General features: G+C 46.8%; 64 protein-coding genes and 5 pseudogenes (2 of these 69 running past the window's edge). 47 read left to right on the top strand and 22 right to left on the bottom strand.

Features of this window, described 5'->3' with window-relative positions; genetic code table 11:
- Positions 1-284 carry the start of an HsdM family class I SAM-dependent methyltransferase gene (locus DX060_RS00575; RefSeq protein ID WP_115010663.1) on the bottom strand. The gene continues 1351 nt to the left of window position 1, outside the view, so only the first 284 of its 1635 coding nucleotides appear in the window; its start codon is at positions 282-284; the stop codon falls past the left edge of the window.
- Positions 284-3394 carry a type I restriction endonuclease gene (locus DX060_RS00570; RefSeq protein ID WP_115010662.1) on the bottom strand — a complete coding sequence of 1037 codons (3111 nt, stop codon included), beginning with the start codon at positions 3392-3394 and terminating at the stop codon, positions 284-286. The genes DX060_RS00575 and DX060_RS00570 overlap by 1 nt, the downstream gene beginning before the upstream one ends.
- A 139-nt stretch (positions 3395-3533) precedes the next feature.
- Here DX060_RS00570 and fabD point away from each other — a divergent pair, with 139 nt between their 5' ends.
- From fabD to DX060_RS00510, 14 genes and pseudogenes are all read left to right on the top strand, one after another.
- A complete protein-coding gene (gene fabD / locus DX060_RS00565) occupies positions 3534-4466 on the top strand; it encodes an ACP S-malonyltransferase (protein WP_115010661.1) in 933 nt (310 codons plus the stop codon).
- Positions 4466-5158 carry a 5'-methylthioadenosine/adenosylhomocysteine nucleosidase gene (locus tag DX060_RS00560; protein WP_147278737.1) on the top strand — a complete coding sequence of 231 codons (693 nt, stop codon included), beginning with the start codon at positions 4466-4468 and terminating at the stop codon, positions 5156-5158. Before fabD ends, DX060_RS00560 begins: the two co-directional genes overlap by 1 nt.
- Positions 5158-5628 carry a type II secretion system protein gene (locus DX060_RS00555; RefSeq protein ID WP_115010660.1) on the top strand — a complete coding sequence of 157 codons (471 nt, stop codon included), beginning with the start codon at positions 5158-5160 and terminating at the stop codon, positions 5626-5628. The genes DX060_RS00560 and DX060_RS00555 overlap by 1 nt, the downstream gene beginning before the upstream one ends.
- Positions 5629-6960: 1332 nt before the next feature.
- A pseudogene (locus tag DX060_RS12315) lies at positions 6961-7971 on the top strand (PEP-utilizing enzyme); the annotation flags it as partial.
- 1092 nt (positions 7972-9063) lie between these two features.
- Complete coding sequence (locus DX060_RS12310; RefSeq protein WP_309473195.1) at positions 9064-9558, top strand: PEP-utilizing enzyme; 495 nt, start codon at positions 9064-9066, stop codon at positions 9556-9558.
- Positions 9558-10166, top strand: coding sequence for a gamma-glutamyl-CDP-amidate hydrolase (locus tag DX060_RS00545; RefSeq protein WP_115012246.1), 609 nt, complete (start codon positions 9558-9560; stop codon positions 10164-10166). Before DX060_RS12310 ends, DX060_RS00545 begins: the two co-directional genes overlap by 1 nt.
- Positions 10163-10954 (top strand): phosphocholine cytidylyltransferase family protein, encoded by a 792-nt coding sequence (locus DX060_RS00540; RefSeq protein ID WP_115010659.1) that lies wholly within the window; start codon positions 10163-10165, stop codon positions 10952-10954. The genes DX060_RS00545 and DX060_RS00540 overlap by 4 nt, the downstream gene beginning before the upstream one ends.
- Positions 10954-12414: pseudogene (locus DX060_RS00535) on the top strand (3'(2'),5'-bisphosphate nucleotidase CysQ family protein); the annotation flags it as partial. The gene DX060_RS00540 and the pseudogene DX060_RS00535, both read left to right, overlap by 1 nt.
- Positions 12415-12519: 105 nt before the next feature.
- Positions 12520-13068 carry an adenylyl-sulfate kinase gene (locus DX060_RS11750; protein ID WP_309473194.1) on the top strand — a complete coding sequence of 183 codons (549 nt, stop codon included), beginning with the start codon at positions 12520-12522 and terminating at the stop codon, positions 13066-13068.
- Positions 13069-13971, top strand: a complete 903-nt coding sequence (locus tag DX060_RS00530) for a hypothetical protein (RefSeq protein ID WP_115010657.1) — start codon at positions 13069-13071, stop codon at positions 13969-13971.
- On the top strand, positions 13935-14273 hold the full coding sequence (locus DX060_RS00525; protein ID WP_115010656.1) for a hypothetical protein: 339 nt from the start codon (positions 13935-13937) through the stop codon (positions 14271-14273). The genes DX060_RS00530 and DX060_RS00525 overlap by 37 nt, the downstream gene beginning before the upstream one ends.
- Before the next feature lie 91 nt (positions 14274-14364).
- A pseudogene (locus DX060_RS00520) lies at positions 14365-15149 on the top strand (class I SAM-dependent methyltransferase).
- 49 nt (positions 15150-15198) lie between these two features.
- Positions 15199-16034: pseudogene (locus tag DX060_RS00515) on the top strand (class I SAM-dependent methyltransferase).
- A 65-nt stretch (positions 16035-16099) separates the two neighbouring features.
- Positions 16100-17320, top strand: coding sequence for a DUF2972 domain-containing protein (locus DX060_RS00510; RefSeq protein ID WP_115010655.1), 1221 nt, complete (start codon positions 16100-16102; stop codon positions 17318-17320).
- Here the strand turns inward: DX060_RS00510 and DX060_RS10785 are convergent.
- From DX060_RS10785 to dapF, 7 genes and pseudogenes are all read right to left on the bottom strand, one after another.
- The gene (locus DX060_RS10785; RefSeq protein WP_147278736.1) at positions 17298-17507 is read right to left on the bottom strand and encodes a hypothetical protein; all 210 of its coding nucleotides are present in this window, start codon (positions 17505-17507) and stop codon (positions 17298-17300) included. The genes DX060_RS00510 and DX060_RS10785 overlap by 23 nt on opposite strands.
- Positions 17508-17515: 8 nt before the next feature.
- On the bottom strand, positions 17516-17866 hold the full coding sequence (locus DX060_RS00505; protein ID WP_115010654.1) for a hypothetical protein: 351 nt from the start codon (positions 17864-17866) through the stop codon (positions 17516-17518).
- Between the two features lie 162 nt (positions 17867-18028).
- The gene (locus DX060_RS11745) at positions 18029-18160 is read right to left on the bottom strand and encodes a hypothetical protein (protein ID WP_258552138.1); all 132 of its coding nucleotides are present in this window, start codon (positions 18158-18160) and stop codon (positions 18029-18031) included.
- 251 nt (positions 18161-18411) lie between these two features.
- Positions 18412-18690, bottom strand: coding sequence for a hypothetical protein (locus DX060_RS00500; protein WP_115010653.1), 279 nt, complete (start codon positions 18688-18690; stop codon positions 18412-18414).
- 45 nt (positions 18691-18735) lie between these two features.
- Positions 18736-19740: a pseudaminic acid synthase gene (pseI, locus tag DX060_RS11740; protein WP_258552298.1), complete on the bottom strand. Its 1005-nt coding sequence runs from the start codon at positions 19738-19740 to the stop codon at positions 18736-18738.
- Between the two features lie 726 nt (positions 19741-20466).
- Positions 20467-21006 (bottom strand): annotated as a pseudogene (pseH, locus tag DX060_RS11735) (UDP-4-amino-4,6-dideoxy-N-acetyl-beta-L-altrosamine N-acetyltransferase); the annotation flags it as partial.
- 25 nt (positions 21007-21031) lie between these two features.
- Positions 21032-22291 (bottom strand): diaminopimelate epimerase, encoded by a 1260-nt coding sequence (gene dapF / locus DX060_RS00490; protein WP_115010651.1) that lies wholly within the window; start codon positions 22289-22291, stop codon positions 21032-21034.
- 100 nt (positions 22292-22391) lie between these two features.
- Here dapF and DX060_RS00485 point away from each other — a divergent pair, with 100 nt between their 5' ends.
- Together DX060_RS00485 and DX060_RS11035 are read left to right on the top strand one after the other, a co-directional pair.
- Positions 22392-22910, top strand: coding sequence for a DinB family protein (locus DX060_RS00485; protein ID WP_115010650.1), 519 nt, complete (start codon positions 22392-22394; stop codon positions 22908-22910).
- Positions 22882-23040 carry a hypothetical protein gene (locus DX060_RS11035; RefSeq protein ID WP_181814109.1) on the top strand — a complete coding sequence of 53 codons (159 nt, stop codon included), beginning with the start codon at positions 22882-22884 and terminating at the stop codon, positions 23038-23040. Before DX060_RS00485 ends, DX060_RS11035 begins: the two co-directional genes overlap by 29 nt.
- A gap of 17 nt (positions 23041-23057) precedes the next feature.
- Here the strand turns inward: DX060_RS11035 and DX060_RS00480 are convergent, their stop codons facing one another.
- The 7 genes from DX060_RS00480 to DX060_RS00450 form a co-directional block, all read right to left on the bottom strand.
- Positions 23058-23426 (bottom strand): hypothetical protein, encoded by a 369-nt coding sequence (locus DX060_RS00480; protein ID WP_115010649.1) that lies wholly within the window; start codon positions 23424-23426, stop codon positions 23058-23060.
- A 292-nt stretch (positions 23427-23718) separates the two neighbouring features.
- Entirely contained in the window at positions 23719-24942 is a 1224-nt protein-coding gene (locus DX060_RS00475) for a DegT/DnrJ/EryC1/StrS family aminotransferase (RefSeq protein ID WP_115010648.1), read from the bottom strand.
- Positions 24942-25334, bottom strand: a complete 393-nt coding sequence (locus DX060_RS00470; protein WP_115010647.1) for a group III truncated hemoglobin — start codon at positions 25332-25334, stop codon at positions 24942-24944. The genes DX060_RS00475 and DX060_RS00470 overlap by 1 nt, the downstream gene beginning before the upstream one ends.
- 15 nt (positions 25335-25349) lie before the next feature.
- A complete protein-coding gene (gene tgt / locus DX060_RS00465; RefSeq protein WP_115010646.1) occupies positions 25350-26471 on the bottom strand; it encodes a tRNA guanosine(34) transglycosylase Tgt in 1122 nt (373 codons plus the stop codon).
- A 52-nt stretch (positions 26472-26523) separates the two neighbouring features.
- Positions 26524-28332, bottom strand: a complete 1809-nt coding sequence (gene glmS / locus DX060_RS00460) for a glutamine--fructose-6-phosphate transaminase (isomerizing) (protein WP_115012245.1) — start codon at positions 28330-28332, stop codon at positions 26524-26526.
- Between the two features lie 311 nt (positions 28333-28643).
- The gene (locus tag DX060_RS00455) at positions 28644-29291 is read right to left on the bottom strand and encodes a phosphoribosylanthranilate isomerase (RefSeq protein WP_115010645.1); all 648 of its coding nucleotides are present in this window, start codon (positions 29289-29291) and stop codon (positions 28644-28646) included.
- 2 nt (positions 29292-29293) lie between these two features.
- Entirely contained in the window at positions 29294-30163 is an 870-nt protein-coding gene (locus DX060_RS00450) for a YihY family inner membrane protein (RefSeq protein ID WP_115010644.1), read from the bottom strand.
- Positions 30164-30264: 101 nt separating this feature from the next.
- Between DX060_RS00450 and DX060_RS00445 the strand changes: the two genes are divergently transcribed.
- A complete protein-coding gene (locus DX060_RS00445) occupies positions 30265-30495 on the top strand; it encodes an HP1242/YdcH family protein (RefSeq protein WP_115010643.1) in 231 nt (76 codons plus the stop codon).
- Positions 30496-30524: 29 nt separating this feature from the next.
- Positions 30525-32402: a tetratricopeptide repeat protein gene (locus tag DX060_RS00440; RefSeq protein WP_115010642.1), complete on the top strand. Its 1878-nt coding sequence runs from the start codon at positions 30525-30527 to the stop codon at positions 32400-32402.
- A 150-nt stretch (positions 32403-32552) separates the two neighbouring features.
- Here the strand turns inward: DX060_RS00440 and DX060_RS00435 are convergent, their stop codons facing one another.
- Genes DX060_RS00435 through DX060_RS00425 form a run of 3 tightly spaced genes read right to left on the bottom strand, consistent with a single transcriptional unit; the run spans position 32553 to position 38463 of the window.
- Entirely contained in the window at positions 32553-36080 is a 3528-nt protein-coding gene (locus DX060_RS00435; RefSeq protein WP_115010641.1) for a DUF2339 domain-containing protein, read from the bottom strand.
- Positions 36081-36137: 57 nt separating this feature from the next.
- Positions 36138-36794: a metallophosphoesterase gene (locus DX060_RS00430; RefSeq protein WP_115010640.1), complete on the bottom strand. Its 657-nt coding sequence runs from the start codon at positions 36792-36794 to the stop codon at positions 36138-36140.
- The gene (locus DX060_RS00425) at positions 36772-38463 is read right to left on the bottom strand and encodes an ABC transporter ATP-binding protein (protein WP_115010639.1); all 1692 of its coding nucleotides are present in this window, start codon (positions 38461-38463) and stop codon (positions 36772-36774) included. Before DX060_RS00425 ends, DX060_RS00430 begins: the two co-directional genes overlap by 23 nt.
- A gap of 233 nt (positions 38464-38696) precedes the next feature.
- Here DX060_RS00425 and DX060_RS10780 point away from each other — a divergent pair, with 233 nt between their 5' ends.
- The 3 genes from DX060_RS10780 to DX060_RS00420 all read left to right on the top strand — a co-directional run bounded on the left by DX060_RS10780 (position 38697) and on the right by DX060_RS00420 (position 41070).
- Complete coding sequence (locus tag DX060_RS10780) at positions 38697-38894, top strand: hypothetical protein (protein ID WP_147278735.1); 198 nt, start codon at positions 38697-38699, stop codon at positions 38892-38894.
- Between the two features lie 837 nt (positions 38895-39731).
- A complete protein-coding gene (locus tag DX060_RS11030; protein ID WP_181814106.1) occupies positions 39732-39893 on the top strand; it encodes a hypothetical protein in 162 nt (53 codons plus the stop codon).
- 709 nt (positions 39894-40602) lie between these two features.
- A complete protein-coding gene (locus DX060_RS00420) occupies positions 40603-41070 on the top strand; it encodes a hypothetical protein (protein WP_115010599.1) in 468 nt (155 codons plus the stop codon).
- Between the two features lie 259 nt (positions 41071-41329).
- Here DX060_RS00420 and DX060_RS00415 read toward each other — a convergent pair whose 3' ends face one another.
- Positions 41330-41722, bottom strand: coding sequence for a hypothetical protein (locus DX060_RS00415; protein WP_115010598.1), 393 nt, complete (start codon positions 41720-41722; stop codon positions 41330-41332).
- Between the two features lie 48 nt (positions 41723-41770).
- Here DX060_RS00415 and DX060_RS11025 point away from each other — a divergent pair, with 48 nt between their 5' ends.
- The 19 genes from DX060_RS11025 (at position 41771) to dnaG (ending at position 51377) form a co-directional block, all read left to right on the top strand.
- On the top strand, positions 41771-41944 hold the full coding sequence (locus DX060_RS11025) for a hypothetical protein (protein ID WP_181814105.1): 174 nt from the start codon (positions 41771-41773) through the stop codon (positions 41942-41944).
- Complete coding sequence (locus DX060_RS10775) at positions 41931-42212, top strand: hypothetical protein (protein ID WP_147278728.1); 282 nt, start codon at positions 41931-41933, stop codon at positions 42210-42212. Before DX060_RS11025 ends, DX060_RS10775 begins: the two co-directional genes overlap by 14 nt.
- A complete protein-coding gene (locus tag DX060_RS00410) occupies positions 42213-43322 on the top strand; it encodes a tyrosine-type recombinase/integrase (protein ID WP_115010597.1) in 1110 nt (369 codons plus the stop codon). It begins immediately after the preceding gene.
- On the top strand, positions 43282-43476 hold the full coding sequence (locus tag DX060_RS10770) for a hypothetical protein (protein WP_147278727.1): 195 nt from the start codon (positions 43282-43284) through the stop codon (positions 43474-43476). The genes DX060_RS00410 and DX060_RS10770 overlap by 41 nt, the downstream gene beginning before the upstream one ends.
- Positions 43477-43488: 12 nt before the next feature.
- Positions 43489-43653: a hypothetical protein gene (locus tag DX060_RS11020; RefSeq protein WP_181814104.1), complete on the top strand. Its 165-nt coding sequence runs from the start codon at positions 43489-43491 to the stop codon at positions 43651-43653.
- A gap of 129 nt (positions 43654-43782) precedes the next feature.
- Positions 43783-44016, top strand: a complete 234-nt coding sequence (locus DX060_RS00405) for a hypothetical protein (RefSeq protein WP_115010596.1) — start codon at positions 43783-43785, stop codon at positions 44014-44016.
- Complete coding sequence (locus DX060_RS00400) at positions 44013-44198, top strand: hypothetical protein (RefSeq protein ID WP_115010595.1); 186 nt, start codon at positions 44013-44015, stop codon at positions 44196-44198. Before DX060_RS00405 ends, DX060_RS00400 begins: the two co-directional genes overlap by 4 nt.
- An 80-nt stretch (positions 44199-44278) precedes the next feature.
- Entirely contained in the window at positions 44279-45370 is a 1092-nt protein-coding gene (locus tag DX060_RS00395; protein ID WP_115010594.1) for a hypothetical protein, read from the top strand.
- On the top strand, positions 45358-45549 hold the full coding sequence (locus DX060_RS00390; RefSeq protein WP_115010593.1) for a hypothetical protein: 192 nt from the start codon (positions 45358-45360) through the stop codon (positions 45547-45549). Before DX060_RS00395 ends, DX060_RS00390 begins: the two co-directional genes overlap by 13 nt.
- Positions 45542-45835, top strand: coding sequence for a hypothetical protein (locus DX060_RS00385; protein ID WP_115010592.1), 294 nt, complete (start codon positions 45542-45544; stop codon positions 45833-45835). The genes DX060_RS00390 and DX060_RS00385 overlap by 8 nt, the downstream gene beginning before the upstream one ends.
- A gap of 51 nt (positions 45836-45886) precedes the next feature.
- Complete coding sequence (locus tag DX060_RS11015) at positions 45887-46057, top strand: hypothetical protein (RefSeq protein WP_181814103.1); 171 nt, start codon at positions 45887-45889, stop codon at positions 46055-46057.
- Positions 46054-46446: a YopX family protein gene (locus DX060_RS00380; protein ID WP_115010591.1), complete on the top strand. Its 393-nt coding sequence runs from the start codon at positions 46054-46056 to the stop codon at positions 46444-46446. The genes DX060_RS11015 and DX060_RS00380 overlap by 4 nt, the downstream gene beginning before the upstream one ends.
- On the top strand, positions 46439-46771 hold the full coding sequence (locus DX060_RS00375) for a hypothetical protein (RefSeq protein WP_115010590.1): 333 nt from the start codon (positions 46439-46441) through the stop codon (positions 46769-46771). The genes DX060_RS00380 and DX060_RS00375 overlap by 8 nt, the downstream gene beginning before the upstream one ends.
- Positions 46768-47088, top strand: coding sequence for a hypothetical protein (locus DX060_RS00370; protein WP_115010589.1), 321 nt, complete (start codon positions 46768-46770; stop codon positions 47086-47088). Before DX060_RS00375 ends, DX060_RS00370 begins: the two co-directional genes overlap by 4 nt.
- Positions 47085-47420: a hypothetical protein gene (locus tag DX060_RS00365; RefSeq protein ID WP_115010588.1), complete on the top strand. Its 336-nt coding sequence runs from the start codon at positions 47085-47087 to the stop codon at positions 47418-47420. Before DX060_RS00370 ends, DX060_RS00365 begins: the two co-directional genes overlap by 4 nt.
- Complete coding sequence (locus DX060_RS00360) at positions 47408-48586, top strand: ATPase domain-containing protein (RefSeq protein WP_115010587.1); 1179 nt, start codon at positions 47408-47410, stop codon at positions 48584-48586. Before DX060_RS00365 ends, DX060_RS00360 begins: the two co-directional genes overlap by 13 nt.
- Positions 48587-48800: 214 nt before the next feature.
- On the top strand, positions 48801-49025 hold the full coding sequence (locus DX060_RS00355; RefSeq protein WP_115010586.1) for an antitoxin: 225 nt from the start codon (positions 48801-48803) through the stop codon (positions 49023-49025).
- Complete coding sequence (gene vapC / locus DX060_RS00350; RefSeq protein ID WP_115010585.1) at positions 49013-49414, top strand: type II toxin-antitoxin system tRNA(fMet)-specific endonuclease VapC; 402 nt, start codon at positions 49013-49015, stop codon at positions 49412-49414. The genes DX060_RS00355 and vapC overlap by 13 nt, the downstream gene beginning before the upstream one ends.
- Before the next feature lies 1 nt (position 49415).
- Entirely contained in the window at positions 49416-51377 is a 1962-nt protein-coding gene (gene dnaG, locus DX060_RS00345) for a DNA primase (protein WP_115010584.1), read from the top strand.
- A 97-nt stretch (positions 51378-51474) separates the two neighbouring features.
- Here dnaG and DX060_RS00340 read toward each other — a convergent pair whose 3' ends face one another.
- Both DX060_RS00340 and DX060_RS11010 read right to left on the bottom strand, forming a co-directional pair.
- The gene (locus DX060_RS00340) at positions 51475-51711 is read right to left on the bottom strand and encodes a hypothetical protein (RefSeq protein ID WP_115010583.1); all 237 of its coding nucleotides are present in this window, start codon (positions 51709-51711) and stop codon (positions 51475-51477) included.
- Positions 51712-51796: 85 nt separating this feature from the next.
- Entirely contained in the window at positions 51797-51964 is a 168-nt protein-coding gene (locus DX060_RS11010) for a hypothetical protein (protein ID WP_181814102.1), read from the bottom strand.
- Between the two features lie 69 nt (positions 51965-52033).
- Between DX060_RS11010 and DX060_RS00335 the strand changes: the two genes are divergently transcribed.
- From DX060_RS00335 to DX060_RS00310, 7 genes are all read left to right on the top strand, one after another.
- Positions 52034-52666, top strand: coding sequence for a hypothetical protein (locus DX060_RS00335; RefSeq protein WP_115010582.1), 633 nt, complete (start codon positions 52034-52036; stop codon positions 52664-52666).
- Between the two features lie 43 nt (positions 52667-52709).
- Complete coding sequence (locus DX060_RS00330; RefSeq protein ID WP_115010581.1) at positions 52710-53894, top strand: phage capsid family protein; 1185 nt, start codon at positions 52710-52712, stop codon at positions 53892-53894.
- An 81-nt stretch (positions 53895-53975) separates the two neighbouring features.
- Positions 53976-54170 (top strand): hypothetical protein, encoded by a 195-nt coding sequence (locus DX060_RS00325; RefSeq protein WP_115010580.1) that lies wholly within the window; start codon positions 53976-53978, stop codon positions 54168-54170.
- A gap of 26 nt (positions 54171-54196) precedes the next feature.
- On the top strand, positions 54197-54571 hold the full coding sequence (locus DX060_RS00320) for a hypothetical protein (RefSeq protein WP_115010579.1): 375 nt from the start codon (positions 54197-54199) through the stop codon (positions 54569-54571).
- A gap of 27 nt (positions 54572-54598) precedes the next feature.
- A complete protein-coding gene (locus tag DX060_RS10765; RefSeq protein ID WP_147278726.1) occupies positions 54599-54817 on the top strand; it encodes a hypothetical protein in 219 nt (72 codons plus the stop codon).
- Positions 54814-55710 carry a hypothetical protein gene (locus DX060_RS00315; protein WP_115010638.1) on the top strand — a complete coding sequence of 299 codons (897 nt, stop codon included), beginning with the start codon at positions 54814-54816 and terminating at the stop codon, positions 55708-55710. The genes DX060_RS10765 and DX060_RS00315 overlap by 4 nt, the downstream gene beginning before the upstream one ends.
- A 9-nt stretch (positions 55711-55719) precedes the next feature.
- Positions 55720-56060: the beginning of a hypothetical protein gene (locus tag DX060_RS00310; protein WP_115010637.1), read on the top strand. The gene runs 466 nt beyond the window's last position; 341 of the gene's 807 nt are visible here — the first part of the coding sequence; the start codon lies at positions 55720-55722; the stop codon falls past the right edge of the window.

The raw sequence follows: 56060 nt of genomic DNA, 5'->3' as shown, positions 1-56060 counted from the left end.
GCGCCGATGTCTTCACAGAGCATTGCATAGTCATCTGTGCTTAGGCTCTTTAGGTGGGAGAGTAGCTTGCTAGAGTCTAGCTTCTCTAGGCTTGGCTCAGTGCGCTTTATCTCATAGATAAATTTATCGCTTAGGAATTTGTAGAGGAAAACTTGGGTGATGATTTTATACTCCCCTGCGTCATTGCCTAGTCCGCTTCTAGCACAAATGGCTTTGAGCCTGTCGATTAGGGCTAGGATTTGCGGTGTGGTGTTTGGCGGGGTCTGGGTGTTTGGGACTTGCATTAGGCGGATTCTCCTTTGTATTGGTGTAGGTATTCATTGGCAAGTAGGGAGGTGAGAGTGCTTCTTGTCTCTCGGGAGTAGCGAGTCTCTAGCAGGGCTTTTGCTTGGGATTTAGTGAGCTGATTTAGCTCTGTGGTGAAAAAGGCTTGATTTGCTAGCAGCTCGCGGTTGTTTAGGAGCTGGTGGTCGATAGTGTGCTTGATCGCTAGCAGGCTCTCGTGGATACTTGGGTCTGCTAGGTGCAAAGACTCTCTTAGGCGTTTGTGTATGCGTAGGAATTTTGGGTCTTTGTCGTATTTGGCACAGAGCCTTTCATCTGCGGCATTTAGGGCGTCTATGCGTGCTTGTAAGGACTTATACTCGCTATCAAGCGCGGCGATCTGCTCTTGGGTGGGGTTTATGTGCCTTTTGGCTAGGAGACGCTTTAGCTCTTGGTAGAGCGTGGTGTAGATAGGGTCGGCATTGTCCATATTGCTTAGGAACGCCTCTCTTGTGCGTGCGATCTGGGACTTTAGCCCATCGAGTAGAAGCAGCTCTTTTTCATCGATTTTGGTAAAGGAGAAAATATAATCCTCTAAGGCTTGGCTAAGCAGGCTTGGATCTGGGTCGGTGGAGTCTATGATCTCTTGGATATGTAGGGTTTGTAGCCTATCTTGTAGCACTTGGAGCAATCTAGCAAGGCTGCTAAAAGGCAGCTTGGATTCTAGCTCTTTGTAGCCGTGTAGGGCGATGAGATTGTAGAGCTCGCGCGCAGATTGCAGCTGGGATTGGAGGGTGTGGAGCTTGTCTTTGGAGAGCTTTTCTATTTGTAAGCGGAATTCTTCGGCGTTGTTTGTGTCATACTCCCATAATGTGGCTTTTATGGATTCTAGCTCGGCTTTGATTTCTTCTGGGGTTTTAAAAAGCCCTGTATAAGAGTCTATATCATCGCCTAGCTCTCTGTGCAGCTCGTCCCAATAGGCTTTGTTGGTCTTGTCAAACTCTCTGTCAATATCCGCAAAATCCACCACATAGCCATAGTGGAAGGACTTATAAGGGCGATTGACACGCGTTAGGGCTTGGAGGAGATTGTGGGACTCTATCTTGCGGCAGAGATAGAGCTTTTTAAGCCTTGGGGCATCAAAGCCGGTGAGTAGCATATTATAGACAAAGAGCAAGGAGATCTTACCAGCCTTGAAGTCTTCAATGTCTTTGGCGCGGGAGTGCTTATCGCCTTGGTCGTGTAGGATTAGCGCGGAGGTTAAGGGCTTAGAATCTAGGCTGCTTGAAACGGGGGGGGGGGGGGAAATGGCTTGTGAGAGTGCAAATAGCTCTCTAGCCTGCTCACTGCTCGCACACACCACCATAGCCCCAATGCTTTCATCACCTAGCTTGGCGCGGCTTTGCGTGAAATCATCATAGATATATTTATACAGGGGCGTTACAAAGCTTTTGTGCGCATAGATAGCTTTAGAATCTAGAGAGCCTTGCTCTAGCTCTAGGGCTTTTAGCCTGTCTCTTAGCGTTTCTTTATAACTAGCTTGTATATCTTCTTTGATAAGGCGTAGGGTGTAGCCATCTTTGATCGATGAGTCGTAGTAGTAGCGGTGGATATACTCGCCAAAAATTTGGGTGGATTTGCTTCTGGAGGAGCTGCCTAGCAGTGGAGTCCCTGTGAGCGATAGGAAGATAGCCTGCCTATCTGTGGTGAATAAATGTGTGAGAAATGAGCCTTTGGGATCATAGCTTCTGTGTGCTTCATCGATAAAAAACACGCGCTGGAAAGCAAGGGCGTAGGAGTTGGGCAGGGCTAGGGAGTCTTGGCTAAATTTTTGGATATTTACGACTATCATCTCATCTTTGCCTTCTTGGTTGTTGCATTTAAGGCTTGATAGCTCACTGATGAAGTCCTGCTTAGACTCTATCTCTTTGACACGCAAGCCCCTTTTGCTAAACTCGCTAGAAGCTTGCTTGTAGAGATCTAGGCGATCGGTGATGAAGTAAAATTTGGTGATAATGCCTAAAGATTGGTAAAAGTCTTTGATCCACCTTGTGGCGTAGAAGCTTAGGGCGGTTTTGCCCGAGCCTTGTGTATGCCATATGATCCCGCGCTTTAGGGGGAGTGGCTGGGGGATCTGGGCAGAGTTTGACTTGGCTTTATGCCATTGGTGTAATTTGTCTTTGATCGCGCATAGGGCGAAAAACTGCGGATAGCGCATAATGTGCTTTTCTATGGTGGGGCTTTGGGTGGGGCTTTGGTGGCTAGAGCTAGATTCTACAAAGGCGATCCCATAGCGCAAAAAGACTTGCAGTCGCTCAAGGGTAAAAAGTGAGATGAGTAGGGAGTTTGTCGGGGTGGTGGGGGCTAGGTTGGTGGCGAACTCTTGCGTGGATAGTAGGGCTTGGGAGTTGGTATCTTGGAGTATGGCTTTGAGCGTAGTAGAATCCACTTCTGGTAGTGCTGCTTGGGGAGACTCCTCTCTAAAGTGATTGGGCTTTAGGCTATAGCTTGTGGAGTAAAACGCGCCGCTTATTGGGGTAAGCTCGCTTGCATCATAGGCGCAATTATTAGAATATACGATGATTTGCGTGCAGTGAAAAAAGCGTTTAAAAGCGGGGTTGCTAAATCGCTCTTTAGCGCGCTTTAGCTCGGCTTGTATGCCTTGCTCGTTATTGGGCTTTTTGACTTCGATAAAGCACAGCGGCAAGCCATTGATACATAGCGTAATATCTGGGCGGAAGCTCCCTGCGCCGCTCTCATCGCCTCCGTAAGGCAGCTCTGTAACGACTTCAAACATATTGCTACTAAAATTATCCCAATCAATAAGCTTGATAGAATCCGCTTCTTCGATAGTATGTCCGCTAAGCCCATAGCACAAGCTCTCATAAAAAGCCCTGCCGCAATCATCATAGGAGAGAATAAAAGCGATATGCTCTAGGGCTTTATCGAGTGATCCTTGGCGTAAGGTTGGATTGAGTGTGCGTAGGGCTTTAGCAAAGCTTGGGATAAGGATATTTGTCCTAGGCTCAAACTCTGCGTTTTTAAGCGAGCGATAGGCAAACCCAAGTCGAGTAAGTGTGATAAGTGCTGGTATTTTCACGCGAGAATCCTCGCTAAATCCTTTAGCCATATGCCACCTTGCTAGAAAGTAGAATCTATGTTTGCGCTAAATAGTAGCCAATACAAACTTATTTGACAATAAGCGGCAACTTGCTACAATGCACGCTTAATCCCACACAACAAGCTAAGAATACTTTAAGGATACTTTTATGAAATATGCTTTTGTTTTCCCTGGGCAGGGCTCTCAAGCCATAGGAATGGGCAAGGATTTTTACGAGAATTTTGGCGTGGCAAAGGAGATGTTTGAAACCGCTAGCGATGTGCTGGGGCTTGATTTCAAAAAGCTGCTTTTTGAAGAAAACGACCTGCTTAATCAAACGCAATACACCCAACCAGCGATCTTTCTTGTAAGCCAAATCGCCCACACAATCTTGCAGCAAGAGTCCCCGCTTCTAGCCCACTTTGCCTTAGGGCATTCGCTTGGGGAGATTAGCGCGCTATGCGTGGCTTTGGGCGTGGGCTTTGAAGATGGGCTTAGGCTTACCAAAGCGCGAGGGGAGATGATGACAAAAGCGTGCGATGGCAAGGACGCAGGTATGATGGTCATCGTAGGGCTTAGCGATGAGCAAGCCGAGGGGGCTACACAATCGTGGCGCGATCAGGGCAAAAGTGTCTGGTGTGCCAACTACAACGGCGATGGACAGATCGTGCTAGCGGGGAAAAAGAGCGATCTAGCAAGCATAGAAGAGCCTATCAAAGCCCTAGGGGCTAAACGCGCACTGCTGCTGCCTATGTCCGTAGCCTCGCATTGCCCTTTGCTAGAATCTATGTGCGAGCCATTTAAGGAGCTTTTGCGCAAGTATCTAAAGCCCACATTCGCCCTGCCTATCATCTCAAATGCCACCACAAAGCCCTATGACACTGCCGAGCAAGCCTATGAGCTGCTCACCTTGCAGCTTACCTCGCCGGTGCTGTATAAGCAGTCAATTTTGGCTGTTGATGAGCATATTGATGCCTATATCGAGCTAGGGCATAATAGCGTGCTAAAGGGCTTAAACAAACGCCTAAGTCAAAAGCCCACGCTCACAATCGCCAACACCCAAACCCTACAAGAATCCATTTCACAATTGGAGCAGCAGTAATGATAAAAATAGGCATTATAGGAGCAATGGAAGAAGAGATCACGCCTATTCTCGCGCTGTTTCCGCAAGCGCAGGAGATCGCACTAGGTGGGAATGTGTTTTATCATATCGCGTATAAAGGCGCGGAGATTTATGTCGCTTATAGCAAGATCGGCAAGGTGCATTCTGCCATCACCGCTAGCACAATGATTTTGCGCTTTGGCTGTGAGAAAGTCATTTTCTGCGGCGTGGCTGGAGGCTTGGATACAGATTTGGCAGTGGGAGACTTGCTGCTTGGGAGTAAGCTCTGCCAGCACGATGTGGATATTAGCGCGTTTGGACACCCGCTAGGATTTATCCCAGAAAGTAGGGTATTTATAGAAACTGATGAAAATCTCAACGCCATTGCTAGGCAAGTAGCCCTAGAATCCAATATCACGCTAAAAGAAGGCATAATCGCTTCAGGCGATGCCTTTATCCATAGCAAGGAGAAAAAGCAGTGGATCATAGAGAATTTTGGCGCAGCGGCAGTGGAGATGGAGGGGGCGAGTGTGGCAGTGGTGTGCGATAGCTTCAAAGTGCCTTGCTGTATCTTGCGATCCATTAGCGATAGTGCCGATGGGGCTGCTGATGTGAGCTTTGATGAGTTTTTGGACTCTTCGGCAAGGATCGGTGCTAATTTTGTCAAGCAGATGATCGATAGGCTTGTGTGATGCGTGCTAGAATCCACGCACCAAAGTTTCGGGTGAGCGGTGGATTTAGCCTAATCGAGCTTGTGTTTGTCATAGCGGTGGTGGGGATACTCGCCGCAGTGGCTTTGCCAAAGCTTGTCGCCACGCGCACAGACGCGCTCTATGCCGCGGTAAATAGCGATATACAAGCAGTCATTAGCTCCGTGCAAGTAGCCGCACTCACGCAAGATCTAAGCGCAAATCCCCTTGATGGTGCTTTCATTATGCAGGCTGCTGGGCTATCTCCTACGCGCTGGGTCGCTCAAGGCAGTGGCGTGCGGCTTGGCAAAAATGGTGCGCTAGATACGGCAAACAACTGCGTGATAATCGACATAACCGCCCAAAGCCTGCAAGTGAGAGTCCAGCCTATCCAAAGCTCCCAGCTCTGCCAAAAGCTTGGCAAAACCTACCCCACGCCTTTAAGCTTCAATCTCTCTAGCACATTGTTTTAGCCTTAAAGCAGATGGAGAGAGCGACTCTAGCCCTTAGCTATGTAGATAGCCCACTATCCACCACACAAGAAGTTTGCAGAAATAAGCGCATCGCAATATGGATTTTGCTAGAATCCGCATTTTTATATCACATAGGAGAGGCAAGTGGAGCTAGGCACAAAGGCAAGGACTCTAGAGCTTTTGCAAGGACAACTACATAGCGCGCAAGTTCTGCCGCTTGTGATCACTTCACTTCTTGAGCTAGCACAAGCCCAGGAAGCACTCCTAGCGCGTATCGCAGAGCTTAAGAGCAAGAAGCTTATCGTGCGATCTAGTTCAAAGAGTGAAGATACCGCTAGCACTTCTAATGCCGGAGCATTTCTAAGCCTAGCTAATATCCCAGCAGATGATACCAAAGCCCTGCTAGAAGCCATAGAGCAAGTGGGGGCTTCTATGCCAGATCCTAGCGATGAAATTTTGATCCAGCCTATGCTGGATTCTATCGCGCTATGTGGCGTGGGCTTTAGCGTGGATAAAGAGTCCAATGCGCCCTATTTTTGCATAAGCTATGACACAAGCGGCGATAACGCAAGCGTAACAAGCGGTAGCACAAACGCGCTTGAGCATTTTGTGCAGTATCGTGGCACGCCTTGCAATGATCCGCTGATGGCTAGGGTGATTGCTATGATACAAGAGCTAGAATCCATTTTTGCGCACAAAGCTTTAGATGTGGAGTTTGCTTTTGTTAAAACGGGGGGGGGGGGGGAATCCTGTAAGGATTCAGCTTGCGGGCTAGAATCCAAAAGCGTTAATGAAAACCACAAAACAAGGCGCAGCCGCAGTTTCTTTAGTAAATCCCACCGCGAGCAGCTTTCCCTAGAATCCACTTTTAGTAAAAGCTCCGATTTTAAGGAAAACGCCTATTTTCCGTCATTGCGAGACGCTGCGCCAGCAGTGGCGTGGCAATCCACACAAACAAAGACACAAAACCTAGAATCCATTTTTGAAAACCCCACCACAGATACACAAAAAGCGGATTCTAGTAATGATTATTCTGCTAGCGCAGAATTAGTGGATTGCCACGCGGACAAGTCCGCTCGCAATGACACAAAAAACGCCACAAATGTAAGCGACTCGCAGGCAGCAGCAAGGCTAGATTCTAGTAAAAGCCTAAGCGGTTCTAAGATTTCGAGGCTAGAATCGTGGCTTTTACTAAAGAAACCTGCTTCGGCTTCGCCTTGCACCGCTTCGCTTGTTTTCAAGCCGCGCGTGGGAGATAAGACTTGCGGTCTATCGAGCTCGCGCGGCGATGAAATCCACGATTCTAGCCCGAAAGCTGAATCGCCCCAGCTAGAGCTCTACTGCCTCCAAGTCCGCCCCCTTGTAATGCAACACAAGCAAGATCTCTATGACATAATCACCCCTAGAGCCCTAGAGCGACTCTCTAAACGCATAAAAGCCCTAAGCGCACCCCACCCAAATGTCCTTGGGGCAAAGGCGATATTTGGCGTGATGCCTGATTGGAATCCCGCAGAAATCATCGGGCTAAAGCCTAAGCGACTAGCCCTAAGTCTCTATAAAGAGATCGTAACAGATGGCGTGTGGGCTTACCAGCGCGATAATTATGGATATAGAAATTTACGCTCCCACCCGCTTATGCACTCATTTTTGGGCATACCTTATATCGATGTGCGCTTGTCTTTTAACTCCTTTATCCCAAAGCACCTAGATGATAATATCGCCACAAAGCTTGTGGATTACTACCTAAGCGCGTTAGAATCCACCCCAGAAGCCCACGATAAAATCGAGTTTGATATTGTGTTTTCTTGCTATGATTTCTCCACGCCTAAGCGACTGCAAGCCCTGCTGAAGCACGGATTTAACGACAATGAGCTAAAGCGCGTAGAATTTGCCCTGCTTAATCTCACAAACTCTATCCTAGCAAAAGACTCTGGTCTATATCTCAAAGATTTAGCAAAGTCCCAAAAGCTTGAAGCCAGATATAGCGCGATAGTGGATTCTAGTCTCTCGCTGTATGACAAGATTTATTGGCTGCTAGAAGATTGCAAGCGGTTTGGCACGCTGCCCTTTGCTGGCGTGGCTAGGGCGGCGTTTGTGGCTATGCAGATTTTGCGCTCGCTTGTGGAGATAGGCTTTTTAAGCACGCAGGAAAAAGAGGAGTTTCTAAGCTCTTTGCACACCATTAGCAAGCAGCTTAGCGATGATATAGCGCATTTGCAAGAAGACTCAATAGATGAGTTTTTGGCTGTTTATGGGCATTTGCGTGCGGGGAGTTATGATATTTTGTCGGCTAGGTATGATGAGGGGTTTGACTATTACTTCGGCTCTAAATGCGGGGATTCGGTCTTGGGTAGTCATTCCGCAGATTTAGCAAATTTTGGGACAACCGCAGACCTCAAGTCTAGCTCTGCCCCAAAATTTGCTAAAAGCTACGAAAGCCCCACCGCAACTCCTAGAATCCTTGAAGAAGACAATCAAGCCGAGTGTGAAAAATCTACCCACTCCCTAGAATCCCAAAGTAGCACTGAAATTACAAACCCAACCACGAGCAAGTTTAAGCTAGAATCCACTTTTACGCAAAGCACCGATTCTAGCTCCAAAATACTGCCGCGAGAGACAAAGGGCGAGCAAAAAGTGGATTCTAGCACCGCCACAACTCCGTCATTGCGAGCGAGTGAAACGAGCGTGGCAATCCACACAAGCACGCAAAAAATAGCAACCCTAGAATCCTCGTTTGAAAAAAGCCCCGATTTTAAGGAAGACGCCTATTTTCCGTCATTGCGAGACACTGCGCCAGCAGTGGCGTGGCAATCCACACAAACAAAGACACAAAACCTAGAATCCATTTTTGAAAACCCCACCACAGATACACAAAAAGCGGATTCTAGTAATGATTATTCTGCTAGCGCAGAATTAGTGGATTGCCACGCGGACAAGTCCGCTCGCAATGACACAAAAAACGCCACAAGTAAAAAAGTGGATTCTAGGGATAAAAACGCTCAAAGTGCGTTTGATAAACAAGCCGCAGGCGGCAGGATTTGTGATGAAAAAGCAGGGTTGTGCAGTGGCGAGCAAGGAGATAAGACTTGCGGTCTATCGACGCCGCGAGCCACAAACTCCCTGCTTTTTCGCGCAAAACAAGCAAAGCGGTGCGAGCGTGAGCTCGCAGGTTTCTTTAGAAAGCCAACGCCAAAGCCAAGCCAAGCTGAATCACCACAACAAAAACCATACCACATAAGCAGCGATCGCCTCCGCGCGCTAGACTCCTTGCTCAAAGAGCACGGGCTAGAGATTTGTGCAAATGATTTATTTATCTTTTTGAAGCAAGCCATAGAGGGCAGGGAGAGCGTGAAGTTTGCTTTCTCTAAGTTTCTCTCAAAAGCCCTAAGCTATATCAAAGAGCTAGGCGAGAGCTTGCAAATCCCAGCAAGCGATATGGCGCATTTGGATATTAAAAGTATTTTAAGCCTTTATGCAAGCTTGTATAAAGATAGCCCCAAGGAGCGATTCTTGCAAGAAATCGCCGCAAACAAGCAAGAATACAACCTTACTTGCGCGCTAAAGCTCCCGGCTCTTATCACAAAGCCTGATGAAGTCTTTGCCTTTTTTTCAAGCAAGGTGGTGCCAAACTTCATCACACAAAAGCTTGTGATAGGTGAGGCTATCGAGCTAGATTCTACCACGCAGCAAAATCTACAAGGCTCTATCGTGCTTATCAAATCCGCCGATCCGGGCTATGACTATCTCTTCACCAAAGATATTGCCGGCTTTATCACCTGCTATGGCGGGAGCAACTCCCATATGGCGATCCGCGCCAGTGAGCTACAAATCCCAGCGGTGATTGGCGTAGGCGAGCACGCGTATCAAGCTTATGCGAGTGCCACTAGGATCCAGCTTGACTGCCAAGCCCAAAGAATAGTGTGCCTATAATGCAGCCCTTCATCGCCATAAGCCAGCGACTTGCCACTGCCGCGCATAATGAAGTGCGCGAGTGCCTAGCAAGTGAGTGGGGGAGCTTTTTTGCGCGTAATCTTGCCAGCTATCTGCCCTTGCCGCTTGCCTATCATATCCCCTTTAGCCAATATGCGCCCTTTGTGCAAGGGGTGATCCTTAGCGGGGGGAATGACTTGGCACTCTTTTGTGATGATTATCTTTCACGCACGCGCGATAGCTATGAAAGGGATCTGCTAGAGCATTGTGTCAAAAAGCGGATTCCAGTGCTTGGGATATGTCGTGGGGCGCAGATGATCGCGCAGTATTTTTCCTGCGAGATCGCGCCACTACAAGGGCATATAGGCAGCCATAAGCTCCACGCACAAGGGCAGGAGTTTAGGGTCAATTCCTTTCATAATTATGGCGTGATGTCTTTATCTAGCGAGCTAGAGTCCATAGCCCTAGCAAGTGATGGCAGCATAGAGGGCTTTAGGCACGAGAGACTGCCTATTTTTGGCGTGATGTGGCATATAGAGCGAAGTGGGGGTATGGAGTATCAAGGGCTATGGCAGAGATTTTTACAAGCACTAAAGGAGCGTGAATGAGAGCATTGATTTTAGCCGCAGGATTTGGCTCAAGGCTTATGCCACTGACTCAAACTAAGCCAAAATGTATGGTGGAGTATGAGGGCAGGGCGATCATCGATTATGAGATAGAGGCATTGCGTGCGTGCGGGATTGATGAGATAGCGGTGGTAGGGGGGTATTTATACCCCGTGCTAGAATCCTACTTAAGCAAGCGCGATATTATGACAATGTATGAGAACCCGCGCTATGCTAGCACCAATATGGTGCAGACAATGCTCTGTGCTAGGGAGTGGATAGAGGGCTGTGCTAATGATAAGCAAGACCTGCTTATCTCCTATGCGGATATTGTGTATTTCACGCCTTGTGTGCAAAAGCTTTGCAAAAGCAGCGCGCCTTTGGCAATCGCAGTAGATAAGCTTTGGCATAAGCTTTGGCGTAAGCGATTTAGCGATGTGCTGCTAGATGCCGAGAGCCTTAAAATCCACAATGGCAAGATCACCGAGCTAGGCAAAAAGCCTAAAAGCCTAGATGAGGTACAAGGGCAGTATATGGGGCTATTTATGCTTAGGCACGATTTTTTACCGCAAATGCTTGCATTCTATGATGGGCTAGATAGAAATGCGATCTATGATGGCAAGGATTTTGAAAATATGTATATGACAAGCTTTTTGCAAGCTCTTATTGATCGCTTTGATAACGCACAAGCGGTGGAGATTTATGGCGGCTGGCTGGAGGTGGATATGCCAAGTGATCTAGCTATATCACTGCAAGATATTCAGGCAATCACAGCGCAAAAGGGCGAGTAATGCAAGAGCTACTAGAAAAAGCCGCCACAATCGCGCTGCAAGCAGGCGAGCTGATCTTAGCTATCAAGGACAAAACCGCTAGCCAAAAAGCCGATGGCTCGCCTGTTACCAAAGCAGATTTAGAGGCAAATGCCTTTATCACCGATAGATTATCGCACATTGCCCCCTATCCCATCTGCTCTGAAGAAGCTCCGCTAGAGTATGAGAAGCGCAAGGATTTGGAGTATTTTTGGCTTGTTGATCCCCTTGATGGCACAAAGGATTTTGTCGCTAATCTTTCTGGCTGGAGTGTCAATATCGCCCTAATCCACCGCGACAAAGCTATTTTAGGCGTGGTGTATGTGCCTATGCTAAAGGAGCTGTATCTAGGGCTAGAGGGGTTTGGGGCGTTTGTTGGTAGGGGGGATGCGGCTTTGGGTAGGCAATTTGACAAGATTGAGAATTTTGTGGAAGGCACGAACGCCAAGTTCGCTAACCTTCCCCAAAACAAGCACAGCGAAGTTTCTTTAGAAAATTCTCAAAACTTGCAAAGCCCCACCGCAATTCCTAGAATCCTTGAAGAAGGCAATCAAGCCGAGTGTGAAAAATCCACCCACTCCCTAGAATCCTCGTTTGACAAATCGCAAAAAATGGATTGCCACGCGGACAAGTCCGCTCGCAATGACAGAGAAAACAACGCCCACACAAGCCCTGCTCGCGACAACACAAAAAACGCCACAAGTAAAAAAGTGGATTCTAGCAATAAAGCTTTTTTATCGTCATTGCGAGACACTGCGCCAGCAGTGGCGTGGCAATCCACACAAACAAAGACACAAAATCTAGAATCCACTTTTGAAAACCCCACCGCTGATACACAAAAAGTGGATTCTAGTAGTGACTATTCTGCTAGCGCAGAATGTATAGATTGCCACGCAAGCACTACCGCGCTTGCTCGCAATGACAGAGAAAACAACGCCTACACAAGCAAAAGCCCTGCTCGCGCCAACACAAAAAACGCCAAAAATGTAAGCGAGCAGCCAAAGGATTCTAGGATTTTTGAAAGCCAAGTTCAAAATGTGTTTTGTAGCCAGCTCGTAGGCGGCAGGATTTGCGATGAAAAAGCAGGGTTGTGCAGTGGCGAGCAAGGAGATAAGACTTGCGGTCTATCGACGCCGCGAGCCGCAAACTCCCTGCTTTTTCGCGCAAAGCCAACGCCAAAGCCAAGCAAAGCTAAATCGCTACAACCACCCCTAGCGTGTGATTCTGTCTTTCACTCTAGCCCCCTCACACAAGCATTTATCGCGCATTATGGGCTAGAGAGTATCAAGCTAGGCTCATCGCTGAAGTTTTGCGCACTTGCCAATGGAGCGGCGGATATTTACCCCAGATTTAATGGCACAAAGGAGTGGGATACTGCTGCCTCTCAAGTCATAGTCGAGCAAAGCGGCGGCGCGGTGATAAGTATCAAAACAGGCAAGCCCCTACGCTACAACAAAACGCACTTTGCCAATGACTACTTCATAGCCTTTGCTGCGAGTCAAATAGGCGGAGCTATCTATGAAGATGTCCGCAGCGATAGGCTGCCTTTGACATTTAAAGCTAGCTACTATGGGCTGGTAGTGTGGCTCACAGGGCTTGCTGGCAGTGGCAAAAGCACGCTTGCTAAAGAGCTGTATATAAAGCTGCAATCCCAAGCACTCAATGTCGTGTATCTTGATGGCGATGAGCTGCGCGATGTGCTAGGGGCATATAGCTATGATAAGCAAGGGCGCATTAGCGTGGCAAAAAAGCGCGCCGATCTCGCTAGGCTTTTGTCTAGGCAGGGGATTATCACCATTGTAAGCACGATTTCGATGTTTGATGAGATCTATACCTACAATAGAGAGCATTTCCCCAACTACCTTGAGGTCTATGTCTCTTGCGATTATGATGAGCTCATACGCAGGGATCAAAAGCAGCTTTACTCCAAAGCCCTTAAAGGCGAGCTGCCAAATGTCGTGGGCGTGGATATAGATTACGATGAGCCAAAGGCGCATTTACGCATTGATAACACCACGCTAGGCGGCATTGATGAAAAAGTGAAGCAAATCCTAGAAAAAATCCAATCCACATTCCAATCCACACAAGGAGCATAAATGCGACTACTACAAAGAGCCAAAAATATGATAAAAGTGATGAAAGGGGGGCGATGGGGGTATTTCTACGATCGCTTGCCCGGGGCGCAAAAGCTCTTTAATCTCACCAATCTCCTCCCCCACCCAAGCGCGTATAAATATATCTTGCTAGGAGGGCACGGCGTGGGGCTAACGGCGGTGAAATACTATCTTGCCAAATGTCAAGCAAAGCCTATGGAGGTGCTCTCTTATGAGAATTTCCGCCCCTTTATTTTCTGGCGTGAGTTTGATGGGCTGGTGCTGGATAAAGCCCCGCTAAATAGTGGTGCGAGCAAGATCCTAGCCACTTGCACAAAGCGCGTGCCGGTGTATCAAATCCTGCGCGATCCCATAAGCATTGTCAAAAGCAATGTCAATGCCACAATGCTACACACCATATCAACGATACACTCCCAAAAAGATGCAAACGCGCTAGCCTTTGAGATTGTCAAAAATATCTCGCATTTGATGATAGCCTTTAGCTCCCAGCGCAAGCTTGTAGAGCATATCACAAGTGATGTGAGCTATCTAAGTATGCGCGATATTGATGATAGCAATATGCCAAGCACTATGCAAAACTTCTGCGATCGCTTCGGCTATACAAATTGCTCCTATGATGAAGAAAGCGTGGTCAAAGGCTCATCTTTCCCAAGGTGCTTTCCCTATATTTTTACTATTGATGGCACGCTTTTCGCGCTCTCCACGCTCTCAAGGCTAGTAGATGGCTCAAGCGCGGAGATCGATGTCTCTGCGCATATAGACTCTAAACGCCTGCAGTGGTCCCACCCTATCCACAAGCTAGAATCCATTATCGTAGAAGGACACGAGAGCCACCCGCTGTATCTGGTGTGTGCTGCCCCCCCCCTATTAAAAGTAGCAGCCTAGAGCAAGCAAGAGCCAAAGCACAAAGCTATATAGAATCCACACGCGCACTTTTGGCAAGGGCAGAGCAGCTTGCTTTCACAGAATCCACGCTTATAGAAGCACTTCTGCAAGCCCCGGATATAGCCACATATTTAGCCCAAAGGATAGAGAGAGAATGCGCTATTATCAAAAATGATCGCCCAGATATTTGGGAGCAATTTTCACATACGCACAAGTTTTGCGCTTGTGTGGATCGCCACGCCGATCTCATCGGCTCGCGAGTGAGGGATAGCACTACCGCAAGTGAAAAAAGTGGATTCTAGTGTGCTTTCCACGCGCTAGAAGCCTAGAGTGTTAAGAAACCTATCAACACAAGTCCGTTACAATCACGGCAAACTTTTCAAAGGAGATTTGATGAAGCAAGGAGATTTTACACAAGTCGCTGCCCACTATCACAATCGCCCAGCATATAGCACTATGCTTTTGCAAAAGCTTATTGCCTGTATCAATGATGAGCATAAGCCTTTGCGGGCTCTGCAAGTGGCGGAAGTTGGGGCTGGCACAGGCAAGCTTACCGCGCTGCTTGGGGATATGGGGCTATCAGTGCGAGCCGTAGAGCCAAATGATGCGATGAGAGAGAAGGGCATAGAGCATACCAAAAGCTATGCAAATATCAAATGGCACAAAGGCTCTGGCGAGCAGACCGGGCTAGAATCTAATAGTGCTGATTGGGTGATTATGGCTAGCTCATTTCACTGGACAGATCCCGCAAAGTCTCTCCCAGAGTTTGCCCGTGTCTTAAAAACGGGGGGGGGGGGGCGAATGGCTACTTCACAGCCATTTGGAATCCTAGAAATATCATAGAAGGCTCGCTCTTTGATGAGATTGAAAAGGAGATTAAACATATTGTTCCAGAGCTTGCTCGTGTGAGCAGCGGTAGCCAAAATGTCAAAAAGTGGGAGGAGATCCTAGTCTCTACGGGAGATTTCACAGACTGCTTCTTTATGGAGTGTGATTATGTAGAGACTATGGACAAGGCTCGCTATATGGGGGCTTGGCATTCTGTCAATGACATACAAGCACAAGCCGGAGCAGATCGCTGGGGCAAAATCATCGCTATGATAGAGAGTAAAATCGCTCATCTTAGCGTGATTGAAGTCCCTTATAAAATCCGTGCGTGGAGCGTGAGAAAGGCGTAGAATCTATGCTTCTTGTGCTTTGCGCACCTACTAAGCACAAGGAGAAATGATGACTACTTCCACACAGGATTCTACACAGCAAAAGATCGTAGAGAAAGTTTGGGACTATACCAAGCACGCCAAATTCTACGAATACCGCCCCAACTACGCGCCATCAAGCATTGATATGCTTGCCTTTTTGGTCAAGCAAAGCAGCCAAACCACTGCCCCAAAAGTCGCAGACATAGGTGCAGGCACGGGCAATCTTAGCATTATGCTCTTAGAGAGAGGGTGCAAGGTGGTAGCAGTAGAGCCAAATGATGCGATGAGAGAGATTGGCATAGAGCGCACTAAAGAGTGGGCGCAAAAGGGGCAGATTGAATGGGTGCGTGCTAGTGGAGTGGATAGCACGCTAGCTAGCGGGGAGTTTGATTGGGTAACCTTTGGCTCTAGCTTTAATGTGATGGATAGGCAAAGTGCCTTATGCGAAGCCCATAGACTTCTGCGCTCTAGTGGGCTAAACGGGGGGGGGGGGGGGGAATCTTCTCGTGTATGTGGAATCACAGGGATTTAAATGACCCTATCCAAAACACCGCAGAAGAGATTATCACAGAGTTTGTCCCACATTACAGCAGAGGGACTAGGCGAGAAGATCAGCGTGCTATCATAGAATCTAGGAAAGATCTCTTTGATAGCATATTGTATGTAGAAGAGGACTTCTACTTCCAGCAGAGTTTAGAAAACTATATCAACGCGTGGAAAAGCGTGAAAAATCCCTATTGGGATCTAGACTCTACAGAGGGAAGGGAGCTCTTTGAAAACATCACACAAAAGATGCGAGCCACTCTGCCTAAAGAGCTGCATATCAAATACACCACGCGCTGCTGGAGTGCTAGAAAAGTGTAGTAAAGGTGTAGCGATAGGGCTAGCATAAGGGGAGAGTTGGCGAGTTTGTTAAAGAAAGGAAACTTATGCGACTCTATACACTTATGACTAGTCTAGGGAAAGGATCGGTGAGATTTATGCTAAGGATTTGGAGTGCTGTGGCGTGGAAGCTTGGGGCAAAGCTGCCTAAAAGCTATGATTTTTTCTACCTTTCAAGCCACGGCGTAGGGCATAATGCAATGCTAGGCTTTTTGCACCACTGCGGAGTGAAGCTTAATTGGCATTTTGAAGAATCAGGCAAGCAGCGATACAGCAATCTCTATCAAATGCTCCTAAAAGCCAAATATGCCAAAATCGGGGGGGGGGGGGGCGAGAGCTATGCCATTGCCCTAAGTGAATGCGGATTTGATGATAAAGACAAGTTTTTTTCTACATTTGCTAAGAGTGCGCCGGCAATTTGCTTGGTGCGCGATCCTATCGGCGTGATTAAGAGCATTTTGAACCTAAGCGGGCGAGGTGGAGAAGGAGTATTTACCCTAGATACACCCTATGAGCAAATCACGCAAGTAGGCTTTGGGGACTTCACGCAAGCTCCTATTTCTTGGGGAGAGGCTAGCCCACATCTAGCAAGTATCGCTACGATTGTGGAGGACTCTAGCGGACATATCTTTATCCAAAATTCTCTGCAAGAAGCCCTATCTCACACACTCTCACAAACCCACTATATCGATATGCAGCAAATCACTAGCCAAAATGCCTATGCCACAATGCTAGATCTATCGCAGAAATTTGGCTTCAATGCCCCAGATAAAGACTCTGTGATATGGACTACAAAGATGTTTGGCGAGCTTAATGGCGTGCTGCCTTTTAGCCTACATATCCCCTTAGGCGGTGAGGCTAGCGGGCAGGTGCTAGAAGTATCTATCACCCTAGAGCAATACGCAATGTGGCAAAGAGGCATTACCTATCTTTTGCAAGACTTGATCAAGCAAACACCCTTTACCAATATCGCTATCACAATCCCTAGCACCCAAGCGACATTGCTGCATAAAGACCCAAGCATACTGCCACGCCTAGAATCCTTTATGCAAGGCTTTATAGAAGCACTGCAAAAAAGAGTGGAGTATATCAACACACACAAGATCACAGAAGCGCAGGTGCTAGACTTCTTGCGCGAGCATACAGATGTCGCCAAAAAGCTAGAGGCAACGCTTGAGAGAGAGCTGGCGCATATTATGCGGAGTCGAGCGGATATTGTGGAGGGGTGGGGATACTACCAGCAGTTTAAAAAACTACGCCTTGTGTAGCATTAGGATTCGGCTTTACTAAAGAAACCTGCTGCGGCTGCGCCTTGCACCGCTTCGCTTGTTTTGCGCGATAAATCGTGGATTGCTTCACGCGTGCTGCGGTTACATACGCCAAGTATGCGCCCTTGCACGCGCTCGCAAAACCCCAATTTACTAAAGAAACTGCGGCTGCGCCTTGTTTTCTCATCGCAAATCCTAGAATCCTAGAGACAATAAATGTGTGTCTTGGGCAGGCAAGCGAAGCGATTGCGCGATTTTTAGGGCAACCGCAGACCTCAAGTCTAGCTCTGCCCTAAAATCCACAAAAAGCCCCACTAGCAACACCGCAAATCTTAGAATCTTTGGGACACAAACATCGCAACTCCTAGAATCCACTTTTTTATTTTGGCGTTGGCTTTTTGCGAAAAAGCGGGGGGTTTGCCTTTTGCTTGTGCGATAGACCATCAGTCTTATCTCCGCGCAAAAGGCTGCACAACCCCGCTTTTTCACTAAAAATCCTGCCGCCTGCGGTGTTTTGAGAATTTTGGCTTCACTCCTAGAATCCACTTTTTGACATCAAAGCCTTTTTGTCATCGCGAGCTTTGCGCTAGCAAAGCGTGGCGATCCATATTTTGCGCTAGCAAAAAGGGCATTGCTAGAATCCACTTTTGAAAATAATAAGCACACAAACACAAAAGCGGATTCTAGTGTGTGATAAAAACGCGGATTCTAGTGTAGGGAGTGTGGGGAGTGGATCGCCACGCCACTGCTAGCGCAATGTCTCGCGATGACGGAAAAACGCGGCAAGTCAAAAGTGGATTCTAGGAAAACGATTCTAAACATTGTGGTGCTAGAATCCACTTTTTAAGGTTGTTTGTTTTACACGATTCTAAGGGTTACTAAAGAAACCTGCTGCGGCTTCGCCTTGCACCGCTTCGCCTTGTTTTCTAAAGAAACTTCGCTTCGCTTGTTTTGGATTGCCACGCTTTGTCTTGCGCCAAAGCTCGCAATAACGCCTATTTTACTTCACAAAGCTTGTTGGACTTCAACACGATTCTAAGAGTTGCGGTGGGGCTGTGGTTGTTTTACGCTATTTTTAGGGCAGAGCAAGACTAGAGGTCTGCGGTTGTCCTAAAAATAGCGTAATCAATCGCATTGCTCGCCCAAGACTGAATCGCCAACCCCCTAGAATCCACTTTTTTATTGTCGTTTTGGGATTCTAAGATTGTGGTGCTAGAATCGTGGTTTTTCAAAGCGAGTGAGTGAGATAAGACTAGAGGTCTATCGACGCAGCGCGGCGATGAAATCCACGATTCTAGCACCACAAGCTGAATCCCTAGAATCCGCGTTTTCAAAAAGTGGATTCTAGCAGCACCACAATCTACACGCACGGCAAAAGATCTAGGATAGCCCTAGAGGTCAATCCCACACCAAGGCTAGATAAAATCCCCCCGCTCAAGCGGCTCTCCCTTCTCCAAATCTCTTGCCGCCCTTTTGCCCAAAACTTCAGGCAGAAATTTTGGCGAGAGTCCGCCGCTTGGGCGGATAGAGCGGATATTGCTAGGTGTGAGTAGCTCTCCTTTTCGCACATTTTCACACACAAAAAGCGAGCGGGCAAAGCCCCGTCCGCTAGAGCTGGCATTAGACTCTAGCTTGCTAGCTAAATCGCCGCTGCCAAGGGCTAGATGGGCGGCTTGTAGCTTGCGTGCTAGGGCTTGAAACTCCCTAGCCTCCATACTAAACTCCGCATCAACTCCCCCAAGCGACCGCCTAATGATAAAGTGCTTTTCTATCATACTAGCCCCAAGTGCGTTCGCCAAGATCGCGCACAAATCCCCTTGCGTGTGATCACTTAGCCCATATTTCACCCCATAGCGTGCGAGCTTTGGCATAGAGGCGATTTGGGCGGATTGTAGCGGGGCTGGGTAGGAGCTAGTGCAAAGCAGGAGCGTAATGTCATCATTGCCTGCCTCATAGCACGCTTGCAAGGCTTCTAGGATCTCTTCGTGCGTGGCAATGCCTGTGGAGATGATGATGGGCTTTTTGGTGCTGGCAACTAGCTTGATAAAGGGCGTATCGGTGATCTCAAAGCTCGCGATTTTATACATTGGACACTCTAGGCTCTCTAGCAGCTCCAAAGCTTTGGCAGAAAATGGCGAGCTAAAGATCCCCACGCCAAGCCCCCTAGCATAGCTAAAAAGCTCTTTATGCCACTCTAGGGGCGTGTGAGCCTTTTGATAAAGAGTGTAGAGACTCTCTCCGTCCCACAGCGTGCCAGAATCTATGCGGAATCGCGGCTTATCACAAGCGATGCTTAGGCACTCGGGGGTGTAGGTTTGCAGCTTGACAAAATCCGCGCCGGCGATTTTAGCGGCTTTTATGGTGTGCTTGGCTAGGCGTAGGCTTTGGTTGTGATTGGCAGAGATTTCGGCGATGAGCAGTGGGGAGGTTTTTGGCGTTGGCGTTGGCTTTCTAAAGAAACATCGGCTTGCGCCGAGCGGTGTCCCTTGTTTTCTAAAGAAACCTGCTTTCGTGCGCTCGCCTTGCACCGCTATGCTGGTTCCTTTAGAAATCCTAGAATCCTTTGCTGGCTGGCTTAAGTTTGTGGCGTTGCTAGAATCCGCTTTTTTGCTGTCATTGCGAGCGGATTGTAAATCCGCGTGGCAATCCATAGTGTTTGCGGAAGTAGAATGGGCTTTATCGTTAGAATCCAACTTCACACTAGAATCCACTTTTTCTAAAGAAACTGCGTTTTGATTTGCGGCATTGTGTGAAAAAGTGGATTCTAGGGCGTGCGTTTTTTTTGTGTTTTCTTTATGGATTGCCACGCCGATTTCATCGGCTCGCAATGACGATAAAAAAGCGTTATGGCTAGAATCCACTTTTTTACTTTCGGCGGATTTTTCACTTGCAGTGGTTTTGTTTTCAGCTTGTTTTGTAAAGCCGCCTTGGGATTCTAGCCCACAAGCCCAATCCTCACAGCTGCTCTGGGATTCTAGGATTGTGGTGCTAGAATCGGGGCTTTTCAAGCCGCGCAAGGAAATAAGACTTGGGTGTCTATTGACGCAGCGCGGCGATGAAATCCACGATTCTAGCCCACAAGCCGAATCCCTCACACAAGCCGAATCCTTATCACCAAACACCTTACCATATAAACACACATCACCATACCTCCTCCCTCCTCCCCCCACACGCACAAATTCCCTTAGCCTACCCTGCAAGTCATAGCCATTGCGCTCATAAAATGCCCTAGCGTGGGCGTTAGAATCCAGCACTTCAAGAAATATCGTATGCAGCCCTAGCTCCCTGCCAGCTTGCTCTAAAGCCGCTAGGATCATCGCCCCCACACTCTCAAACGCGCTATTTTCACACAGCGCGTGCTTTTGGGCTTTGGACAAAAATGGATTAGTATAAATCCCAAGATATGCGTGGGCATTGCTTAGAGAAATCCTGCTCAAAGACCCCACACCTAGCACGATCTCCCCGCATTTAAAGAGCCAATATTTCGCGCGTGGATTATCTGCAAGTGAGGCGATAAACTCCCTATGGGCTTGCGGGCTAATGGAGCTAGCATACATAAAGCGCGCTACTCGCTCATCATTGCGCATAGCAAGCACTAGGGCGATGTCATCTTCACAAAGTGTGCTAAAGCTAAGCCCGATGATAGGTGCGCTGTGGGGCTTGCTAGATTCTATGTAGAGCTGCATTGTGTATCCTTATCACGCAAGTGCGCTAGCAAGTCTGGCAGACCGCTACGCACCGCACTTCTCCTTGCAAAAACACTTCCATATCGCCGATATAGGCGTTAGATTCTAGCTCATTGATGTGGGCTAGGGTGGGGAGCTTGCTACTAGAATCCACTTTTTTGCTGTCATTGCGAGCGGATTGTAAATCCGCGTGGCAATCCATTTTTTCTTTAGAATCCGCTTTGTGTGTTTGTGCGGCATTGTGTGAAAAAGTGGATTCTAGGGGGTTGGTAGATTTTTGTGTGGATTGCCACGCCGACAAGTCGGCTCGCAATGACGATAAAAAGGCTTTATTGCTAGAATCCACTTTTTTGTTTTCAGCTTGTTTTGTAAAGCCATTTTGGGATTCTAGGATTGTGGTGCTAGAATTGGGGTTTTTCGAGCCGCGCAAGGAAATAAGACTTGGGTGTCTATTGACGCAGCGCGGCGATGAAATCCACGATTCTAGCCCACAAGCCGAATCCTTTATTGATTCACACCATAGCTCCAACCTATCCCCACTAGGCGGCACCAAAACCGCACTCCCCTCCAGCCCATACGCGATATGCCCCACTAGCAAAACCGCCGCCATACCCGTCCCACACGCAAGCGTGATGTCTTCTACCCCTCTTTCATAGGTCGCTAGATAGATTTCATCGCTTGCATAGGCGAGATTGACATTGGCATTAAAGTGTATGCGAAGCTCTTGCATAAACGCCTTGAGGCTAGGGCTAGAATGATCAAACCACTCTTGCACAAAGCACACCAAATGCGGCACGCCTGTGTCGATGTAATGCCACCTTGATGGATTTAGCAAAGTCGCGGCTAAATCCTTAGGCACACTAGAATCCACTTTTTGCGCTAGCTCGCTAGGCAGCGTACTTAGGGCAAACAGATTGCGATATAGCCCAAGATTGCTAGAGACGATCTCGCCTTGCACGCTGACTTTGATGATCTGTGCTTGCATACTTGAGTGCGTGATGAAGCGATGAGTCTTAGGGGCTAGCCCTAGATTGTAGGCATAGTGTGCTACACATCTAGAGGCATTGCCGCACATATTTGCACGCGAGCCATCGGCATTGTAGAAATCCCACTGATAAGCGATCGCCTCATCGCTAAAGGGCAGTAATGCCACAAGTCCATCTGCGCCGATACCATTATGGCGATCACACACCCTGCGTGCAAGCTCGCTATAATCGCCCTGTCTATCAAGCGTGTGGAATACTAAAAAGTCATTGCCATTGGCGCAGTATTTATACAAAATCATCACCTCTCCTTGAGAGCCTAGGCTTCTTGCAAAGCTTAAGCCAAATCTAAACAAGACTTGCACATAATTGTAGCAGATCCGCGATACTTAAGGAGAGAATATGAAAGAGCTACTACGACTACAAGGCAGATACAATCAAGAAGCGAACAAAAAAATGATAGCCGTGCTAGAAGGGCTTGATGAAAATGTGCTTACCAAAGATATGGGGCTATACTATAAGTCAATCCTTGGGACAATGGTGCATTATAGTGCTGGGGATGCGAGTTTTTTTAAGGATTATTTTTCATCATTTTGTGCCAAAGCCCCTAGTAGCTCAAAGATTGAGGCAATGCTTGCAGAGCCATTTGCTTTCAAGCCGCAAATCATCGATGATACAAGCAATCTCTTTGCTGCAAGAGAGGTGCTAGATAGCTATATCCTAGATATTATTGAAAACATCAATGAAAGCGACTTTAGTGCCATTAAAACAATCCATTTCCCGTGGGGAGCTATGCAAAAGCCTGTGTTTCAGTTTATCCTAGGGATACTTACTCACGCCACACATCATCGCGGAATGATCGCTTGCGCGCTTGATATACTCAAAGTCGATAATGACTTTAATGGTATGCTTGGCATTTAGATCCTACTGCTTTGGCGCATTGTGGCTAGGGCAAGTCCTAGGCATAGCTTGTAGTCCTAGATCTAGGGAAAATCACAAAGAGTTTGAAAATAGAGAGAGTCTAAGTGCGCCCCAGCAGGGCGCGAAATAGCATTGGTGCTAGCACGATTAGTGAGTAGTGGTGATAGGCTGACCTTTAGCAGTGTAGCAGCTTTTGCCGATGATGATTAAGCTCCAAAATGACGCGCTTACATCGACATTGACAAGCGCATCGCTTGTGCCGACACCTGCTTTATCCTTTTTTGCAGCGACTTCAAGAGCCTTTGCCACAGCACCGCTCACGCGGTTTTGCGTATTGCCAAGCGGGAATCCAAACAGATGCCAAATACAATCTTTCCCCTTGACATACTCACCCTTTTTGACATTTGTAAGAGGAAGATTCCCCGTAGAAGCCACAGAAAATCTCGCGACATTTTGCGAACACCCAGCGAAAAACAACGCCCCCACAACAACACAGAACAACAAAGACTTCTTCATAGAAAACTCCAAAAATATACTCTAAAATCCCTTGCCATAGCTAAGTAATTTTAGGCGCGATATTTTAACCCCCCCCCCCCCTTAGAAGTCGCTTAATGTAGTGGATAAATATCTCAAATCTATGGAGCGAAACTAGATCTCTATGCGATAATCTAGCGCACTTTGTATCTGGGCTTATCTTGTAATGATAAAATCTAGCCCTAAAAGCTATGATAAGATGCAGAGAAAAGCGCGTATTTATAATCGGCTTAAGGCTATGTCATAGCCTGCTTCTTATAGCACGCGCCTAAAGCTAGAGTGTTTGCTCAAATTCTGCTAAAACTTGTGCGATATAGGCGATATGTGAAAAGTCCAAATGCTCGCCAATAGGCAGGCTAAGGATATTATGCGATCTTCTTGAAGCATTAGGCGAGCTATGGATAGTTACATCGCTATGGGCTTGCAAGGTCGCAATATCACTTAATGCGTGCGGATAATGCACGCCGCACTCTATGCCATTTTGGCGCAAAAATGCTAGTAGCCTATCGCGCTTAGATTCTGCCAGCCCACAGCACTCTACAACAAACAAATGCCACACACTCTGGGCAAACACACTAGGAAGCTTTAGGTAAGCAAATCGCTCAAGCTGCGTGCAATACTCCCTAGCACAGCGCATTCTATGGGCATTGTGCTGGGAGAGCTTGGGGAGCTTGATATGCAGGATCTTTGCTTGAATGCTATCAAGCCTAGAGTTGCGCCCTAGGGTGTAGTGGTTGTTTTTATCCCATATACCATTATGGAATTTTTGTCCGTGGTTGGCTATCTCGCGCGCTTTTTGCACTAGGGATATATCTTTTGAGACTACCGCGCCGCCATCGCCATAGGCTCCTAGATTTTTCCCCGGATAGAAGCTAAAGCACGCAATATCGCCGATACTCCCTGCCTTGCGTCCCTTTTCATCGCTTGCGCCGTGGGCTTGGGCGCAGTCTTCTATAAGCTTTAAGCGATGCTTTGTAGCAAATGCTTCAAACGCGCTTATATCTTGCATAACCCCATACAAATGCACGCACAAAATCGCACGCATATTAGGCGTGATCATAGAATCCTTTGGCATAAAGCTCCCATCTTCTTCACAATCCACAATCACAGCCCTCATACCGGCATTTAGCACCGCTTCTACACAGGCAAAATACGCATTTGCTGGGATTAAGATCTCGCTTTTTGGCGGGAGATCAAGGGCTGCTATGGCGATTTCTAGCGCGTCTGTGCCATTGCCCACGCCTACACAGCGATTGGGGTGGGTGCTATGGCTAAGATCTTGTATGCGCTGCTCTAGGGCTTGCTCTAGGCTTGGCTTTGGCGCACTCTCATAGGAGAATATATAATCGCTAAAGCTTTGCTCAAATTCACTAACCGCGCTGCCTAGCACAAACTCTGCGCTTTGGCATACCTCTTGCACGCCTGATAGGACTTCTTTTTCTATATCGCTAAACTGCGCCTTTAAATCAAGGAATACAACTTGCTCCATCTTTTGCATTAGCTCTCCTTATGTGGCATATCGTATAAGACATATTGAAAACGCGCGGCAATGGCTTGCGCTCTTTGCAGGATCTGCTGCGCACAAGGGGCTTCAAAGATTTGCTGCACAGATTGCGCAAAGAGATTGAGCCATTGGGTAAAAAGCTCCCTTGGGAATGGTGGCAGGTCTAAATGCGCACGCAAAGGCGCACCGCGATACTCCTGCTCCCCTAGGAAAATCCCGCCCCAAAATGCAGCGATTTTTGTCTTATGCTTCTCCCAGCTCTCATCATCATCGCCGATAGTATCGCGGAAGATCTTGCCTAGCTCGCCTGTATCCGCACGCACTTTGGCATAAAAGCTATCCATAAGTTTATTGATACCTTGCTTGGTGATTTCTTGGTATTTCATATCGCTCCTTTGTGGTTAAGCTTGTCTTTTGGCATAAAACTCTGCCCTAAATGCTAGCCATTTATCGTGCATTATCGCTTCTCTTGCAGCACGCATAAGCTCTAGGTAGTAGCTAAGATTATGCAAAGTGGCTAGGCGGTGGTAGGTAAGCTCTTGGGCTTTATTTAGATGGTGCAAATACGCACGGGAATAGCGCGTGCAAGTGTAGCACGCACACGCAGGATCAATAGGCGCAGGATCGTTTTTGTAGCAAGAGTTTTTGATATTAAGCTTGCCAAAGTGTGTAAAAAGCGTGCCATTTCGCGCATTTCTACAAGGCATCACGCAGTCAAACATATCCACTCCGCGATGAATCGCCTCGATCAAATTCTCCGGCGTGCCCACACCCATAAGATAGCGCGGCTTAGATTCTGGGAGCAAGGGCGTGGTGTGGGCGATTGTGGCATACATCTCCTCTGCGCTCTCGCCCACAGCAAGCCCGCCTAGCGCGTAGCCATCAAAATCTAGCTCGCGCAACTCCAGCGCGCTTTGTGTGCGAAACTGCTCGCTCACCCCGCCTTGCACAATGCCAAAGAGATCATTTGTGCTGGCTTTGCCTAAATCTTTTTGCTCTTTGTGGTAGGCGATGGAGCGTTTAGCCCATTTGGTCGTGGTCTCTACGCTTAGGGCTAGTCGCTCTTGTGTAGCAGGCAGGGCGATCAAATCATCTAGCACCATCATAATATCGCTATTAAGCGCGTATTGCATATCAAGCACGGATTCTGGGGTGAAGAGATGCTTGCTCCCATCAATATGCGAGCTAAACCACACGCCAGAATCTGTCTTTTTCACATTTGCCCCAAGGCTAAATGCCTGAAACCCACCAGAATCACTTAAAAAGCTTGCATTAAATCCGCTAAAGTTATGCACCCCGCCAAACTCTCTCATAATCGCAGCACCCGGGCGCAAATAAGTGTGGTAGGTGTTGGCTAGGATAAGCTTTGCTTGCAGGATCTCGCCTAAATCTGTGGCATCAAGTCCTTTCACACAAGCTTGCGTGCCCACAGGCATAAACACAGGTGTAGGCACGATAGAGTGCGCTAAATGCAGCTTGCCTGCACGCGCTCCATCATTGGTGTGTAAAAGCTCAAACATCATCACTCCTAAATCAATGTGGATTCTAGCTAGCCCACTTTGGCTCTAGCATTGCTTATTCCACGGTAACGGACTTAGCAAGATTTCTTGGCATATCTACATCATTGCCCAGCCGCACAGAAATTTCAAGAGCTAGTAGCTGGAGGGCTACCATCATAGAAAAAAACTCTTCCATATAGCTATGGGCTTCTTTGATCTTGATCCAATCATCTGCTAGAGCAAATTCCTCTTGAGAAATCGCACAAATAGTCGCATCTCTAGCACTTAGCTCCTCGACATTAGAAGCGATTTTCTCATAGAGTAGGTGCTTTGGCATAAGGGCTATGGTGAAGAGATTGGCATCAACTAGCGCGATAGGTCCGTGCTTCATCTCACCGCTTGCATAGCCCTCTGCGTGCAAATAGCTGATTTCTTTGAGTTTGAGCGCACCCTCTAAGGCTAGTGGGTAGAACACATCTCGCCCGATGAAGAAAAATCCGTGTCCGTGTAAATACCGCTTAGAGAGTCGTTTAAGCCGCTCGTGCAAGGCAATATCCACCCTTGTAGCAGCAATGGCAGCAATCATACTTGCTCGCTCGCTTTTTCGCCCCTTTTCATCGATTAGCCCTCTTTGCACTCCTAAAAACACGCTTAGAATCCACAGCACCATAACCTGCGTGGCAAAGGCTTTGGTGCTAGCCACGCCCTTTTCTATCCCAGCGCGTGTGAGCAGCACCGCATCGGCTTCTCGCACGATAGAGCTGTTATCGACATTGCAGATTGCTAGCGTGCGGAGTCCTTGGGATTTGGCAAGCTTTAGGGCTTCTAGGGTATCAGCCGTCTCGCCACTTTGAGAGATCACGATAAAGAGCTCATCTTGCAGCAAAATCGGCTTGGCATAGCGCAGCTCACTTGCAAGGGTAACATTGGTGCGCACCTTTGCCTTGCGCTCTAGGAGGTATTTGCCCACCATTCCTGCGTGATAGCTTGTCCCGCACGCACAGATACTAATCTCACTCACGCCTTCAAAGAGCCTAGGATCTAGCTCATCAAGCCCTATACCATCTTCTCTCACTCTGCCCATCATAGTCTCTAAAAGCACTTGCTCTTGCTCATAGATCTCTTTCTCCATAAAGTAGCGGAAGCCATTTTTCTGCGCATAGGATTTAGAATGCGTCAAAGCAACTTTAGGCTCTAGGCTAGGGAAATCAAGCGAATCCCCCACCGCACCATCTTCTAAATACACCACCATATCCACAAGCCCAATAAGCGGCGCATCTGAAGAGGCAAAAAATATCTCCCTAGTAACATTTGGATCTTCTAGGCTTGCCTTTGGCGCACCGATGAGTAAAGGCGCACCACTTTTGGCATAAAAGATCCTATCAGGCGCGGCTTTTGTGATAAGCAGTGTTGCGTATGCTCCTTTTAGCCGTTTAGCTGTCTGCTCCCACGCTGCACGCGCATTGTCGGCAGACTTTAGATGCTCTTCAAACAAATGCACAATCACTTCTGTGTCTGTCTGGCTAACAAATCTATGCCCTTTTGCTATCAATGCTTCTTTTAGCTCTTTGTAGTTTTCGATAATGCCATTATGCACGACATAGCTACACTCGCCTGTGTGGGGGTGGGCGTTTGCCTCTGTGGGCTTGCCGTGTGTAGCCCATCTTGTATGCGCTATGCCAAGCCCAAATCCATTAGAGCTAAAATCCTTTGTCTTTACTGCTAGATTTTCAAGCTTGCCTGTAGCTTTAAACCCTAGCAGCTCGCCCTCTCCTAGCACCGCAAAGCCCGCAGAATCATAGCCCCTATACTCTAGCTCTTTTAATCCACTAAGTAATATTTCTCGTTTTTCTTTTGTGCCGATGTAGCCCACTATCCCACACATATTTGCTCCTTTTTGTGCGCATTGTAGCGAAGTTTGCCTGTGGTTGTGCTTGTCCCTAGAATCCACTTTTTGCGTGGTGGCGTGTTTATTGTCATTGCGAGACACTGCACTAGCAGTGTCGCGGCAATCCATTGTTTCTGCGCTAGCAGAATAGTCTTTACTAGAATCCACTTTTGCAGATTTATGGATCGCCACGCTCGACTCGCTCGCGATGACGGAAACAGGCTTTTTCACAAAACCTGCTTTACTGCCGCATTGCCCACCCAAGACTGAATCGCCTACCCCCTAGAATCCACTTTTTACCCCCGCCGCTACTTACTTGCTGGACGGATTCTAGCGACAATATCGCGCATTTTTTGGCAGTCTTTTAGCCCATTGGATTCTAGCCCTTTAGAGAGATCTATGCCATAGGGCTTAAGCTCTAGAGCTTTGGCAAGATTGCTGGCATTTAGCCCCCCTGCTAGGAAAAATTCGCGCCTAAAGCCCTGATCTCTTGCTTGCTCTATATACTCCCAGTCAAACTGCTCTCCACTGCCACCTTTGGCATTATCAAGCAGTAGCATATCTGCGCAGCTATGCTCTTGGGCGAGTATGGCGCGCGCGCTTGTAGCGGCTATGGCTTTGATGATAGGGGCTTTGGTGCGTGCTTGCAAAAAGTGGATTCTACTCTCGCGCTTCTCAAAGATCTCTTCGCCCTCACACAAATGGCTATCGTGTAGCTGGATCACATCAATCACGCTAGATTCTACAAGCTCTATGATCTGCTCTAAAGGCATATCCACAAAGACACCTACGGCTTGGATTTGCGGGTGCAAGAGTGATTTAAGATGCGTAGCTTTTGGCTTGCTTACTTGGCGGGGGCTTTTGGCAAAAACAAAGCCGATAAAATCAGGCATAAGCGCATTGACACAGGCTATATCCTCTTCTCTCCATAGTCCGCACATTTTAAGCTTAAGCATAGCTAGATCATATCATCTTGCGTGAGTGATTTCTCTAGGGCAAAGCATTGTAAAACCCCCTGACACGCCCGCATACCAAAGAGTATAATAAGCCACGAGACATAAATCCACACCATCAAAAATAGCACGATTGATACAGAGCCATAGAGTGTGGAGTAAGTGGTATTAAGCGTTACATAATAGACAAAGAGATTTTTCACTACAAACCAAATGCTACCTGAAACAAACGATGAGATAAATAGCGTTGTTTTATGCAGGGGCTTATTAGCAGAAATCCTAAAGAGCACCAAAAACAACACACAAGTAACAAACCACACAAATGCTTGGGAATACACAAGCGATTTAAAGTGGGTATCAAGGATCTCTTGCGCACTCATACTAAGATACACCATCGCCACCGAAGCTAAGGGAAATAGCGTAATCATCGTCCAATACATCATCAAAGAGTCAAAAAATTTGCGTGGCTTAGAGTTAAACATTTTTGAAGTGATAAATTCATAATTGCGAAAAAAGAGCAAAGAAGTGATAAAAACAGAGATCACCCCGACAACGCCCATTTTGTCGCCATTTTCTAAAAATGTATTCATAAAGTTCATCACCACTTCGGCATTTGCAGGGAGGATATTAGAGAGTATGAGTCGCTCTACATCGACAATCTTATCTTGAAAGTGCGAAAAAGCTAGCAAAACAGAAAAGGTGATAAACAGCATCGGGACAAGCGCGAAAATCGTATAAAAACTCAGCGAAGAAGCGTAGTAAAACATCTCTTCCCGATATGTCAAAAACCGATACGCAAGCTTTATGGTATGCCGCACTTTTGCTAGCAGGGATTTGTCATTTTTCTGCCAATGATTAAGCCATTTGCGCCACACTTTCTCTCTCCTTAACGCCACAGAATCAAAGCGGCTATCCTAGCAGAAATTAAGCTTAAAATGCTACAATTACCCACAATCCATAGCTTAAGGAGTCTAAAATGTTCCACGAATATCGAGATGAAATCCACGCGCTAAAGATGAACAATGCGCATTTTGAAAAAATTTTTAACGAGCATAATGAGCTTGATCAAAAGATCAAAAACGCCGAAGATGGCATAGAGCATCTTGCCAATACAGAAATCGAGGTGCTAAAAAAGCAAAAGCTTCTTTTGAAAGATGAAGTGTATGCGATGATTTTAGAGTATCGCAAAGCGCATAAAAATAGCTAGACCCAGCCTTGTGCAGTAAGAGTGGCTAGATGAATCAAGAGAAGCGACAAGCCACTCTTACCAATCTTTTACACACTTATAACGATCAAAATTACCCCCTTTGCCTACAAATCGCCACCGCACTGCTTGCTAAAGACCCAAACAACGCGCAAGTATGGTTTATTTGCGCGATGAGCTTGTATTATCTAGGTGATGTAGCACGAGCCATAGACTATCTTAAAAACGCCCAGAATCTCGCCCCAAATGATGAGTCCATAGCTATAAATCTCTCCGAGCTTTTGCGCAAAGCCGGCTCGCTAAAATCCGCCGCCCTAACACTCGCACCTTTTCTGCCAAGCACCAACCCAGACATTTACTTCAACTTAGCTAGAATCCTAAGCCAAGCTGATGAGACAGAACACGCCATAGCCGCTTACCAAGAAGTGCTAAAGCTCTCTCCCAATGACACCCAAGCTGCCTATAATCTCGCTAATCTCTATGCCAAAGTGGAAGCCTACCCCCAAGCCATCGCGCTGTATAAAACCTGTCAAAGCTTAGAAGCCCACTTCAACCTAGCCCACACTTATGTGATGGTTGATGATGTGGATTCTGCGTTGATTTTGTATAAAAATCTTGAAGCCTATTTTGCCCCACGGCTTAAAGAGCTAGGCGAGAGCGAGGAGCTATATCAAGCCTATAATGCCTCGCGCGCGGATTTTTACTTCAACTTTGCTAATGCCCTGCGCTATGCGGGCAAGAGCAGAGAAGCAGAGCGACTTTATCAAAAGTGCTATATGATCGCCCCAAAGTTTGAATATGTCATAAACTACGCGCATTTGCTGCTTAGTGTGGGGGTGCTTGAAAGGGGCTTTGGCTACTATCAAGAGCGATTAAAGCTCCACAAAGAGCAGACATTAGATAATGCGCGATTTTTCCAAAGCTCAAGGCATATTGCCGTGCTGCCAGAGCCAGCGGCGATCCGCGAATGTATCAAAAATGCTCGCGTGCTTCTTTTCCACGAGCAGGGCTTTGGCGATAGTGTGATGTTTGCAAGATTTATCGATAGCCTAGAATGCAAGGAGAAATATGTCTTTGTGCAAGCCCCTTTGCGTAGGCTTTTTGCCAAGCGGTTTAATGTCGTGGGAGAAGAGTTTAATGACTTTGATTATTGTATCTCTCTGCCAAGCCTGCCCTATGTGCTAGGGATCTCACTGCTTGAAGACTTCGCACACAATGCCCTGTATCTGCGTGATGTCTTTGCCACCACGCCCGCACATAGCCCTAGTGCGCTTGATGAGTTTGCCTTGCTAGATTCTGCTACGCAAGTGGTGAGGGACTCCTGTTTAGAGGGCATTGTAGAGACTTTTACCACTCCTACCCCAGATACCACTAAGCCTTTGCGCATAGGGATATTTTTCCACTCAAATCCCAACTTCGCCTATGCTGCATACAAGTCAATCCCGCTTGAAAAGCTGCTAGCCTGCTTCCGCTCTTGTGCGCAAAAGGGCTTGGCATTTTCTTTGCATTGTATCCAGCCTGAGCCACTAGAATCCATTGTAGAAAAGCCCACTTTAAAATCCTTAACCACAGAGTCCAAAAGCTCCCTAGAATCCCTGCAAGCCCCTGCTACAAACACGCAAGATAAGGTTTTATACACTTATGCTTTGCACGATTTTTACGATACTGCTAGGCTGATTACAGCTATGGATTTGGTAGTAAGTGTGGATTCTGTGGTGGCGCACTTAGCCATAGCTCTTGGCGTGCCGTGTGCGACTTTGGCATATAAGCGATATGATTGGCGGTGGGGCGAGATAGGCAAAAGTCGCTTTAGTGGGTATTGTGGGGGGGAGGTCTTTGCGCAAAATGTCTATGGACAATGGGAGCAAGTCTTGCAAGAGCTAGAATCCTATCTCTTGCGTATGGGCTAGCTTTGTGGCGTGCTGCCTATCATTACTTAGAATCCTCGTTTTACACTTTGCTGAATTAGGATTCTAAGATTGTGGTGCTAGAATCGTGGTTTTCAAAGCGAGCGAGTGAGATAAGACTAGAGGTCTATCGAGCGAGCGAGCTGATGAAATCTACGATTCTAGCCCACAAGCTGAATCCCTAGAATCCACTTTTTTCACCAATCGCGCATAGAGATAGCTTACGCTTAAAAACAGCACGCCCATACAGACAAATAGCGCGATCTTTGCTAGGCTATCAAGTCTGCTTGTATCGATGAAAAAGACCTTGAGCGTGGCAGCCCCAAAGAGCACAAACGCATAGATTTTATACACCTTATAGCGCGAGAGAAAATACCCCGCTAGCATAATAATCCCAAGCAGCACTAGCGCGATAGAGTAGGTATAAAGCTCAATCTCACCAAACCCAGCACTCCCAAACACATAGTGCAAGCTCCTATCGCCTATCACTATATCGCCAAAGGAAATATCCCCCCTCCCAGCAAAGCATAGTCGTATCGCATACACCAGCGCACCCACAATCCCCACAAGAGCCGCGGTATTGGCGATGAGCTGCAGTGAGAAGCGTGCAAATGTAAAAGAGTCTTTAGTGTCTTTTGCCTCTTGTGCGTGCCACGATGTGGCTAGGGATTTTGTGTAGCACAAGCATAGCACTCCAGCTAGCCCCACAAGCACCACTTGGGCTATGATCGCTATAAAGAATTGATTTGAGGCTTGGAGCATATCTATCTCCGCTGCGGCATAGGCATAGATATGGATATAGTCTTTATAGGAGAGAAGTAGCGAGCAGAATCCCACAAGCCCATAGACAAAAAGCACTAGGCTTGAGTGCGTATAAAACTTTATCCAAAGTGGATTCTGGTGCAAAGGATTCTGGTGAGATGGGGGGCTAGTGGGCTGGCTTTGCTGGGCTAGATTCTGCTTTGTGCGCGCTCTGCCACTGATTATAAGCGCACCAAATGCGATGGCAAACACCGCACAAACCACCAGCGTGTGCGATAGGCTCTCGCGCATAAAGAAATCATCAAACCCTATAAACCAATGTCGCACAATCCAAAGCGCGCAGAGATTGATGAGCGCGAGTATCTCCCAAAGTAGCAGCCCAGCTAGAGCAGCGAAAATCCCACGGCGTGAAGTGGAGAGAGAAGCAGAGAGAGAAGCGGCAGGAGAATCCACCGCACGCGCAAAAAGCCAGAGATTTATCGCACTCACAAGCATAAAGACGCAAAGCTCTGGCAGATACGAGCCGCGCAAGCCGCCAAATAGCCCATAGAGCAAATCAACCCCCACAATATGCGCCCAAGTCGCCAGCAGCCCAAAGCCAGCAAACACCCACTCAAAGCCGCTAATCCCCCTAGGCAGAATCTTTGTGCGTCCAAGCAGGGCTAGCAAAATACCGCTTGCAAGCCAGAGCAGAGAGACTCTCATCGTCTGTGGAAGCGTGTGTAAGAGATCATCGCCAATGAGCCCAAGTGCGCCAAGTGCCCCAAACGCGCTTACAAGCAGCAAGACATCGCGATAGGGTGTGAGCCCATAGACCACCACCGCGCGATACACCCAGCCAAACACCCCAAGCCCTAGAATCCACATCGCATATTTGCCAGCACTCTCAATCCAATCAAGGCAGGCAATCTGTGTGGAGAGTAGGAGAAAGCATAGCGCGCTAAAGCTCATAAGCCATAGATACCATACGCGCATACGCACCACACTAGAATCTTTAGCAAGGGATTCAGCTTGTGGGCTAGAATCGCGGATTTCTGCGCCTTGCTTCGTCGATAGATAGCCTAGTCTTATCTCCTTGCACGGCTTAAAAAGCCACGATTCTAGCCGCACAATCTTAGAATCCCAAAATCTCTTAGAATCCACTTTTGCACTAGAAGTGCCTTTTGCGTCATTGCGAGCGTTATTTTCCGCGTGGCAATCCACATCTATGCAAGTGGATTCTAGCCCACAAGCTAAATCCCTAAAGCGCACATAGACATAAAGCCCCGCTGCTATGCCTACCATAAAGCCAAGTGCCACAAGCGTGCTTGCCCCAGCAGCTTTAATCACAAAGCAGAGCATAACAATGCCAAAGGGGATAGGCAGGCTTAGATAAAGTGGGCTAATAGGATAGCGTGCAAAGCGCGTGAGTGCTGGCAGCGCGAACAAACACGCCATCACAAATGCCAAAAATGCCAGCTCAAGCGTGCCAAAATCCATATAGCCAAATCGCGCAAAAATCCCAGCAATCCCCACGCATAGCACAAGCGCAGAGAATGCCAAGCTAAGCCCCAGCGCATTGCGCCACAATGACATAGCCTTGCTAGACTTTTGACTGCTTGCTTGCTTATTTGTAGATAGCGTAGGCGCATACATAAGCGCGAAAACACTATGCGCCCCAAGCAGTGCCACAACCACAAACACAAGCAGCACAAGCGCGCCTCGCCCCACCTCACGCAAGAGCACAAAATCTAGCATATAGCCCAGCACAAACACATTTGCGATGAGAAATATCGCAAATTGCCTGCTTCTTATCGCAATGCTAAGTGTGAAAAAATAGCACACAAGCACATAGACAAAGAGCATCGTAGCGTGATACGCCCCACTTGCGAGCAGCACAGGCGTGCTAAAGCTCCCCAGCACGCCAAAAATCCCTATCACCACCCCATAGCGCAGGGTCAAAACAAGCGCAAATACCGCGATAAATGCCAGCAGCGCAAATGCCCCTGTAAGCCCAAAAAATCTATAAAAATAATACCCCCCATACACTGCTAGAAACTCCACCACCAGCCCTGCGCCAATGCAGGTTTGGGCGATTATGGAGGGGGATTTATGGCTTAGGCGTTGGAGCTTCCTTGCTAGTGTGTGTTGATAAAGCGTGGAGAGAAGCCCACACGCAAGCAGCAGCACGCCAAAGGCAAGACTCAAGCCTATGCGCACTTGGGGCGTGATTAGGGAGTGATTGATTGAGTAATTGACAAGGAAAAATGCCGCAAGGATAAAAAAGATGCCACCAAGCAGGGCAAGGCTGTTTTGCGTGAATGTGTGGAGGAGGCGTTGGAATTTGGGGGTAGGCTGTGTGCTGGGGTGTGCTGTGGATTGGGGCTTACTAGAATCTTTAGCGTGGGATTGCGCTTGTGGGCTAGAGTCCCAAGATCCACTAGAATCCACTTTTTTAGCGAGGGATTCAGCTTGCGGGCTAGAATTGCGGATTTCTGCGCCTTGCTTGTGCGATAGGCGACCTAGCCTTATCTCCGCGCTCGGCTTAAAAAGCCCCGATTCTAGCCGCACAATCTTAGAATCCCAAGACTTCTTAGAATCCACTTTTTCAAAAGCGGCGTTTGTGCTGTCATTGCGAGTCGCTGCGTGAGCTGCGGCGTGGCAATCCATACATTCTGCGCTAGCAGAATCTTTACTAGAATCCACTTTTTCGCCTTTTTGTTGCGCGTGGATCGCCGCGCCGATTTTATCGGCTTGTGATGATGGGGAAAAACTAGATTCTAGCTTCTCTAGTCTTGCCATCACGCGCCCAAGCTTACTATGTGCGCGCTCCAAATCTCTAGCAATCTGCTGCACCTTAGAGCGGGCGATAAACCCATACACCGCGCCGACAAACAAAAACACTATAAAAATAATGACCAACACAACCACAAGTTCCACTAATACTCCTTACTATCGCAGATCTAGCCCACCACCGCCACAATCGCCCACAATCCCCTAGCGCACAATCTCTCTAAGGCGCACAGGCGTGAAGTCTAGCTCCTCGCAGCAGGCATTGATACAGAAGCGATTATAGGTCTTTTTGGTGTGCGTGTGTCCGTGGATATTGAGACTGCAATCGCAGATTTTATACGCTTCATCAAGCACATCACGCGCTAGGTAGAATCGATCATCTCTCTTGCGGTTAAACACAGGAAAATGGCTAAACATCACGCGCTCTTTGCCAAGGTCTAGCACAATGGCATTGGCATAAGGGTCTTTAAGCTGGGACTTGCCAAATTTTGCCCTAAGCCGCGCTTTTACACGCTTGGCTTCAGGGATTTGGAGCTTTAGCTTATGGCAGACTTGCCACTCTTGCATTTTTTCTACTCGCTCAAATTTACCAATGTCATTATTCCCCACAACAAGGATCTTCTCTCCGTGTAGGCGCGGCAGATATTTATAGCCCATATCAAAGTATAAATCCCCCAAATGCAAGACTTTATCATCTGCGCCCACGGCGTTGTTCCAGCGATAGACTTGCAGCTCATCAAAGCGCGTAAAGCCGCTTTGCTTTAGGGCTAGCTTGCGGATAGGCTCCTTTTTCATCACGGCTTTATGCCCAAAGTGTGTATCAGAGATGACAAAAGTGTCAAGCGTTATGTGGTGCTTCATCGCGGGCTAAAAATCCTTGTGGGGTGGTGATGTCAGTGATTATGCCATTATCTAGGCAATACACGCGCGAGGCTAGGGAGATGGTGCTTGGGCGATGGGCGATTAGGATAATGATCTTATCTTTTTTGATAGTATCGATGCTCTCTCGCACGGCTTCTTCTGTGTGTATATCTAGCGCGCTTGTCGCTTCATCAAAGATGATCACATCGCAATCGCGGTAAATCGCTCTAGCAATAGCGATCCTCTGCCGCTGCCCGCCGCTAAGATTTGCGCCAAACTCATCAAGCATTGTGTAAATCCCATTTTCACAAGCTTCCACAAACTCCCACGCCTGCGCCTTTTTCAGGCTCTCTATCACGCGCGCTTCATCGATCTCCTGTCCATAGGCGACATTTGCCGCGATAGTATCGTGGAATATAAAAATGCGCTGCGTTACGATCGTGATATGATCGCGCAGGCTTTTTTGCGTGAAGTGCTTGATATTGGTGCCATTGATTGTGATTTCTCCACTGCTTGGATCATACAAGCGCAAGATCATATTCACAAGAGAGCTTTTGCCACTGCCGCTTCTGCCTACAAGTGCTACGATCTCATTGCGCTTTACTGCTAGACTCACGCCATTTAGCGCAGCGACCTCATCATAGTGCAAATGCACATTATTGATAGAAAGCTCTTGCAATGGGGCTTGTAAGATTGTATCGCCATCAATGATACTTGGGCGCAGATCTAGGATCTGCCCGATCCGCTCACCCCCTACAAGCGCGTCTTGAAAGCTTGTGATGATCCCTATCACGCGTTTAATGGGCGTATAGAGCATAAAAAGTGCCGTGGTAAAGGAGCCAAACTCCCCGGTAGTCATATTGCCAGCGATGACCTCGCTTCCTCCCACAAAGATCACCACCCCAATGGCAACAGCCCCCAAAGTCTCCATAATAGGACCATTAAGCCCGCCTATAAGCGTGGCTTTAATGCCAAGCTTGAAAAAGTGGTGATTCTCTCTTTTGTAATGCTCTAGCTCGATTTGCTCGCCGTTGTTTGCCTTGATGATTTCGGTATTGTTAAACACTTCGCTAATCTTAGCGGTGATGTCGCTGTTTTTCTCCTGTGTTTTGCGTGAAATGCGCTTTAAATGGCGGATAATGATTAGGATCGGCAGCACCGCAAGGGGCAGCACCACAAGCGAGTAGAACGCAAGGCGTGGATTTTGGTAGATCACCACACAAAGCAGCCCGATAATCGTAAGACTCTCGCGCATAAAATCAGCAAAATAATTTGACACCGCCGCTCGCACAAGCCCTATATCATTGGTAATGCGTGCGATGAGCTCGCCTTTACGCATTTTGTTGAAAAACTCTAAATCAAGCCGTAGCATATGGGCTAAGACATCTTCGCGGATTTTGCGCACAATATCTAGCCCAATGTAATTGACAAAGAAATTTTGCGCATACGCGCCCACACTTTTGCCAAAATATGTCGCCACAAATAACGCTGGCAAAAGCAGCAGCATAGCCGCATCTTTTTCGGTAAAAATCTTATCTAAAACAGGCTTTACAAGATAGGTGGCAGACGCCGTGCAGCCAGCATTAAGCGCACTAGCGCAAATGGCACAGAAGAAGAAAAAATAATAATCTTTAATGTAAGGATAAAAACGCGCATAAAAACTTTTCATTTCTCAAGCCTTGCGTAGGTGGTGATACTCTAAGATCCATTGTGGCGGAAATTGTAGCATTTTTTGGTGATTCTAGTGCTAGGGACTTAAGCTTGGGCTAGGAAGTCATTGTGCGAGCTAGCGCGAGGATTGGGCTTACTAAAGAAACAATCGCACAACGCCGAGCGTTTTACTTGCTTTCTAAAGAAGCTTCGCTTGCACCGCTATCGCTTGTTTTCTAAAGAAACTGCGCGTTGTGGATTACTAAAGAAGCTGCGGCTTCGCCTTGCTTTGCCACGATTCCGCTATCGCAGAATCTCGCAAGTGAGAGAAAAACGGCATTAAGCCTAGAATCCACTTTTGAAGGGTGTTTAATTTCACAAAGCCTATTTTATTTCAACACGATTCTAAGAGTTGCGGTGGGGCTTTTGGAGTTTTTTGGGGATTTCTAAAGAAACTGCGCTTCGCTTGTTTTGGGGGCAGAGCTAGACTTGAGGTCTGCGGTTGCCTCCAAATCCCCAAAATCTACGAAATTGCTCGCCCAAGACTGAATCGCCAAACCCCCTAGAATCCACTTTTTAGGGGGAAATGAGATTTTAGGGGGTGGATTTGGGGGAGAGGTTGGGAGAGTGGGGCGAGTGTATCAAGGCGTGCGAAGCCCCCTTGATACGTAAGATAAACGCGTAAAGTCTCAAAGGATTTTAGGAATTTCTGCGAGATTTGGGGGGGGTCAAAGCCCCAGCCACCTGTGCCAACTCTGTGCCAAAGATGTCAAAACTAGTGCAAAAAGGCTAAACAAGGCAAACCACAAGCCCAAAACGCGTGAAAGCCCTGCAAACTACAAAAAAGCGTAAAAGTGTGGGCAGAGTGGGTAAAAGCTAAGTGCAAAGGCTAAAAAGCGCAAGTCTAGCTACCTCTAAGCAAGTGCTACTCTACACTGCCAAAACTACCAAAAAACGAGAAGCGCGATGACAAAAAGTGGATTCTAGCAGAGACTATGGATCACCACGCCGACAAGTCGACTCGCGATGACAGAGAGATGGGGGCAAGGCTGGCGAGTGAGAGAGAATAACCCTTTGTGAAAAGTGGATTCTAGTATGGATCGCCAAAGAAGCTACGCCACGCGGTGCAAAGTCAAAAGCTAACAAAAGCTTAAAGCAAAGCTACAAAAGCCAACAAGCTAGCACCAAACACCACTAAAGCTACAACCATAAGACAAGCCTAGCGATGTCAAACACGCTCGCGTGTGGGTTGCAGATAAGGTGAAACCTAAGTCAAGGCGTGTAGGTGTGAGCTTAAAAGCGGATTCTAGCTTTAAGGCTATGGATCGCCACGCCTTGCAGGGTAAGGCTCGCGATGACGGAGAGAGGGGTAAGGCTCGCGATGACGGCTGGGCTTGCTTTTTAAGGGGTAGTAAAGCACGCCAAACAAAGCACCGCGCTGGATTCTAGGATCTACAAGCAAACGCCACTAAATTAAAAACGCACGCAGGATTCTAGCACCAAAAGAAAGCACCCACCCACGCAAAAAAGGATTCTAGCGTGAGAGTGGATCGCCACGCGGTGCAAGCACCGCTCGCGATGACGGAAAAAAAGAAGCGCGTTAAATCTAAGCACCGCGCTGGATTCTAGCCAAGCCAAGCACGCAGGCGGAAGGATTTGCCGATGATTTTCTAAAGAAACTTCGTTTTGGGGGTTTTCTAAAGAAACATCGGCTTGCGCCGAGCGGTGTCCCTTGTTTTCAAGGCGTGGGCGCAGGGATTTTACTAGGCGTAAATGAGCAAGCCCACCGCGCTGGATTCTAGTTGCAAGTAACGCTCAAAATCTAAACGAGCAAGCAAAGGATTCTAGCCCAAAGTGTGGATCGCCACGCAATCGCTACCGCGCTTGCTCGCGATGACAGCTGGGCTTTGCTTCAAACAAGATTCTAAGCATTACTAAAGAAACCTGCTGCGGCTTCGCCTTGCACCGCTTCGCTGGTTTTGCGGTGGGGCTGGGCTTGTTTTTTAAGGATTTTGGGGCAGAGCTAGACTAATGGTCTGCGGTTGTCCCAAAATCCTTAAAATCACGCGCATTGCTCGCCCAAGACTGAATCTCTTGCACTATTGACTCGCAGCTCTCAAATAACACGACCTACGACACCAACTTCAAAGGAGATTGTATGTGTAATTTAGAACGACTAGGTTTGAAAGTGAAAACCCTAGAGCAGCATTTAAACGATGATTTTCAAGTGGAAATCATAGATCAAAATGGCGATGTCTTTGTAACACTAGATAGCACGCAAGAAGCCAAAGCCTACTTAAAAGAGCTAGAGTCTATGCCAAAGGCTTGGGCGCAGCTTGATCAGCTAGGGTTTAAAAAGCTAAAAGTGCGGCTAAAACTTGATGATGTGCTTAGCGTGTGTGTGGCGTATCTGTGGCTTGATCGGAGTGGGATAGTGCGGATCGATGAAGAGTGGTGGGAGGGGCGATCGCAGGTAGAAAACTACATACCTAGCGACTGGGGTTGGCTTATAAGCTCTTATCTGCGTGATTTTGTGCGATCGCTTAAAAACTTAGATAGAGCGTGGAGAAGGGAAAGGGCGGTGATGTGTGGGGGGGATATGCCCTACTATCTAGGAGGTGTGTAATGTGGGTGTGGGATTCAGCTTTTGGGCTAGAATCGCGGATTGCTGCGGCTCGCTTGTGCGATAGGCGATCCAGCCTTATCTCCGCGCTCGCCTTGCAAAGCCACGATTCTATCTCCAAAATCTTAGAATCCAGCCACCAACTACCCCCAAATTTGCGCAAAATCTTAGAATCAAGCGGCGTTAGAATCCAAAACGCCTTTTTTGTCATCGCGAGCGGATTTATCCGCGTGGCGATCCATACTAAAAAAGTGGATTCTAGCTACCAGCGTTGTGTGGGTAAAGGTGGCTCAAAGGGTTTGATTTGGTCTTTTATGGATTCTAGGCTTTGGGATAAATTGTGCAGGGTTTGCTGCTGCTTTTCTAAGTCTTTTTTCAAGGATTCTAGGGCTTGGCTCTCTAGCTCTTGCTTGGATTTAAGCTCTTGCAGGGCTTCTAAAATAGGTGTGAGATCGTGGGAACCTGTGGCAGATCGTTTAAAAGATTCTATGGATTCTAAAAGCTTTTCATCGTGTGCTTGTATGTGTAAAATTATAGGCTTTTTACCAATAAGCTTTAAGACAATATTGACAATCCATAAGCCTCCCAGAGCAAAAAATACACCAACAACAAAACCTAAGAAAAAAGTCCCGCTATCTATGACCATAGGCATCATAAAAACTCCTTTTGTGATGGTGAATTATACAAAAAAAGGAGGTCAAAAATGAATGATGATAGGCTGTTTGAAATATTTATGAGTGGGGTTAGCAGTGGTGTTAAAGTAGTGATTTTTCTCGCACTTATTTATTATTTTTTGCGCTTTTTGGAGTGGGGGTCAGAGCGCATTGCAAAAGCGCGTTCTAGAAAAGATGAAGGAGATAAAAATGTGGAAATTTAGTATGGATCGCCACGCCTTGCAGAGCAAGGCTCGCGATGACAATAAAAAAGTGGATTCTAGTGTGTTTATGGATTGCCACGATTTTGCTAGCGCAAAATCTCGCAATGACAGAAACTTATTTTTTCAACAAGATTCTAGGAGTTGCGGTGGGGCTGTGGGAGCTTTGCAAACTTTGGGGAAGGTTAGCGATCTTGGCGATCGTGCCTTTCACAAAGTTTGCAACACTGCCGCATTGCCTACCCAAGACCGAATCTACAAAGGAGATTAAATGGACAATCTACACATTAAAAAGTCTCATATACGAGATCGCAACGGCATCGCCTATATCGACTGCAACACCAGCCTAGGGCGGCTGCGCTTTAGCTCTGGGGAGCCATATAAGCAAGAAAGCCTAGCAGATATAGCAAGCCGTATAAAAGAGCTTTGCATAAGCTTCTTACAAGGGCAAAAGGCAAGCCTAAGGGCTACAAGCACAAAGCTTGAAAACCTAGCAGATATACAGACACTAGGGGAGAGCTTTTTGCGCACTAGATGTGGGCATTTGAAGCCTCAAAGCCTAAAGCGATATGAAAGCCACCTAAGGTTAATCGCCCAAAAAATCCCTTATGAAATAAGCCTGCTAAATCAAGCTGGCTATGAGCAAATCGTGCGCGATATGGCAAAGGAGCAAATCGATATGCTAAATCGCCTTATCGCCTATGCTAAGGAAGCTGGCGTGCTTAGCAATAATATCATCGTCCAAAGGCATAGAAAGCTAGCCCTAAAAGAGCCAGATATAAAGCCGCTAAATCTACAAGAGGCAGAAGCAGTGCTAAGGGCGTGTGAGTGTCTAGCAAGAGATGATAAAAAGTGGCTAGAAGTGAGAAATTATCTAGGCTTTGCGATCTTTAGCGGGGCTAGGCTAGGAGAGATCCTAGCCCTAGAGGTAAGCGATATAGACCTAGAAAATGACAAAGTCTATATCTGCAAGTCAAAAGAGCGGCTAAGAAATGCCATAAGCACCACCAAAACAGGCAAGGCTAGATATATCGACCTACTAGAAAATGCCAAGCTAGCCCTGCAGAGTCAAATCGCTTTAAGAGCGACTCTAAAGCGTAAGCATAATCGGCTTTTCACCCTTGATGAAAAAGAACTTGCAGTCCGCTGGAAGCAAGCTTTGGCGATGTGTGGGCTAGAAGCTCGCGTGCTGTATCAAACGCGCCATAGCTTTGCCACGATGATGTTAGTAAATGGAGAGGAGCCGCTGTGGATAAGTGCGATGCTGGGGCATAGCTCGCTGCATACGACATTCACCCACTATGTGAAGTATATGCCGCAAAAGCGGGAGAGGGCAACCTTTGTGGGCTTTAGGCTTGGGGGATTCGGCTTTGGGGCTTAAATCGTGGATTGCTGCGGCTCGCTTGTGCGATAGGCGACCCAGCCTTATCTCCGCGCTCGCCTTGCAAAGCCACGATTTAATCACCCAAATCCTAGAATCCCAAAACGGGATAAAGGCGGACAGAGAGTCTGCGGAAAAATCGGCGAAAAAATAAAAGGAGCGAGAAATGAAAAAAGTGGATTCTAGTAAAAACGCGATTTTAGTGTCATTGCGAGGGAGCGAAGCGACCGAAGCAATCCATAAAGCACCAAACGCGGATTCTAGTGTGAAAATGGATCGCCACGCCTTGCAGGGCAAGGCTCGCGATGACAGAGAAACGAGAAAGGTGTGAAAATGAAAAAACTCTTTGACTACTTAAGGAAAAAAGGGGCTTTGGTTGTGAGTGATTACCTAGTGTTTATGGTGCTAGGTGTGATTGTTTATGTGCTAGTTTTGCGCGAGATTTTGTAAAGGAGCAAGAATGATAAAAGTGGATTCTAGTGTGTTTATGGATCGCCACGCGGATAAATCCGCTCGCGATGACAGAGCAAGCAACAATTCTAAGCCAACCACGCAAGCGGCAGGATTTTCTAGCGATTTTTGGGGTTTTCAAGCGGTGGGCGAAGGGATTTTACTCGGCGTAAATGAGCAAGCCCACCGCGCAGAATCCACAAAAAGCGCAGAAAAGACAACGCGAGAAAGGAGTGTGAGATGATCTTGATATTTGACTGCCCTTTTTGTGGGCGTGAAAATGAAATAACCACCAAGCTAGAAAATGAGTTTGACTACCTAGAGCAAGATGAGATCAAAGAGCTTAGGTGTGAGTGCCAAGAGTGTGAGAAAGAAGTAGGGCTAGAAATGCTCTTAAGCATAGGGGAGGTGGATAATGGATTTTAGGTTAATGGATCGCCACGCCGACAAGTCGGCTCGCGATGACAGAGAAAGCGCAGAAAAGACAACGCGAGAAGGAGCATAAAATGAGTAAAACAATCTACTACCAAAATAAGCAAATAGAATTAAAATACGGCAGGATCAATCACCTAATCCCTGCGGATATGTGGCATTGCGGGCTAAGTCTGCAAGCCATAGGCGTGGCAAGCTATATCTACACACTCCCTAAAGAGTGGAAGCTAAGTGTGAGTCATATCGCAAAGCAGCTAATGATAAGCCCTAATTCTTGCCGCAAGTATTTGCGAGAGATTTTTACTAATACTCGGGCGATAAAGGTCTTTAAAGGTGTGGAGAGGGAGGCAAATACCTATGATCTAGAAGAGGGCTTTTATGAGTATCCTTATGTCGATGAACCCCAAGAGGTAGCAAACTTCACTTCAAGCGTGGCAAAAGATGTCAGCGTGCCAAGGAAAAGGCGCGTGCTGATCGTGCAGACAGAAACACAACGCTATTTATTGAATCTGTGCTTTGCTAGGGGGTCATTGCGAGGGAGCGAAGCGACCGAAGCAATCCATAATGAAAAAGTGGATTCTAGTATGGATCGCCACGCCTTGCAGAGCAAGGCTCGCGATGACGATAAAAAAGCGGATCCTAGTAGTGAGATAACGCCTAATAAAAATGCGCAAAATTTGCGCACTATAAATAAGAATCTTTTACAAGATTCTTATAAAGATAGTAGTTCTAAACGCACGCGCGAGAAAGCAAAAGATCTTGCAAGCTTTTTAGACTTAAAAGCCTTTAACGAAAAAGAGCAAGAAGCGATAAAGCTTTGGATCCGTTATAAGCAAGAATCCAGCAAAGCACGATTAAAGCCTAGTCAAATCGACTTTCAACTACGCAAGATACAACGACTAAAAGAGCAGGGGCAAGATATATGCGCCGTGATTGAAAAGAGCGTGGATATGGGCTGGCAAGGATTATTCCCCGTCATTGCGAGTGAAACGAAGCAATCCATAAAAGTGGATCGCCACGCGGATAAATCCGCTCGCGATGACAGGGTGGGGGGAGCCGCTCGCGATGACGGAAACGCCCACGCCGTAGAATCCACAAATCACACGAGACTAACGCCAAAAATGCCTAAAAATCTCGGCGGAAAGGCTGTTCTATGCGTGAAATAAAAGTGGATTCTAGGAGAAATGCCCCTTTTGTCATTGCGAGCGGTGCTTGCACCGCGTGGCAATCCATAAACACACCAAAAGCGGATTCTAGGGAAGCGTATTTTGCTAGCGCAAAATTTATGGATCGCCACGACGCTATCGCGGCTCGCGATGACAGAAAAAGGAGCATAAATGCTTAGTGAGAAAATCCATAGCCCCAGCTTTTATTTGAGCGATGAGATCCTAGGCTTTATCCAAGTAGTCGCCACAAGCTATCACATCAGCCGCAGCGAAGTGATCGAGTGGGCGATCAACGCACACCTAAAGCCTTATGACAAAGCCCTAAAACTAGCCACAAGGAGAATCTATGCAAGGAAAGCACCGCAAAAAGTTCAAAATGCGACAAGCAAATATCACAAAGCTAAGAAAGTATGCCAAGAAGCAAAACAAGAGCAAAAACGCCTTTTTGATCCAAGAGCTTACTAGGCTAGCGAAGTATTTGCAAGAAACGAACTTATTTTTTACAAAGGAGCAAAAATGACAGAATCCCAAGCAAAGCAACTACAAGAAATGCAAGAAGTAATCGCTAGGCTCACAGAGTCAAATAATAATCTAGCACAGAATCAGCAACTAGCAATGGTGGCAATACAAGAGCTAGCAGAGAGAGTAAAGAAGCTAGAGAGCAAAGCGCAAAAGGAGAAGCGATGAAGCTAAAAGACTTTGATTTTAGGATTTGGGACAATGGGCAAAAGTATGCTGGAGATGTAGTTAAAAAATATATGGGGCTTAGTGGATTCAGCGATGATGCAGAAGTAGAGCTATGGAGTGGATTTTATGATAAGAATGGTAAAAAAATCTATGTCGGCGATATGGTGAAATATAGAAAATACACAAAACCGCTAGAAGTGATATATGCAGAAAGCACATTCTACATCATACACCCAAGCATTGAGAAAGAATTCCAAGTGGATTGTGGCACAAGACTACAAGGCATATATGATAACAGAGACAATGGCTACAAAGACAATAAGCTAGAGTGTGTGGAAGTCATAGGGAATATACACGAGAACGCAGAGCTAAGGGGGCAGAATGAGTAAAGCAACGATTATAGCCGTATCAATCGCGTTTATTGCTCTGCTAGGCTTTATCTCCACCCTTAGCGTATGGAACTACACGCAAGGCAAAGAGATAGCAAGGCTTAAAGGCGAGCTAGCAAACGCCAGCACACTCCTAGATACGCAAAATAAGCAAATACTACAAGATAAGCTAGACATAGTAGCCTACCAAGCAAAAGCCCAAGAGATACGCGAGAGAGTAGTGACGCGCTATATAAATACGCATACCAAAGATAAGGCGTGCGAAGCACAATTAAACGCGATTAAAAACGCATTAGAAATATTCTACACAAGGAGCCAAAAATGAAAAAAGTGGATTCTAGGAAAAACGCGATTTTAGCGTCATTGCGAGACACTGCGCTAGCAGTGGCGTGGCAATCCATAAACACACCAAAAGCGGATTCTAGTATGGATCGCCACGCGGATAAATCCGCTCGCGATGACAGAGAAACAAGCAAAGCAGCAAATCCCAACCATACCACGCAAGCGGAAGTATTTTGCGATGATTTTGCTAGCTTTCAAGGCGCGGGCGAAGGGATTTATCTAGGCGATAATGAGCAAGCCCGCGCCGTAGAATCTAGCAAAAGCGCGCAAAAGACAACGCGAGAAAGGATCAAACTATGAAAAAACAAGACTTTGTCAATTTTTTGCAATCCCAAAGCAACATAACCCTAAGCGAGTATTTTTGCCAAAATCTAAATGGCTTTATCAATAGCGCGAATGAGAGTGAGCTAGAAGTTTTAAGTGCCAAGATACTGCATAGCAAGAAGCGATTTATCAATGATAATGACTTCTTAGACTTGCTAAAAATGCTTTTCTGGGAGCAGGCGGGCAAAAGGGCTAGCACGGCAAAGATACAGCGATATAAGGGCAGCAGATACGAGGAGCAATACCTGCTATCAATGTATTTTTACAAAAAAGAAGTCAAAGAAAGGGAGCTAGAATGGATACTTTAGAGAGCCTAGAGCAAGAGATTTTACTCTCGATGGTGCATTATAAAGAGGATATTGATGAGTTTCTAGCGATCACGCCGCGCCAAGTCTTTAGCCAAAAGGGCAGCGTGATTTTGGAGAAAATCTTAACCCTGCAAGGCAAGAAAGCCCTAAGCACACATAGCCTTATGAACGCTCTAACCACAGAGCAGCAAAGCGATGAATATGTGCTAGAACTTTTTAGCAAAGCTCCTAACTCTAGCTTTGTCAATCTCTCCCAAGAGCTTATCACAGCCTACAAGCTAAAAATGCAAAAGGCAAATGGGCTAAAGATGATAAAAGCAAGCGACAACAACACGCTTTTAGATCTCTCAATGCTAGATCGTGCCGTGGAGAGTAATGAGTATAAAAACCTAGCCCAATGGATCGACTACTATGCTACAAGACCAGAGCAGCCAAAGTTTAAGACAAAGGTAGGCTTTTTAGACTCTGTGTTTGATGGGGGGATAGAAGTAGCGCAACTTGTGCTAATCAGTGGCGATCCAGAAGCGGGGAAAACCACGCTAGGACTGCAAGTGCTAGAAAATATCAGCCACTATGCAAAGGTAGGCTTTTTTAGCTTTGAATTTACGATCGAGCAGTATATCCGCGCCAAGCAAGCAGAGAGAAAGCCGCCAAACCTTGATAATATGTATATCATAAACGAGGGCTATGAGCTTTACACCATCGCGCAAAATATCAAAAATCTCTATCGGCAGGGCGTGAAAGTCTTTTTGATCGACTCACAGATGAGAATCACTAGCCCAAATGGCAGAAATATGGAAGAGGAAGAGAGCTTAAAATTTAGCCTTTTAGCCAAGCTGTGCCACTCGTTAGGCATTTTAGTCTTTTTGATCGTGCAAACTTCTAAGAGCGATCGCGATAATCCTATGGGGAGCAAAAAGGGCGGACACGAAGCAAGCATAATAATCCGTATAGAACACTGCAAGCCAGAGATCGAAGCTTTGAGAGAGTTTAGCGAAAATAGCCGAATGGTGATCTTGAAAAAAAACAAGCAAACAGGCAAGCACTTCAAAGAGAAAGTCGCCTTTGATCCAAACACGCGCAAATTTGCGAGTATAGAGGTGGGGGGAGAGGCGATAACGGAAAGCGTGGAGATGGATAAGATCATAGAGGTGGTATCGATATAGATCGATATAGGCGACTATGCTTTTTGGCTAAAAATGGCGATTGCTGCGGCGAGTCTGCGCTCATTACCACTCAAGGTAAATCCCAAGTCTGCCCTTGCAAAGCCCCATTTTTATCACAAAAATCATACGCCGAGCAACTCTAGGAGAAACGCCAACGCGCAAAAGTTTATAAAATTTATATATACTTATTTGTAACAACTTTAAAGGAGCAAAAATGACCGCAAAAGTCTTTCAAAGTGGCAATTCACTAGCCATACGCCTACCAAAGTCGCTAAATCTTAGCAAGGATTGTGCGTTTGAGATCGCTAAGATCAATGAAAGCATAGTGCTAACCCCAAGCGATAAAAAGTGGGAAAATCTCTTTAGCGCGGTGGAGAGCTTTCAAGGCAAGCTAGAGCGAACGCAGGAGAGCGCACAGGAGCGAGAATGGCAAAAATAATGCTAGATACAAATATTTGCATCTATATCCTAAACAACAAGCCAGAACGCATAAAAAGCCACTTTGACAAATATGAGCTCGGCGAGATAGCCATAAGCGCGATCAGCGTGGCGGAGCTGTTTTTTGGCGTGGAGAAATCACGCTTTAAAGAGAGCAACACGCTAGCTTTGCACGCGTTTTTAGCGCATTTGCAGGTGCTAGAGTTTGGGAGCAAGGAGGCAGGAGCGTATGCCAAAATCCGCGCGGATTTAGAGCGCAGAAAAGCACTTATAGGGGCTATGGATATGCTTATAGCAAGCACCGCGCTAGCAAATGATCTAACGCTTATAACCAACGATAGTAAAGACTTTAAGCGTGTAGTAGGCTTAAGGCTAGAAAATTGGGTGTGATATGGTAACAAATATCGAGGCATTAAAGAGTAGTAGCATTGTAAGCGTGATCGAACGCTATATCCCTTTGCGCAAAAATGGCACAAACTTCATAGCCTGCTGTCCCTTTCATAGTGAGAAGTCCCCTAGCTTTGTGGTAAGCGATGTAAAGGGGATGTATAAATGCTTTGGCTGCGGCAAGGGGGGCGATGTGATAAGCTTCATAAAAGAGTATGAGAAAATCGACTTTAATGAAGCCCTGCAACGCTTAAGCGAGCTTACAAATATCGCCCTAGAGTATGATAAGGCGCAAAAGGTAGGCAAGAGTCCTAGCGAAGTGCTGGAGAAAATCAACGAGCTAGCAAAAGCCGAGCTACAAAAGCATAGAGAGATTGTAGAGTATCTAGCCTCAAGGGGGATCACGCAAGAGATATGCGAGCGATATGATATAGGGCTAGTGCCAAGCAAGGAGATTTTACTAGCAAATTTTAGCGCGGGGGAGCTAGTAGAATCCAACTTTGCTAACGAGTATGAAAAGGGCAAAATATCAATCCCTATGCGTGAGAGAATCTCAATCGCAATCCGCAACCCGCAACATAAAGTAGTGGCGTTTGTCGCACGCACGCACCCCCACTACAACTTCAACAAAAACGCCCCAAAGTATATCAACTCCAAGGAAAGCTACTTTTACAAAAAAGCCCAGATACTCTACCTTTACAGCAATGCCAAAGCCACGATCCAAGCGCAAAAAGCCGCCTTTGTAGTCGAAGGCTATATCGATAGCATACTGCTGCACGAAAATGGCTATAAACACGCGCTAGCCACAGGGGGGACAGCTTTCAATATCCAGCATTTAAATCTACTTACTAGGCTTGATTGTGAAGTGATCTTTTGCTTTGATAATGACAAGAGCGGTATGGCGGCAAACTTTAGGGCGGTGAAAGTGTGCTTTGAAGCCGGATTTTATAGGGTGAAGGTAGCACTGCTGAAAAATAAGGATTCTAAGGGGAGATTGTGCAAGGATATAAATGAAGCGTTGATGGCTATGGATCGCCACGCCGACAAGTCGGCTCGCGATGACAAACCCCAGCCGTCATTGCGAGGGAGCGAAGCGACCGAAGCAATCCATAAAAACGCAAAAGCGGATTCTAGCGTGAAAAATGGATCGCCACGCGGTGCAAGCACCGCTCGCGATGACAGAGAGTGGGAGAGCAAAGCCGAATCCACCAGAGAAAAGCTAGATTTTAACTATTTAAACGGTTTTGAGTTTTTTATAAAATGGTTGTATAAAAATAAAGACAAAACAAGCGCGTTTAATGAAATAAAAGGCGCGATTGCAGCGTGTAAAAACTTCTACGATAAGCAGGCGTTTTTAGAATGCGCGTGCAAGCTCACAGGCGTGCCACAAGAGTATTTCACCCAAGATAGACTACCCACAAAGCAGGCTAACGATGATTATAGTAGTTTTATAGCGAGTATTTTGCATAGTGAGGAATGCGCGTATATAGCTAGCGAATTAGATTTGAGTTTTTTACCCAAAGAGCTAGAGAAAAGCGTGCGGATATTTTTAGCAAGTCAAAAAGTGGATTCTAGTATGGATCGCCACGCCGACAAGTCGGCTCGCGATGACAGAGAAACGAGCAACGCCCCAAATCTAAACACGGCGCAGGATTCTAGGATTTTTGATGAGAAAGTAGGGTTGTGCAGTGGCGAGCAAGGAGATAAGACTAGAGCGTCTATCAACGCCGCGAGCCACAAACTCCCTGCTTTATCGCAAAAAGCCGAATCCATTTTTAAAGAGTTTATACAAACACAACCGCTAGAAAGCGAAGCATTTTATCAGCATTATTGCGATCTATATCTAGCACATTTGCACCGCGAGCAGACCAAAGCTAGGGCAAAAAAGGATTTGCATTTAGTGCTAGCATTAAGCGAGAAAATCGCCCAAGTCAAGCAAGACATACACGCCCAAAAGGCGTTTTAATTGTGCGCTTTATCGCTATCGCGCACACCTTGATAGATACTCCAAGCAAGCGCACAAAAGCACAAAAAAATCCCGCCAAAAATTATAAACATCATCGCTACTCCTTTTTGCTTTGATAAATTTCATCGATGATTTTTCTCATTTTTGCATTGATAAACAAAGCCAGCCCAGCAAAAATCACAGCAGACACAAAAGCACACACCAACAATAACACACTAGCAGCGGTGTAGTTTGTCGCGATCCAGCCAACAAGAGCCAAAAAAGTCGCAACAACTATACCAAAGCAAAATTTCAAATACCCTAAATCCTCTTTCAATCCATCAAGGCGCGGCATACACACTCCTTTATCCACATTGTAGCATACTTTACCCCCTTTTTAATGGGCTAAAACCTGCTAGCATTACAAGCGTGGAGAGAGTCTAAGTGAGAGCCAACTTCAGCCGTGCAGTCCCCACACACACCCTGCACACTTCATAGCCTCCTTTATAGATTAAGTCAAAATCCTTGCATACAAATCCTTTGAGAGACTCTCTCCACAACATTGCCTTTGAGAATCCCCTTTGACATAGCCCCTTTGATACCCCCAAGCTTTACCCCTTTTTTCTTTTGGGCAAGTTTTTTATATTACGCTTTTTAGAAAATGCTTAAGGACACTTATGGAACCACAAGAGCTAGTAGAGACCCAAGAGCCAAGCCAAGAGCTAGCCGAGCAAGCCCAAGCACCACAAGAGCCTAGCCCCTTTGATACAAGCGCAGAGACAAAAGAGCTAGAGACCTTGCAAAATGAGCTAGCACAAAGCGAGGCAGCTTTAGAAGCTAACTTTGCTAAATACGCAAGCGAGCTTATCACACCAGAGCTAGAAGATTTATTTTATGAAGATAAAGAGCAGTTTTTCATAAAAATAGCGCAAATGCAAAATCAATTCTACCAAGATAATATCGCGAGCAAGCAAGCCAGAGCCCAAGAGCTGCAAGGCTCTATCAATCAAAAGTCCCTTATGGGGCAGATCGATCAAGCAAGAGCGAAGTTTGAGCAAGAAGCAAGCGTGGATTTAAACACACTTTTGCAGTTTTATGAGGATTATATCCCAAACGCGGCAAAAGCACAGCTAGATCAATTACAGCCTTATGACTTTTTCAAACAACTAGAGCAAATCTATCTATCGCAAAATGCCAATCCACAAGGGAGCCAAGGTGGAGAGAAGCCACCAAGCCGCATAGCTGGGAATGCCACCCCAAGTGCCAACCTAGACTATAACGCCGACCTACTCCCTACGGAACGGTATTAGCCCACGGAGCGCGCAAGCGTAAAACACACATAAAGGAGTAACAATGTCTTACCAAAATCCACTAAATGCCATAAACTTTGCCGGCTGGAAAGAAGACCCAAATGTCCAGCTAAATATCGCTAGAGTGATCGAAAAAGCCAGCTGGAGTAAAAGCCCGTTTGAAAGCTTTTTTGGTAAAGGAGCGGATCGCGGCGTGCGATTTTATGCCGTGAAAGACTCCCAGCCCTACCGCCCAAGGCTTAAAGCCCCTTTGACAGGCACAGGAGTAGAGGGCAACGCCGATCTAGATACCAACTACGACTCACTAGAGATTATGAGCCAAACGACTTATCCAAAAGTGATCGCCAATGCCATTAAAAGCGAGATTGAAAAATACACCGCTTTAAAGCAAATTGATTTCATCAAAGAAGCCAGCGATAGCTTGACAGACTGGATGCGCTTGCGCAGGGATAAGGCACTAGTATCCGCACTTATTACAGATTTTACCAATTGTGTCGTGTGCGATCAAACAAGCAACTTTAAAGATACTAGCAGCGAGCCAGATGTCGCCACTGCCACTAAAAAAATCCAAAAAGGCGATGTGATGAATGTCCAAGCCCTGCGCCGCGCGATCTTTATGGCTAGAACAGGTATAAACTACAAAGGCAAGGAATGCTATCCACTAAAGCCTATCAAAAGCGATCTAGTCTCCGTGCAAGGCATATCCCTAGAGCATAATAGCTATATCATTTTACTTGATAGCTATGCCTGCAACCAGCTCAAAAACGATCCTGAATGGATTGAAATGCAAAAAGCAGCAGGCGTGCGCGGCGATGAAAATAGGATCTTTACAGGGCTTATCGGGCTTATAGATAACTGCCCTGTGCTAGATATGGGTATATGGACACCGCTGCAAAGTGGTATGCCAAATAGCGAGGTAAGTGATACAGACTATATGGCAAATATCAACCCCCAAAACCACAAGAAGCTAACCCCTCCTAGCTACTATGCTAATGGTCAGCCTGTAAGTATCGGGGCGTTGATCGGGGCTTCTGCGCTTGTTATGGTCGGCGGCGATAAGGTGGATTTCTACATCGATGAAGCCGACTCTGGGAGAAAGACTATCGTAGGCGTGGATCGACTGCTTGCCGTTAGCAAGGCGCGATTTGATAGCAATGAGAGCGGAAGTTTAAGCCCATTCCACGATACGGATTTTGCGTGTATTGGGATTTTTAGCTCCAAAGAGTAAAAAAGCGGATTCTATGGATCGCCACACCACTGCTAGCGCAGTGTCTCGCGATGACAGAAAAAAGGGGGGGAGTGTCTCGCGATGACAGAAAACGAGCAGCGCAAGAAAACGCGTTTTCTACACCAAGCACGCAGGCGGCAGGATTTTGAGGCTAGAATCGGGGCTTTGCAAGGCGAGCGCGGAGATAAGACTAGTGGTCTATCGCACAAGCGAGCCGCAGCAATCCACGATTCTAGCCCAAAAGCCAACGCCAAAACCAAGCAAAGACAAAACTAACAAACCAAACCACAAGGAGTTTTACAATGAAACAACGAGTCAAAAATATCTACTACCTAGCCAAAGCCCAAGTAACCCTAAAAGACCTAAAGTCTAAAACCTATGAAGCCGTAGCCCTGCCAGCAGGCGCGGAGATAATGAGCATAGATGTCGAAGTGCTAGAGCCAGCAGTAACGGCTACAAAGCTTGATCTAGGGCTTAAAGTAGGCAAAGACTATAGCAAAGAAGCCTTTGGCAATGATTTAGATCTAAGCGCAAAGGCAAACCACAAATCAAGTGTCGTTACTAGCACAAAGCTAGGCGGCGTGGTAACGCTAGAGTTTGATCAAAAGCCAACAGGCGGAGAGGTGGTAGTGAGAGTGGCATATTTCTGCCCAAGCGAGATTTTGACGGAATTCTAGTAGAACGGCTACGCTTTTGGGATAAAAATGGCGATTGCTGCGGCGAGTCTGCACTCATTACCACTCAAGGTAAATCCCTTGACTCGCCTTGCAAAGCCCCATTTTTATCTCCAAAATCCCACGCCGAGCGACTTTAGGGAAAACTACCGAACGCCTTTTCTGTCATTGCGAGGGAGCGAAGCGACCGAAGCAATCCATAAAAAAGTGGATTCTAGGAAAAACCAAAAACAAAGGATAAGAGTATGACACTATTTGACAAAATCTCCGCCCTTGAAACTACTTTCACAAACGCTAAAAACGACCTACAAGCCCTGCAGCAAAGCGTGCAAGCACATTTAGAATCCTTTGTGCAAGAGAGCCTAGAGACTACAAAAACACAGGCGAAAGAGTTTTTTACAAAAGAGCTAGAGACCACCGCGCAGAATCTAAACGCGCAAAATATCGCCCAAGTGCAAGAGCTTTTTAGTAAAAATCTCCACACCCTAGCCCAAGAGGTAAGCCAAAGCCTAGATCTAGAAGGCATAAGCCGCCAAGTGGCAAGAGACTTTAGCGATCGCAATGCCACCAACCTAGCCCAAACCCTAAAGCAAATCCTAGCAGGCTTTAAGCTTGATAGCAAAATACAAGCCCTAGAGACAAAGGCAAGAGAGCTTACCCAAGCATATAAAGACACATTAGATCAACTTATAAGCGACTTTGGCACTGCAGCAAGCATAAAGCTACAAGCCTATCTAGATCAAAACGCCCAAAAACTCCTAGCCGCGCTAGATCTAGCCGCCATCACCCACGCCGTGCAGGAGAAAATCACCCCGCAAATCAATTTGAGAGAGCTAGAGAGCAAAGCCCTAGAATCCGCAAAAAAGAGCATTGATAATCTGCTTAGCACCCTAGAATCCCAAGAGTCAATCCTAGAGAGCTTAGAAAGTAAGGCTAAAAACATCGCCCTGCAAGCAATGCAAAGTGATGAAGTGATAAAAATACGCTATGAGACGGCTCTGCGCTTGCAGAGCTTAAAGTGCTTTGCAAGCCAAGAGATCATAGCAAACATCATAGAGCTAAATGCCAAGCGCAAAAACTATGAAGACATCATCACAAACACCCTAAACGGAGCGGATAAAAAGATATATCTAAGCATATAAGGAGAGCAAGTGGCAAAGGATCTAAGCGATGCTATCGAGCAAATCGACTATGAAAAAGACCAAAGAGAGCAAGGGCTAGCCCCAGAGGTGCAAGCAGGCGCAGGACTTGCTATGCACTTTACCGGCACGCCCCAAGGATACACAGGCATAAAATATTGGGATGAAAAAAAGGAGATAACCCCTTATGACGCGTATTTAGCGAAAAAATACAATGACATCACCTTCACCGGCAATCTCAACATCAATGCCAACACAAAAACCCAAAGCGTTACCAAGCTTATGGGCGATATAAGTCAAACACTCGCAGGGCTTGAAAATCTTGAGAAAACTTTAGAGCTAGGCGAGAAGCA

The organism is Helicobacter canis, from assembly GCF_900451095.1.
Taxonomy (GTDB): Bacteria; Campylobacterota; Campylobacteria; order Campylobacterales; family Helicobacteraceae; genus Helicobacter_B; species Helicobacter_B zhangjianzhongii.
Note: the sequence above shows the minus strand (reverse complement) of the source record. Positions and strands in the feature narration are given on the sequence as shown.

Bases quoted from the DNA above. Each gene is read 5' to 3' on its own strand.
- DX060_RS00555 (WP_115010660.1), top strand. From the start codon at position 5,158: ATGCGTGCTAGAATCCACGCACCAAAGTTTCGGGTGAGCGGTGGATTT.
- vapC (WP_115010585.1), top strand. From the start codon at position 49,013: ATGGCAAAAATAATGCTAGATACAAATATTTGCATCTATATCCTAAAC.
- DX060_RS11015 (WP_181814103.1), top strand. From the start codon at position 45,887: ATGACAGAATCCCAAGCAAAGCAACTACAAGAAATGCAAGAAGTAATC.
- DX060_RS00360 (WP_115010587.1), top strand. From the start codon at position 47,408: ATGGATACTTTAGAGAGCCTAGAGCAAGAGATTTTACTCTCGATGGTG.
- DX060_RS00415 (WP_115010598.1), bottom strand. From the start codon at position 41,722: ATGATGCCTATGGTCATAGATAGCGGGACTTTTTTCTTAGGTTTTGTT.
- DX060_RS00375 (WP_115010590.1), top strand. From the start codon at position 46,439: ATGAGTAAAGCAACGATTATAGCCGTATCAATCGCGTTTATTGCTCTG.
- DX060_RS00480 (WP_115010649.1), bottom strand. From the start codon at position 23,426: ATGAAGAAGTCTTTGTTGTTCTGTGTTGTTGTGGGGGCGTTGTTTTTC.
- DX060_RS00540 (WP_115010659.1), top strand. From the start codon at position 10,163: ATGAGAGCATTGATTTTAGCCGCAGGATTTGGCTCAAGGCTTATGCCA.
- DX060_RS00430 (WP_115010640.1), bottom strand. From the start codon at position 36,794: ATGAAGCACCACATAACGCTTGACACTTTTGTCATCTCTGATACACAC.
- DX060_RS00560 (WP_147278737.1), top strand. From the start codon at position 4,466: ATGATAAAAATAGGCATTATAGGAGCAATGGAAGAAGAGATCACGCCT.
- DX060_RS00470 (WP_115010647.1), bottom strand. From the start codon at position 25,334: ATGAAATACCAAGAAATCACCAAGCAAGGTATCAATAAACTTATGGAT.
- DX060_RS10785 (WP_147278736.1), bottom strand. From the start codon at position 17,507: ATGAGAAAACAAGGCGCAGCCGCAGTTTCTTTAGTAAATTGGGGTTTT.
- DX060_RS00510 (WP_115010655.1), top strand. From the start codon at position 16,100: ATGCGACTCTATACACTTATGACTAGTCTAGGGAAAGGATCGGTGAGA.
- DX060_RS11035 (WP_181814109.1), top strand. From the start codon at position 22,882: ATGACTTTAATGGTATGCTTGGCATTTAGATCCTACTGCTTTGGCGCA.
- DX060_RS00420 (WP_115010599.1), top strand. From the start codon at position 40,603: ATGTGTAATTTAGAACGACTAGGTTTGAAAGTGAAAACCCTAGAGCAG.
- DX060_RS00385 (WP_115010592.1), top strand. From the start codon at position 45,542: ATGCTTAGTGAGAAAATCCATAGCCCCAGCTTTTATTTGAGCGATGAG.
- DX060_RS10775 (WP_147278728.1), top strand. From the start codon at position 41,931: ATGTGGAAATTTAGTATGGATCGCCACGCCTTGCAGAGCAAGGCTCGC.
- DX060_RS00475 (WP_115010648.1), bottom strand. From the start codon at position 24,942: ATGCAAAAGATGGAGCAAGTTGTATTCCTTGATTTAAAGGCGCAGTTT.
- DX060_RS00380 (WP_115010591.1), top strand. From the start codon at position 46,054: ATGAAGCTAAAAGACTTTGATTTTAGGATTTGGGACAATGGGCAAAAG.
- DX060_RS00410 (WP_115010597.1), top strand. From the start codon at position 42,213: ATGGACAATCTACACATTAAAAAGTCTCATATACGAGATCGCAACGGC.
- DX060_RS00425 (WP_115010639.1), bottom strand. From the start codon at position 38,463: ATGAAAAGTTTTTATGCGCGTTTTTATCCTTACATTAAAGATTATTAT.
- DX060_RS00455 (WP_115010645.1), bottom strand. From the start codon at position 29,291: ATGCTTAAGCTTAAAATGTGCGGACTATGGAGAGAAGAGGATATAGCC.
- DX060_RS12310 (WP_309473195.1), top strand. From the start codon at position 9,064: ATGGCGCATTTGGATATTAAAAGTATTTTAAGCCTTTATGCAAGCTTG.
- glmS (WP_115012245.1), bottom strand. From the start codon at position 28,332: ATGTGTGGGATAGTGGGCTACATCGGCACAAAAGAAAAACGAGAAATA.
- DX060_RS00335 (WP_115010582.1), top strand. From the start codon at position 52,034: ATGGAACCACAAGAGCTAGTAGAGACCCAAGAGCCAAGCCAAGAGCTA.
- DX060_RS00340 (WP_115010583.1), bottom strand. From the start codon at position 51,711: ATGCCGCGCCTTGATGGATTGAAAGAGGATTTAGGGTATTTGAAATTT.
- DX060_RS00570 (WP_115010662.1), bottom strand. From the start codon at position 3,394: ATGGCTAAAGGATTTAGCGAGGATTCTCGCGTGAAAATACCAGCACTT.
- DX060_RS00445 (WP_115010643.1), top strand. From the start codon at position 30,265: ATGTTCCACGAATATCGAGATGAAATCCACGCGCTAAAGATGAACAAT.
- DX060_RS00405 (WP_115010596.1), top strand. From the start codon at position 43,783: ATGATAAAAGTGGATTCTAGTGTGTTTATGGATCGCCACGCGGATAAA.
- DX060_RS00530 (WP_115010657.1), top strand. From the start codon at position 13,069: ATGCGACTACTACAAAGAGCCAAAAATATGATAAAAGTGATGAAAGGG.
- tgt (WP_115010646.1), bottom strand. From the start codon at position 26,471: ATGATGTTTGAGCTTTTACACACCAATGATGGAGCGCGTGCAGGCAAG.
- DX060_RS00370 (WP_115010589.1), top strand. From the start codon at position 46,768: ATGAAAAAAGTGGATTCTAGGAAAAACGCGATTTTAGCGTCATTGCGA.
- DX060_RS00315 (WP_115010638.1), top strand. From the start codon at position 54,814: ATGACACTATTTGACAAAATCTCCGCCCTTGAAACTACTTTCACAAAC.
- DX060_RS00325 (WP_115010580.1), top strand. From the start codon at position 53,976: ATGACAGAAAACGAGCAGCGCAAGAAAACGCGTTTTCTACACCAAGCA.
- DX060_RS00320 (WP_115010579.1), top strand. From the start codon at position 54,197: ATGAAACAACGAGTCAAAAATATCTACTACCTAGCCAAAGCCCAAGTA.
- DX060_RS00365 (WP_115010588.1), top strand. From the start codon at position 47,085: ATGAAAAAACAAGACTTTGTCAATTTTTTGCAATCCCAAAGCAACATA.
- DX060_RS00395 (WP_115010594.1), top strand. From the start codon at position 44,279: ATGAGTAAAACAATCTACTACCAAAATAAGCAAATAGAATTAAAATAC.
- DX060_RS11025 (WP_181814105.1), top strand. From the start codon at position 41,771: ATGAATGATGATAGGCTGTTTGAAATATTTATGAGTGGGGTTAGCAGT.
- DX060_RS00545 (WP_115012246.1), top strand. From the start codon at position 9,558: ATGCAGCCCTTCATCGCCATAAGCCAGCGACTTGCCACTGCCGCGCAT.
- DX060_RS00355 (WP_115010586.1), top strand. From the start codon at position 48,801: ATGACCGCAAAAGTCTTTCAAAGTGGCAATTCACTAGCCATACGCCTA.
- DX060_RS00330 (WP_115010581.1), top strand. From the start codon at position 52,710: ATGTCTTACCAAAATCCACTAAATGCCATAAACTTTGCCGGCTGGAAA.
- DX060_RS00485 (WP_115010650.1), top strand. From the start codon at position 22,392: ATGAAAGAGCTACTACGACTACAAGGCAGATACAATCAAGAAGCGAAC.
- DX060_RS00390 (WP_115010593.1), top strand. From the start codon at position 45,358: ATGCGTGAAATAAAAGTGGATTCTAGGAGAAATGCCCCTTTTGTCATT.
- DX060_RS10765 (WP_147278726.1), top strand. From the start codon at position 54,599: ATGGCGATTGCTGCGGCGAGTCTGCACTCATTACCACTCAAGGTAAAT.
- DX060_RS11020 (WP_181814104.1), top strand. From the start codon at position 43,489: ATGAAAAAAGTGGATTCTAGTAAAAACGCGATTTTAGTGTCATTGCGA.
- fabD (WP_115010661.1), top strand. From the start codon at position 3,534: ATGAAATATGCTTTTGTTTTCCCTGGGCAGGGCTCTCAAGCCATAGGA.
- DX060_RS00440 (WP_115010642.1), top strand. From the start codon at position 30,525: ATGAATCAAGAGAAGCGACAAGCCACTCTTACCAATCTTTTACACACT.
- DX060_RS00400 (WP_115010595.1), top strand. From the start codon at position 44,013: ATGATCTTGATATTTGACTGCCCTTTTTGTGGGCGTGAAAATGAAATA.
- dapF (WP_115010651.1), bottom strand. From the start codon at position 22,291: ATGATTTTGTATAAATACTGCGCCAATGGCAATGACTTTTTAGTATTC.
- dnaG (WP_115010584.1), top strand. From the start codon at position 49,416: ATGGTAACAAATATCGAGGCATTAAAGAGTAGTAGCATTGTAAGCGTG.